General features: G+C 67.1%; 46 protein-coding genes. 29 read left to right on the top strand and 17 right to left on the bottom strand.

Annotated features, from left to right (window positions below; all coding sequences use genetic code 11):
• The first annotated feature begins 242 nt into the window (after positions 1–242).
• Positions 243–1,022, top strand: coding sequence for a hypothetical protein (locus B0E52_RS15925; RefSeq protein ID WP_077485423.1), 780 nt, complete (start codon positions 243–245; stop codon positions 1,020–1,022).
• Between the two features lie 63 nt (positions 1,023–1,085).
• On the opposite strand, the gene dapB is transcribed toward B0E52_RS15925, so the two are convergent.
• The 6 genes from dapB to hrcA form a co-directional block, all read right to left on the bottom strand.
• Positions 1,086–1,877, bottom strand: a complete 792-nt coding sequence (gene dapB / locus B0E52_RS15920; RefSeq protein ID WP_077485421.1) for a 4-hydroxy-tetrahydrodipicolinate reductase — start codon at positions 1,875–1,877, stop codon at positions 1,086–1,088.
• 59 nt (positions 1,878–1,936) lie between these two features.
• On the bottom strand, positions 1,937–3,058 hold the full coding sequence (gene dnaJ, locus B0E52_RS15915) for a molecular chaperone DnaJ (protein WP_077485420.1): 1,122 nt from the start codon (positions 3,056–3,058) through the stop codon (positions 1,937–1,939).
• Entirely contained in the window at positions 3,055–3,633 is a 579-nt protein-coding gene (locus tag B0E52_RS15910; protein WP_077485418.1) for a TMEM175 family protein, read from the bottom strand. The genes dnaJ and B0E52_RS15910 overlap by 4 nt, the downstream gene beginning before the upstream one ends.
• A 125-nt stretch (positions 3,634–3,758) precedes the next feature.
• Positions 3,759–5,678, bottom strand: coding sequence for a molecular chaperone DnaK (dnaK, locus tag B0E52_RS15905; RefSeq protein WP_077485417.1), 1,920 nt, complete (start codon positions 5,676–5,678; stop codon positions 3,759–3,761).
• Positions 5,679–5,792: 114 nt separating this feature from the next.
• Positions 5,793–6,326, bottom strand: coding sequence for a nucleotide exchange factor GrpE (gene grpE, locus B0E52_RS15900; protein ID WP_077485415.1), 534 nt, complete (start codon positions 6,324–6,326; stop codon positions 5,793–5,795).
• An 80-nt stretch (positions 6,327–6,406) separates the two neighbouring features.
• Complete coding sequence (gene hrcA, locus B0E52_RS15895; protein WP_077485414.1) at positions 6,407–7,468, bottom strand: heat-inducible transcriptional repressor HrcA; 1,062 nt, start codon at positions 7,466–7,468, stop codon at positions 6,407–6,409.
• Positions 7,469–7,597: 129 nt separating this feature from the next.
• Between hrcA and recN the strand changes: the two genes are divergently transcribed.
• The gene (gene recN / locus B0E52_RS15890; protein WP_077485412.1) at positions 7,598–9,268 is read left to right on the top strand and encodes a DNA repair protein RecN; all 1,671 of its coding nucleotides are present in this window, start codon (positions 7,598–7,600) and stop codon (positions 9,266–9,268) included.
• On the opposite strand, the gene B0E52_RS15885 is transcribed toward recN, so the two are convergent.
• Positions 9,265–9,900 carry a response regulator transcription factor gene (locus tag B0E52_RS15885; protein WP_077485410.1) on the bottom strand — a complete coding sequence of 212 codons (636 nt, stop codon included), beginning with the start codon at positions 9,898–9,900 and terminating at the stop codon, positions 9,265–9,267. The genes recN and B0E52_RS15885 overlap by 4 nt on opposite strands.
• Before the next feature lie 67 nt (positions 9,901–9,967).
• Between B0E52_RS15885 and B0E52_RS15880 the strand changes: the two genes are divergently transcribed.
• Positions 9,968–11,569, top strand: coding sequence for an MASE1 domain-containing protein (locus B0E52_RS15880; RefSeq protein ID WP_077485431.1), 1,602 nt, complete (start codon positions 9,968–9,970; stop codon positions 11,567–11,569).
• 358 nt (positions 11,570–11,927) lie between these two features.
• Here the strand turns inward: B0E52_RS15880 and fur are convergent, their stop codons facing one another.
• Complete coding sequence (fur, locus tag B0E52_RS15875; RefSeq protein WP_077485409.1) at positions 11,928–12,350, bottom strand: ferric iron uptake transcriptional regulator; 423 nt, start codon at positions 12,348–12,350, stop codon at positions 11,928–11,930.
• Between the two features lie 80 nt (positions 12,351–12,430).
• Here fur and bamE point away from each other — a divergent pair, with 80 nt between their 5' ends.
• Positions 12,431–12,898, top strand: a complete 468-nt coding sequence (bamE, locus tag B0E52_RS15870) for an outer membrane protein assembly factor BamE (protein WP_077485407.1) — start codon at positions 12,431–12,433, stop codon at positions 12,896–12,898.
• A gap of 19 nt (positions 12,899–12,917) precedes the next feature.
• Here bamE and B0E52_RS15865 read toward each other — a convergent pair whose 3' ends face one another.
• Together B0E52_RS15865 and B0E52_RS15860 are read right to left on the bottom strand one after the other, a co-directional pair.
• The gene (locus B0E52_RS15865) at positions 12,918–13,202 is read right to left on the bottom strand and encodes an RnfH family protein (protein WP_077485405.1); all 285 of its coding nucleotides are present in this window, start codon (positions 13,200–13,202) and stop codon (positions 12,918–12,920) included.
• The gene (locus tag B0E52_RS15860) at positions 13,195–13,623 is read right to left on the bottom strand and encodes a type II toxin-antitoxin system RatA family toxin (RefSeq protein WP_077485429.1); all 429 of its coding nucleotides are present in this window, start codon (positions 13,621–13,623) and stop codon (positions 13,195–13,197) included. Before B0E52_RS15860 ends, B0E52_RS15865 begins: the two co-directional genes overlap by 8 nt.
• Positions 13,624–13,889: 266 nt before the next feature.
• Here B0E52_RS15860 and smpB point away from each other — a divergent pair, with 266 nt between their 5' ends.
• Positions 13,890–14,384, top strand: coding sequence for an SsrA-binding protein SmpB (smpB, locus tag B0E52_RS15855; RefSeq protein ID WP_077485404.1), 495 nt, complete (start codon positions 13,890–13,892; stop codon positions 14,382–14,384).
• Between the two features lie 96 nt (positions 14,385–14,480).
• On the opposite strand, the gene B0E52_RS15850 is transcribed toward smpB, so the two are convergent.
• From B0E52_RS15850 to B0E52_RS15840, 3 genes are all read right to left on the bottom strand, one after another.
• Positions 14,481–17,606, bottom strand: a complete 3,126-nt coding sequence (locus tag B0E52_RS15850; RefSeq protein ID WP_077485402.1) for a hypothetical protein — start codon at positions 17,604–17,606, stop codon at positions 14,481–14,483.
• Between the two features lie 72 nt (positions 17,607–17,678).
• A complete protein-coding gene (locus tag B0E52_RS15845) occupies positions 17,679–19,049 on the bottom strand; it encodes a PQQ-binding-like beta-propeller repeat protein (protein WP_168174208.1) in 1,371 nt (456 codons plus the stop codon).
• A 53-nt stretch (positions 19,050–19,102) separates the two neighbouring features.
• Positions 19,103–19,909, bottom strand: coding sequence for a class I SAM-dependent methyltransferase (locus B0E52_RS15840; protein WP_077485399.1), 807 nt, complete (start codon positions 19,907–19,909; stop codon positions 19,103–19,105).
• A gap of 148 nt (positions 19,910–20,057) precedes the next feature.
• On the opposite strand from B0E52_RS15840, the gene B0E52_RS15835 reads away from it, so the two are divergent.
• The 7 genes from B0E52_RS15835 (at position 20,058) to B0E52_RS15805 (ending at position 28,814) form a co-directional block, all read left to right on the top strand.
• Positions 20,058–22,244 carry a TonB-dependent receptor gene (locus tag B0E52_RS15835; RefSeq protein WP_168174207.1) on the top strand — a complete coding sequence of 729 codons (2,187 nt, stop codon included), beginning with the start codon at positions 20,058–20,060 and terminating at the stop codon, positions 22,242–22,244.
• A 102-nt stretch (positions 22,245–22,346) separates the two neighbouring features.
• Positions 22,347–22,766, top strand: coding sequence for a YciI family protein (locus B0E52_RS15830; protein ID WP_077485395.1), 420 nt, complete (start codon positions 22,347–22,349; stop codon positions 22,764–22,766).
• A gap of 29 nt (positions 22,767–22,795) precedes the next feature.
• Positions 22,796–23,212 carry a VOC family protein gene (locus tag B0E52_RS15825; RefSeq protein ID WP_077485394.1) on the top strand — a complete coding sequence of 139 codons (417 nt, stop codon included), beginning with the start codon at positions 22,796–22,798 and terminating at the stop codon, positions 23,210–23,212.
• Between the two features lie 18 nt (positions 23,213–23,230).
• Complete coding sequence (locus tag B0E52_RS15820; protein ID WP_254426835.1) at positions 23,231–23,824, top strand: dihydrofolate reductase family protein; 594 nt, start codon at positions 23,231–23,233, stop codon at positions 23,822–23,824.
• 36 nt (positions 23,825–23,860) lie between these two features.
• The gene (locus B0E52_RS15815) at positions 23,861–24,076 is read left to right on the top strand and encodes a DUF4287 domain-containing protein (RefSeq protein ID WP_077485392.1); all 216 of its coding nucleotides are present in this window, start codon (positions 23,861–23,863) and stop codon (positions 24,074–24,076) included.
• 130 nt (positions 24,077–24,206) lie between these two features.
• Positions 24,207–25,484: an RNA polymerase sigma factor gene (locus B0E52_RS15810; protein ID WP_077485391.1), complete on the top strand. Its 1,278-nt coding sequence runs from the start codon at positions 24,207–24,209 to the stop codon at positions 25,482–25,484.
• 114 nt (positions 25,485–25,598) lie between these two features.
• Complete coding sequence (locus B0E52_RS15805; RefSeq protein WP_077485389.1) at positions 25,599–28,814, top strand: exo-alpha-sialidase; 3,216 nt, start codon at positions 25,599–25,601, stop codon at positions 28,812–28,814.
• A 75-nt stretch (positions 28,815–28,889) separates the two neighbouring features.
• On the opposite strand, the gene B0E52_RS15800 is transcribed toward B0E52_RS15805, so the two are convergent.
• Positions 28,890–29,111, bottom strand: coding sequence for a hypothetical protein (locus B0E52_RS15800; RefSeq protein ID WP_077485388.1), 222 nt, complete (start codon positions 29,109–29,111; stop codon positions 28,890–28,892).
• Between the two features lie 443 nt (positions 29,112–29,554).
• Here B0E52_RS15800 and B0E52_RS15795 point away from each other — a divergent pair, with 443 nt between their 5' ends.
• Complete coding sequence (locus B0E52_RS15795) at positions 29,555–31,288, top strand: alkaline phosphatase family protein (RefSeq protein ID WP_077485386.1); 1,734 nt, start codon at positions 29,555–29,557, stop codon at positions 31,286–31,288.
• Between the two features lie 353 nt (positions 31,289–31,641).
• On the opposite strand, the gene B0E52_RS18460 is transcribed toward B0E52_RS15795, so the two are convergent.
• Entirely contained in the window at positions 31,642–31,857 is a 216-nt protein-coding gene (locus B0E52_RS18460; protein ID WP_139351722.1) for a hypothetical protein, read from the bottom strand.
• A gap of 154 nt (positions 31,858–32,011) precedes the next feature.
• On the opposite strand from B0E52_RS18460, the gene B0E52_RS15790 reads away from it, so the two are divergent.
• The 15 genes from B0E52_RS15790 (at position 32,012) to B0E52_RS15720 (ending at position 50,505) form a co-directional block, all read left to right on the top strand.
• Positions 32,012–32,446, top strand: a complete 435-nt coding sequence (locus B0E52_RS15790; protein ID WP_077485385.1) for a low molecular weight protein-tyrosine-phosphatase — start codon at positions 32,012–32,014, stop codon at positions 32,444–32,446.
• A gap of 33 nt (positions 32,447–32,479) precedes the next feature.
• Positions 32,480–34,678 (top strand): polysaccharide biosynthesis tyrosine autokinase, encoded by a 2,199-nt coding sequence (locus B0E52_RS15785; protein ID WP_077485383.1) that lies wholly within the window; start codon positions 32,480–32,482, stop codon positions 34,676–34,678.
• A 172-nt stretch (positions 34,679–34,850) separates the two neighbouring features.
• A complete protein-coding gene (locus B0E52_RS15780; RefSeq protein WP_077485381.1) occupies positions 34,851–35,813 on the top strand; it encodes a Gfo/Idh/MocA family oxidoreductase in 963 nt (320 codons plus the stop codon).
• Between the two features lie 12 nt (positions 35,814–35,825).
• Positions 35,826–36,419, top strand: coding sequence for an acyltransferase (locus B0E52_RS15775; RefSeq protein WP_077485379.1), 594 nt, complete (start codon positions 35,826–35,828; stop codon positions 36,417–36,419).
• Positions 36,420–36,430: 11 nt separating this feature from the next.
• Complete coding sequence (locus B0E52_RS15770; protein ID WP_077485377.1) at positions 36,431–37,558, top strand: DegT/DnrJ/EryC1/StrS family aminotransferase; 1,128 nt, start codon at positions 36,431–36,433, stop codon at positions 37,556–37,558.
• A gap of 47 nt (positions 37,559–37,605) precedes the next feature.
• A complete protein-coding gene (locus tag B0E52_RS15765; protein ID WP_254426834.1) occupies positions 37,606–38,025 on the top strand; it encodes an acyltransferase in 420 nt (139 codons plus the stop codon).
• Positions 38,026–38,112: 87 nt separating this feature from the next.
• Entirely contained in the window at positions 38,113–39,216 is a 1,104-nt protein-coding gene (locus B0E52_RS15760; RefSeq protein ID WP_077485373.1) for a hypothetical protein, read from the top strand.
• Entirely contained in the window at positions 39,213–40,517 is a 1,305-nt protein-coding gene (locus B0E52_RS15755) for a glycosyltransferase (protein ID WP_077485371.1), read from the top strand. Before B0E52_RS15760 ends, B0E52_RS15755 begins: the two co-directional genes overlap by 4 nt.
• A 33-nt stretch (positions 40,518–40,550) precedes the next feature.
• The gene (locus tag B0E52_RS15750) at positions 40,551–42,008 is read left to right on the top strand and encodes a lipopolysaccharide biosynthesis protein (RefSeq protein ID WP_254426833.1); all 1,458 of its coding nucleotides are present in this window, start codon (positions 40,551–40,553) and stop codon (positions 42,006–42,008) included.
• 46 nt (positions 42,009–42,054) lie between these two features.
• Entirely contained in the window at positions 42,055–43,332 is a 1,278-nt protein-coding gene (locus tag B0E52_RS15745; RefSeq protein WP_077485367.1) for a glycosyl transferase, read from the top strand.
• Positions 43,329–44,648 (top strand): hypothetical protein, encoded by a 1,320-nt coding sequence (locus tag B0E52_RS15740; RefSeq protein WP_077485366.1) that lies wholly within the window; start codon positions 43,329–43,331, stop codon positions 44,646–44,648. Before B0E52_RS15745 ends, B0E52_RS15740 begins: the two co-directional genes overlap by 4 nt.
• On the top strand, positions 44,645–45,730 hold the full coding sequence (locus B0E52_RS15735) for a glycosyltransferase family 4 protein (RefSeq protein WP_077485364.1): 1,086 nt from the start codon (positions 44,645–44,647) through the stop codon (positions 45,728–45,730). The genes B0E52_RS15740 and B0E52_RS15735 overlap by 4 nt, the downstream gene beginning before the upstream one ends.
• Positions 45,730–47,697 (top strand): asparagine synthase (glutamine-hydrolyzing), encoded by a 1,968-nt coding sequence (gene asnB, locus B0E52_RS15730; protein ID WP_077485362.1) that lies wholly within the window; start codon positions 45,730–45,732, stop codon positions 47,695–47,697. The genes B0E52_RS15735 and asnB overlap by 1 nt, the downstream gene beginning before the upstream one ends.
• 58 nt (positions 47,698–47,755) lie before the next feature.
• The gene (locus B0E52_RS15725; protein ID WP_077485361.1) at positions 47,756–48,916 is read left to right on the top strand and encodes a glycosyltransferase family 4 protein; all 1,161 of its coding nucleotides are present in this window, start codon (positions 47,756–47,758) and stop codon (positions 48,914–48,916) included.
• 149 nt (positions 48,917–49,065) lie between these two features.
• Positions 49,066–50,505, top strand: a complete 1,440-nt coding sequence (locus tag B0E52_RS15720; RefSeq protein ID WP_077485359.1) for a glycosyl hydrolase family 28-related protein — start codon at positions 49,066–49,068, stop codon at positions 50,503–50,505.
• A gap of 84 nt (positions 50,506–50,589) precedes the next feature.
• Here B0E52_RS15720 and B0E52_RS15715 read toward each other — a convergent pair whose 3' ends face one another.
• Positions 50,590–51,795 (bottom strand): undecaprenyl/decaprenyl-phosphate alpha-N-acetylglucosaminyl 1-phosphate transferase, encoded by a 1,206-nt coding sequence (locus B0E52_RS15715; protein WP_254426832.1) that lies wholly within the window; start codon positions 51,793–51,795, stop codon positions 50,590–50,592.
• Between the two features lie 663 nt (positions 51,796–52,458).
• Positions 52,459–53,487: a polysaccharide biosynthesis/export family protein gene (locus B0E52_RS15710; protein WP_077485424.1), complete on the bottom strand. Its 1,029-nt coding sequence runs from the start codon at positions 53,485–53,487 to the stop codon at positions 52,459–52,461.
• Positions 53,488–54,323: 836 nt separating this feature from the next.
• On the opposite strand from B0E52_RS15710, the gene B0E52_RS18785 reads away from it, so the two are divergent.
• Positions 54,324–54,446, top strand: a complete 123-nt coding sequence (locus B0E52_RS18785; RefSeq protein WP_256363991.1) for a hypothetical protein — start codon at positions 54,324–54,326, stop codon at positions 54,444–54,446.
• Positions 54,447–54,943: the final 497 nt, after the last annotated feature.

The raw sequence follows: 54,943 nt of genomic DNA, 5'->3' as shown, positions 1-54,943 counted from the left end.
ACATGAGCAACGGTGGGAGACGTGCGTCCGCAGGGCGGGAAAACGCGCCATGCGCCCACCATCACGACCGTCATGCATAGATCGCGGCTATCGAGAGTGGCGCGAGACGGTGCTTCTCAACAGCCTGTTAGGGCAGCACTTGCCCGCCTGGAGCGGCAGCGTAAAGTGTGATGTTCGTCACACTTTCAGGGGAGTGCGTACGAGGTCCGTGGCAAATCCAATCGCAGGTTCCCGGAGGACTTATGAAGATGCCGATTGCGTACGTAGTTGCGACGCTCGCGCTTGCCGCTGCCACCAGCGGCCATGCGGCAAGTCCGGACAAGGCGCTCGTGTGGCGGGACTATACCGATACCGTGGCCCCCGCCGATCAGCAAGCCTACGAGGCGGGGGTCAAGGCCTTCAACCAGTGCCTGGGCGAGCACCACGTCAAGTTCAGCATGCCCACCGTGGTGCATGAAACCGGCAACGACTACCAGTATTCCTCCGTCGTGGGGCCCGTCACCTGGGCCGACATGGACACCCTCTCGGCGGAAATCAAACCGTGCGACGCGACGTGGCGCGCACAGGGCAACCCCCACCTCAAGGGCGAGACCAGCGCATTCATGGTGCTGCAACCGGAGTTGAGCCACCTGCCCGCCGACTGGCAGAGCCGGCCCAACCCGCCGATGCTGTTCATCACGTACTTCACGCTGAAACCGGGACATGAGCACAACATGGCCTTCAGCGATACCTTCAAGAAAGTGGCCGCGGCCGCCAGCAAGTCCAAGTGGCCGTATTACTGGAGCATCATGCAGATCTGGGGTGGCGGCGACGGCGCGCCCGATTACATCCTGGTGATCCAGAAGAAGAATTGGGCCGACGTCGGCACCGAACCCAACCCGGCCCCGTGGAAGATGATGGCGAACACGTACGGTCAGTCCGACGCGGACGCGATACGCAAATCCCTCGGCGACGCCATCGAGAAGTCTTCCGATCACTACGACCGCTACGATGCCAGCCTTAGCTACACCGCTGGCAAATAGGGAACATGCGGGACGGTCCGGGCGGCTCGACGCAGGCCGCCCGGATCCGCGATGCGCGCGGCACTACACCGAAAGCACGTCGTCCATCGCGTAAATGCCCGACGGCCTGCCCGTGATCCAGACCGCCGCCGCCAACGCGCCGCGCGCGAAAATCGTGCGGTCGGTGGCGCGATGACCTAGTTCCAACCGTTCGCCCGACCCGATCAAGAGCGCCTGATGCTCGCCCACGATGTCGCCGCCGCGCACCACCGCGAAGCCGATGCCGCCTGGAGCGCGCTCGCCGGTGTGCCCTTCGCGGCCGTACACCGCGGCATCGCGGAGCGTGGTGCCGCGCGCGCTGGCGGCGGCCTGCCCCAGCGCCAGTGCAGTACCCGAGGGCGCGTCCTGCTTGCGGCCGTGATGGGCCTCGACGATCTCCAGGTCCCAGTCCGGCAGCGCGGTGGCGGCCTCGCGCAGCAGCCGCGTCAGCAACGCCACGCCCAGGCTGAAGTTCGCCGCGCGCAGCAACGCGATGCGGGTGCCGGCCGCTTCCAGCCGCGCCTGCAAGGCCGCATCAAGGCCGGTGGTGCCGGTCACCAGCGGGAGACCGTGTGCGAGGCAATGGTCCAGCGCCGCCGCCAAGCCGGTCGGGCCGCTGAAGTCGATCGCCACGTCGAGCGCGGGCGCCTTGGACCAATCGTTCGCGCAGCGCAGGGCCTGCCCCGGCCAGACCGGCTCGCCGTCGTGTGCCGAACCAGGCGATACCACCGCATGCGCCAGCTCGAAACGGGCATCCGTGCGCAGCAGCGCCAGCAGGGCTTGCCCCATGCGGCCGGAGGCGCCATTGATGGCGAGGCGTAGCGGTGCGGAGGTCATGGCAGGCATCCAGGCTTCGGCGGCAAACAGACGTCCAAACTAGCAGAGGCAGGCGCGGCTTACGACGTCACTCGCGACCAGAACTGCTTCACGCCATCGACCCAGTGCTTCGCGCGCGGCGTGTGCTCGTCGCCCTTGCCATCACCGAAGCTGGCCTCGAGCTGCTCCAGCAATTCGCGCTGCTGCTTGGTGAGTCGCACCGGGGTTTCCACCACCACGTGGCAGATCAGGTCGCCGGCGCGACCGCTGCGCACCGACTTCACGCCGCGCCCGCGCAGGCGGAAGCTCTGCCCGGTCTGCGTCTCCGGCGGAATCGTGATCGGCACCTCGCCCTCCAGCGTGGGCACCGGCAGCTCGGCGCCCAGTGCCGCCTGCGAGAAACGGATCGGCACCTCGCAATGCAGGTCGTTGCCTTCGCGCTGGAAGATGCGGTGCTCGCGCACGTGCACTTCCACGTAGAGGTCGCCTGCAGGTGCGCCTGCAGGGCCGGCCTCGCCCTGACCGGTGAGGCGGATGCGGTCGCCGTTGTCCACGCCGGCGGGGATCTTCACCGACAGCATGCGGGTTTCCTCCAGCCGCCCCTCGCCGTGGCATGGCTTGCAGGGCTTCTCGATCGTCTGGCCGCTGCCGCCGCAATGCGGGCAGGCCTGCTGGATCGAGAAGATGCCGTTCTGCATGCGCACGCGACCGTGGCCGTGGCAGGTCTTGCACTGCACGGTCCTGCCGTCGGCCGAGCCGCTGCCGTTGCAGTGGTGGCAGTTGACCTGGGTGGGGATCTCGATCTTCTTCTCGATGCCGAACACGGCTTCCTCGAGGTCGAGTTCCATGAGATAGCGCAGGTCGGCGCCGCGGCGCGGCTGGCGGCCACGGCCGCCGCCGAAGATGTCGCCGAAGATGTCGCCGAAGATGTCCCCCATGTCGCCGAAGCCGCCACCACCGCGGCCACCCATGCCGCCCTCGAAGGCCGCGTGGCCGTACTGGTCGTACATGCCGCGCTTCTGCGCGTCGGCGAGCACCTCGTAGGCCTCCTTGGCCTCCTTGAACTTCTCCTGCGCGTGGGGATCGTCCGGACAACGGTCCGGGTGGTACTTCATCGCCAGGCGGCGGAAGGACTTCTTGAGTTCGACCTCGGTGACCGTGCGTTCGACACCCAGGACTTCGTAGTAATCACGCTTGCTCATTGCTTGATCCGCGATTCGATGCGCCGATCAGGAACGAACCAGATCGCTGCCACCGTGGCGTAGAAAAGACAGGACACCCACGGCGCCACGAACGCCAGCAGAATGCCACCCAGATACATGGCGACGGCCACCTTGCCTTTCCAGTCGCCGCCGACCGCCTGCGCGAGCAGCGAGGTCTTGCCGCCGTTCGCGCAGATCAGGCTGTATTGCAGCGGCAGCCAGGCGACGGCGCACATCAGCAACACGAAGCCATAGACAGCCACCGGCAAGGCGGCGAACTGGTTCTCGCCCATCCATCCCGTGGCCACCGGCATCAGCGACAACCAGAACAGCAGATGCAGGTTGGCCCACAGCACGCTGCCGTCCACTTTCTCGGCCGCATGCAGGAAGTGATGGTGGTTGTTCCAGTAGATGCCCACGTAGGCGAAGCTCAGGACATAGCTGAGGAACACCGGCCATTGCGCAGCCAGCACGTCCCAGCCTGCTCCGTGCGGCACCTTCAGCTCCAGCACCATGATGGTGATGATGATGGCCAGCACGCCATCGCTGAAGGCTTCCAACCGCCCCTTGTCCATCGCTTCCCCTAGAAAAGCTTGTGCGCTCGTCCATGAGCGCGAAAGTCAAACGGGCGGCCATCCTTGGCCGCACTTTTCAATAACGAGCGTTGCTTTCGCGGCACTCGTTTTGAGCCAGGGCGCGATTACTTCTTGTCGTCCTTGACCTCGGTGAACTCGGCATCCACCACGTCGTCCGGCTGTGCGGAGCCGTGCGGGCCGGCCTGCGCGCCGGCATCGGCCGGACCGCCCTGGCCCTGGGCCGCGGCGTACAGCGCCTGGGCCACCTGCTCGAGCTTGGTGATCTTCGCCTCGATGGCGCCCTTGTCGTCGCCGTCCTTGACCTTCTCCAGATCCGACAGCGCTTCCTCGATGCCGCCGATCTGCGCACCTACCTTGTCGCCGTGTTCCTTCAGCGCGCTACGGGTGGCGTGTACCAGTTGGTCGGCCTTGTTGCGGGTGGCGACCAGCTCGTGGAACTTCTTGTCTTCTTCCTTGTTCGCCTCGGCGTCGGCGACCATCCGGTTGATCTCTTCCTCGGACAGGCCCGAGCCGGCCTTGATCTCGATCTTCTGCTCCTTGCCGGTCTTCTTGTCCTTGGCCGACACGTGCAGGATGCCGTTCGCATCGATGTCGAAGGTGACCTCGATCTGCGGCATGCCGCGCGGCGCGGCATCGATGCCGCTGAGGTCGAACTTGCCCAGCGACTTGTTCGCGCTGGCGCGCTCGCGCTCGCCCTGCAGCACGTGCACGGTCACCGCGGTCTGGTTGTCGTCGGCGGTGGAGAAGGTCTGCGCGGCCTTGGTCGGCACCGTGGTGTTCTTCTCGATCAGCTTGGTCATCACGCCGCCCATGGTCTCGATGCCCAGCGACAGCGGGGTGACGTCGAGCAGCAGCACGTCCTTGACCGAACCGCCCAGCACGCCGCCCTGGATCGCCGCGCCCACGGCCACGGCCTCGTCCGGGTTGACGTCCTTGCGCGGCTCCTTGCCGAAGAAGTCCTTCACCGACTCCTGCACCTTGGGCATGCGGGTCTGGCCGCCCACGAGGATCACCTCGTCGATGTCGGACACGCGCAGGCCGGCGTCGTTGAGCGCGGTGCGGCAAGGCTCGATGGTGCGCTTGACCAGGTCTTCCACCAGCGCCTCAAGTTTTGCGCGGGTGAGCTTGATGTTGAGGTGCTTCGGACCGCTGGCGTCGGCCGTGACGTACGGCAGGTTCACCTCGGTCTGGTGCGCGGACGACAGCTCGATCTTGGCGCGCTCGGCGGCGTCCTTCAGGCGCTGCAGGGCGAGCGGATCCTTGCGCAGATCGATGCCCTGGTCCTTCTGGAACTCATCGACCAGGTAGTCGATGACACGCATGTCGAAGTCTTCGCCGCCGAGGAAAGTGTCGCCGTTGGTGGCCAGCACCTCGAACTGCTTCTCGCCGTCGACCTCGGCGATCTCGATGATCGACACGTCGAACGTGCCGCCGCCCAGGTCGTACACCGCGATCTTGCGGTCGCCGCCCTTCTTGTCCATGCCGTAGGCCAGCGCGGCCGCGGTCGGCTCGTTGATGATGCGCTTGACGTCGAGGCCGGCAATCTTGCCCGCGTCCTTGGTCGCCTGGCGCTGGCTGTCGTTGAAGTACGCGGGCACCGTGATCACGGCTTCGGTGACCGGCTCGCCGAGATAGTCTTCGGCGGTCTTCTTCATCTTCATCAGCACCTTCGCCGAGATCTCCGGCGGCGCCATCTTCTTGCCGTCGGCGGTCGCCACCCAGGCGTCGCCATTGTCGTTCGCGACGATGCCGTAGGGCACGATGTGGAGGTCCTTCTGCACCTCGGCATCGGTGAACTTGCGGCCGATCAGGCGCTTCACCGCATAGAAGGTGTTCTTGGGGTTGGTCACGCCCTGGCGCTTGGCGGGCGCACCGACCAGCACCTCGCCATCCTTGCTGAAGGCCACGATGGAAGGCGTGGTGCGGTCGCCTTCCGAGTTTTCGATGACCTTGGCGGTGCTGCCGTCCATCACGGACACGCAGGAGTTGGTGGTACCCAGGTCGATGCCGATGATCTTGCCCATGTCTCTAGCTCCCGAATCTTCAAGCGGCGCCACGGCCGCACAATGACTTGTCAGATGGGGCTCGCACCCGGCGTATCAATGCCGGTGGCGCGCCGAATTCCCGAACGACGCGGTTCAGTCGCGCGCCACCGCGACCAGCGCGGGGCGCAAGAGGCGGCCATTCAGCACATAGCCCTTCTGCAACACGCTGACCACCGTGCCGGCCGCCGCACCGGGCGCGTCCACCATGCTCACCGCATGATGCCGCTCCGGGTCCAGCGGCTGGCCCACCGGATCGACCTGCGCCAGGCCGTGGTTTTCGCCCACCTTGAGCAGCGACTTCAGCGTGAGGCCCAGGCCTTCGCGCATCGCCGCCACGTCGGCGGTTTCCACCGCCAGGCCGCTTTCCAGACCGTCGAACACCGGCAGCAACTCGTTCAGCAGCTTCTCGTTGGCGAAGCGGCGGGCCTGCTCCAGGTCGCGGTGCAGGCGGCGGCGCTGGTTCTCGATCTCGGCTTTCTCGCGCAGCACGGTCTCGCGCAGTTCGGTGTTGCTGGCCTCCAGCTCGACCATGCGGGCCTTGAGCGCCTCCAGATCGGCGTTGGCCGCCGCATCGGCGGCGTCGACGTCAGGTGCCTGCGGTGGCGCGTGCGGATCGTTGTTCTGCATGAATGACTCCAAGCCTCGTCCATGGCCGGCGCCATGGCCGACCGATTCAATATTGCGGGCCTCCCCGCCCCCCGCGGCGGTTATGAGGCCGTCGCGGCGCGATTCAAGGCATCACTGAGCAGACCGGCGGTGGCCTGCACCACCGGGATCACCCGTTCGTAGGCCATGCGCGTGGGACCGATCACACCCACTGCGCCCAGCACGCGCCCCTGCACGCCGTAGCTGGCAGTGACCACGCTGCAGCCGTCCAGCGCCGCGAAGCCCGATTCCTCGCCGATGAACAGCCGTACGCCGGGGGCGCGTGCGCACACTTCCATCAGCTGCAGCAGTTCGTTCTTCTGCTGGAACGCCTCGAACAGCTCGCGCAGGCGCTGCAAGTCGGCCAGCTCGGCATAACCCATCAGGTTGGTCTGGCCGCTGACCAGCACATCCTCGCCGCCGGCCTGCGGCGCGAACGAGGCGGTGGCCAGTTCGGTGGCGCTGGCCACCAGCCGGTTCAGCTCGCTGCCCGCCGCGCGCAGCTCGGCGAGCAGGTGCGCACGGATGTCGTCCACGCGCAGCCCCACGAAATGCGTGTTGATGTAATTCGCCGCCTGCTCCAGCTCGCGGCCGTCCAGCGGCTTGGCCAGCTGCACCACGCGGTTCTGCACCTGGTTGTCGGAGAACACCAGGATCACCAGCACCTGCGCATTGGGCAGCGGCACGAAGTCGATGTGGCGCAAAGGGAAGTCCGCCTGCCGCGGCACCGTCACCACGCCCGCGAAGTGCGTCATCGCCGACAGCAGGGTCGAGGCATTGCCCAAGAGATCGCGCGTGCTGGCCTGTCCCGGCGGCAGCTCGCGCTGCAGGCGAGCCAGCTCCTCGTGCGGCAGCGGCTGCAGTTCGATCAGGCTGTCCACGAACAGGCGCAGGCCGCGCGGCGTGGGGATGCGTCCCGCCGAGGTATGCGGCGAGGCGACGAGCCCGGCCTCTTCCAGGTCGGCCATGATGTTGCGGATCGTGGCCGGGCTCACGTCCAACCCCGAGGAGCGTGACAGCGTGCGCGAACCCACCGGTTCGCCATCGACCAGATACTGCGCGATCAGGCTGCGCAGCAGGCGCCGCGTGCGTGCATCGAGTTCATGGTCATGGCGAAGGGACATGGCTGTAGCAGTGGATGAGACGCTTGAGAGATAAGGTCGATCGGCCCTCGATGCAAGCCGACGCCTCATTGTAGCGGCAGGCCTGCCGCTACAATCACCCGCCTATCCACGGACTGCCGCCAGCCCGCCATGCTCACTTCGCTCCACGTCCGCCAATTCGCCGTCGTCGAACAAGCCGAAGTCGAGCTTGGCGCCGGCCTCACCGTGGTCAGCGGCGAGACCGGCGCCGGCAAGTCGCTGCTGGTGGACGCCCTGCTGCTGCTCGCCGGCGAGCGTGCCGACAGCGGCATGGTGCGCGCGGGCAGCGACCGCGCCGAGCTGTCTGCCGAGTTCGACCTCACCGCCCTGCCCGAGGCCCGCGCGTGGCTGGCGCAGGAGGAACTGGACGATGGCGAAGCCTGCCAGTTGCGCCGGGTGATCCGCGCCGAGGGCAGCTCGCGCGCCTGGATCAACGGCCGCCCTGCCAGCGCCGGCCAGCTCGCCGAACTGGCCACCCTGCTGGTGGAAATCCACGGCCAGCACGAGCACCAGGCCCTGCTCTCCCGCGCCCACCAGCTCGCCCTGCTCGACGCCTACGCCGGCCACGAGGCACTGGCGGCACAAGTCCGCGAACTGGCCGTGCAATGGCGCGAACTTGGTGCACGCATCCGTCGCCTCAGCGGCGGCGAGGATCGCGAACAGCGGCTGGAACTGTTGCGCCACGAACTGGAAGAACTCGAACAATGGGCGCTGCCGCCGGCCGAACTGGCCGAACTGGAGGCCAGCCACAAGCGACTCGCCAACGCCGGCCGGCTCGCCGAAGGCGCGGCCGGCGTGGTCGAATTGCTCGATGGCGACAGCGAATTCGCGCTGCGCCGGGCACTGGGTCGCGCCCATGCCGAACTGGGCAAGCTGGCCGCGCTGGACGACGCGCTGAATCCCGCGCTGGAACTGCTGGACAACGCCGCGATCCAGCTCGGCGAGGCGGCCGACACGCTGGGCCGCTACGCGCAGGATGTCGACCTCGACCCCGAGCGTTTCGCCGAAGTCGACACCCATCTGGCCCGCCTGCATGAACTCGGTCGCCGCCACCGCCTGCCGGTCGCCGAGCTGCACGGCAAGGCTGCCGCGCTGCGCGAGGAACTGACGGAACTGGAAGGCGCCGGTGAAGCGCTGGAGAGACTCGCCGCCCAGCGCGAGCACGCACGGGCCGATTACGACAAGGCCGCCACCACGCTGGGCAAGTCGCGCCGCAAGGCCGCGGACAAGCTGGGCAAGGAAGTCAGCGCACTGATGGCCGAGCTGGGCATGGCCGGTGGCGTGCTGCAGGTGGAACTGGAGCCGACCGGTGGTGACGAACCCGATCCGCAAGGCCGCGAACGCTGCGAACTGCTGGTCAGCGCCAACCCCGGCCAGCCGCCGCGCGCACTGCGCAAGGTGGCCTCCGGCGGCGAACTGGCGCGCATCAGCCTCGCCATCGAGGTCGCCACCCTGGGCAAGGACAGCGTGGGCACCATGGTGTTCGACGAAGTGGACAGCGGCATCGGCGGCGCGGTGGCCGAGGTGGTGGGCCAGAAGCTGCGCGCGCTGGGCGGCCTGCGCCAGGTGCTGTGCGTCACCCACCTGCCCCAGGTGGCGGCGCAGGGTCACGCGCATCTTCATGTGAGCAAGCACAGCGACGACGGCCATACCCGCACGCAGATCCAGGCATTGAATGCCGAGGGCCGCCGCGACGAGTTGGCGCGCATGCTGGGCGGCGTGGAGATCACCCGCGAGACCCGCGCCCACGCGAAACAGATGCTGGAACGGGCGCAGGCCTAGCTGCTGGCGGGCAACAATCCCCGCTCGCTGGCCATGCGGTACAGCTCCAGTTCCGAGCCGGCGTTGAGCTTGCCCATCACGCTGGCACGGTGGATGTAGACGGTCTTCTGGCCGATGCCGAGTTCGGCCGCCACCTGCTTCGGCGTGCGGCCGCAGGCCAGCAGCAGGAACACCTCGTGCTCGCGCGCGGTCAGCCGGTGCAGCGGATCGAGCGCGGACTCCGGCTGCTCGGCGCGGCGCTGGCGCAGGTCGGAACTCAGGAACTGCTCGCCCTGCATCACCGCGCGCAGGCCTGCCACCAGTTCCTCCGGCGCCACGCCCTTGGTTACGTAGCCGCTGGCGCCGCGGCGCAGCGCCTCGGACACGTACGGTTCGCCGTCGTGCATGCTCAGCACCACGATGTGCGTGTCCGGCGCCACGCTGCGCAGGTGCTCGATCAGCGGCAGGCCGCTGCCGTCGGGCAGGGACAGGTCCAGCGCCACCAGGTCGGGCCGCTGCTGGGCCACCGCCTCCACCGCATCGTCGGCGCTGCGGCACTCGGCCACCACCCTGAAATCGGGTTCCAGCCCGATCAGCCGCTTGAAGCCTTCGCGCACGATGGCGTGGTCGTCGACCAGGACAATGCTGTACATGGGTCTACTTATACGGACCGGAAGCCGTCTGCGCCAGCGCTGCCGGATGCCCATGTACCATCCGCGGATGCGCCCGAAACCGTTCCGTCCGCTGCACTCCGGCCCGTTGCTGGGCGTGCTCTACCTGTTGCTGTGGCTGCTGCTGTGGCCCACCGCGCAGCCGTACTGGATGTTGCCCTACGGCTTGCGTTTCGGCGCGCTGCTGCTGCTTCCCATGCGCAGTTGGGGCTGGCTGATCGGAGCGGAATTGGTCGCCTCCGCCGGCATGAGCTTCCATGAAGGCCTGCCGATGGGCTGGGGCGGCTACTTTCTCGGCGAACTGCCCGAGCCGCTGGTGACCGCCGCAGGCCTGTGGCTGCTGCGCCGGCTCAACCCCCATGCGGGCGCGAACCTGCACAACCCCCAGGAGACGGCCCGCCTTCTGCTGGCCGCGATCCTGGTGGTGCTCTCCACCACCGCCGTGGACGTGGGTCTGCTCACCGTGATCCACACCGCCGCGGCCGAGGATGCATTGATCCACATGCTCGGCAACGAGCTGCTGGGCGGCTACCTGGGCGTGCTGCTGGTGGTGCCGGTGATGGTCCTGCTGCTGCGCACCCCGCCCGACCGCCGCGCAACGGCCGGCCTGTTGCTGGATGGCCTGCAGGTGATGCTGCCGGCGATGGCCATCTTGCTGCTGCTGTCCGAGCAGGCCACCTCCGAACCGCAATTCGCCCGCGCACTGTCGCTGGCACCGGTGCTGTTCTTCGCCTTCCGCCACGGCTGGCGCGGTGCGAGCCTGGCGATGATCGTCTCCAGTCTCGGCATGACGGTGCTGGACCATCGGCTCGGCCACGTGCCTTCGGCGGCCGGCTACCTGTTCCTGGCCGTGGCCGGCACCGGCACGCTCATGCTGGGCTCGGCCACCGACGCCCTGCGCCGCAGCAAGCTGCGGGTGGCCGAGCAGAACACCCACCTGGCCGCGGTCAACCGCCGGCTGGACCAGTTGGCGCGGCAGTTGCGCGCCGCCGCCCGCGGCAACCTGCAGGCCGACGAGAACCAGCGCCGGCATCTCGCCGCCGAGCTGCACGACGAGCTGGGCCAGAACATCACCGCGATCCAGACCCATGTGAAGCTGGCGCAGGCGCGCCTGCAGCAGGCCGGGCTGGAGGACATCGGCACTTCGATCAACGGCATCCTCGCCCACATGCGCCGTGCCCTGCATCGCCTGCTGGACGACCTGCGCCCCGCCGTGCTGGACGAGTTCGGCCTGCTGCGCGCACTGGACGAGGGCCCGATCCGCGACCTGCTGAACGCCGCAGGCATCAGCTACCACACCGAACTGCGCGGCGACCCGCGCCTGCTCGACGACGACACCCGTACCACGATCTACCGGCTGGCGCAGGAAAGCGCCACCAATGCCGTCAAGCATGCCCGGGCCAGCGAATTCCGCGTGCGCCTGCGCATCGGCGAGCGCCACGGCACGGCACTGGCCCTGCTCGACCTGCGCGACAACGGCATCGGCCTGCCCGAGCGCCTGCCCCGCGGCGGGCGCGGCCTGCAAGGCATGCGCGACCGGGTCACCTCGCTGGGTGGGCTGTTCCGGCTGCGCCCGGTGCTGCGCGGCGTGCACCTGCGCGTATTGCTGCGCAGCAACATCGAATCACCGGTCACAAATCGGGGCATCTAGGAAATTTTCCGATACACAGACCGTAAAGGCTTCGTTACGATCAGTTCATCGATGTGGGGGAGCCGCCATCGTGAGATGGCGTACCGGAGTCCTCGTGGGGACGGTGGCTCCGGAGAGATGGCAGGACGCCATCTGGTCGTTACCTTGGACACGCACGGCCCGAGCGAGCAACTCGCCCCCGCCGGATGTCCAGTCAGGTACCGAGGCAATCGCGAGGTGGACAGGAGTCCTTCCTCGCGATTTTTTTGTGCCCGGCATTCCCGATGCCGCCCTTCCAGCCAGCGCTGACGCGATGTCAAAATCGCTCCAGGCGATTTTTTGTGCCCGCAACCCGGCCTATGAGAGCCGGCCTCCGGATTCAGCTCTTGCGTGAGCGATGCTTGGGACGCACGTACAGCACCAGGCTGTGGTCCTCGATCACGTAGCCGTGGCGCGCCGCGATCTCGTGCTGCAGGCGCTCGATTTCCTCGCTGACGAACTCGATCACCTTTCCGCTGTCCACATCGATCATGTGGTCGTGGTGGCGGCCACGGTCGAGTTCGTAGACGGCCTGACCACCCTCGAAGTTGTGCTTGATGATGATGCCTGCGGCTTCGAACTGGGTCAGCACGCGGTACACCGTCGCCAAGCCGATGTCTTCCTGGTGGGCGAGCAGCTTCTTGTAGACGTCCTCGGCGGTGAGGTGGTTGCCCTCCTCCTCGTCGAAGATCTGCAGGATGCGCATGCGCGGATGGGTCACCTTGAGGCCGACCCGGCGCAGTTCCTGGGTTTCCTGTTCCATCGCAGCTACCTCACACCGGCGCGGTGATGCCGAACCGGTAGTGTATCATCCGACACCTTCACGATCTGGACGCAACACGCATGCAAAAGCTGATCACCCTGCCGGTTGTCGCCCTGCTGGCGCTTGCCGTTTCCGGCTGCCATCTGGTCTACACGCCGGACGTGCGCCAAGGCAACCTGCTCGACAAGACCATCGACCAGAAAGCGGTGGATCAGCTCAAGCCCGGCTTGACCAAGCGCCAGGTACTGCTGCTGGTGGGCACGCCGTCGGTGGCCACGCCGTTCGACCAGAGCCGCTGGGACTACGTCTCCACTTATTCGCACCGTGGCGGCCCGATGCAGGTCGGCACGATGAGCCTGTATTTCGACAACGATACACTGGCGCGCGTCGACGGCAGCCCGTTCCTCGAGAACAACAAGAACCTGCTCAAGGAGAGCAAGAAGTACCACGTCGACTATCCGGTCAATGAATCCGGAGGCGACAAGGACATCAAGGGCAAGGACGACAAGGATTCAGGCGGCGATTCCGGCAGCAGCGACAGCCACTGATCTCCTGTCGCCACGTGACTCAGCCCCGGCCGGCCCGGCGCCGGCGCGCGGCCATCGGGTCCAGCGTGAGCGGCCGGTAGATTTCCACCCGGTCGCCCTCACGGAGCACGTGGTCCGCCTCGACCCGGCGCGAATGGATGCCCAGCCGTAGCGGTTCCGACACCTCCTCCGGCAGTCCCGCCAGCCACCCGGTGGCTTCGACCGCCTGCATCGCCGTACTGCCTGCCGGCAGCGAGACGCGACGGCGCCACAGGCGATGCGTGCCGGCATGCACCACATCCACCGCGATCGCCGGTTCAGCCATACACTTGGTCCGCGGCGCGGCAGAAATCGTCCACCATGCGGTTGGCCAAGCTCTGGAAGCCCAGCTTGAGCACGCTGCCGCCGATGCCGGCGTAATCGAAATCCAGCGCCAGCGCCACCTTGCAGCCGTCCTCACCCAGCGCGGTGAAGCTCCACAGGCCGTCCAGCGAACGGAACGGGCCATCGACCAGGCGGATGTCGATGCGTTGCGGCCGCTCGGCGGTGTTGCGCGTGGTGAAGCTGTGCCGCAACCCGGCGAAATGCAGATCGAGCCGTGCCACCAGCACGTTGTCCGCGCGCTCGATCACGGTGGCCGACGAGCACCAGGGAAAGCGCTTTGGGTATGCTTCCACTCCGTCGACCAGATCGAACATCTGCTCCGGCGAATGGCGCACCAGCGCGCTGCGGCGTATTTCGATCACGGCAGTCCCTTTACTAGTGCATTCGTCCATGAATGCGAAGATCAAACGGGCATCCATCCGTGGGCGCACAAAGTAATTTTTGCATTCGTCCTTGAATGCGAAGGTCAAACGGGCATCCATCCGTGGATGCACTCATTGGTTACTGCATTCCTCCCTGAATGCGAAGATCAAACGGGCATCCATCCATGGATGCACTCTAAAATGAAGCGCGTCGCTCCGATGGAGCGATGGGCAACGCGGCCGCCCAGTGCCGAAGTTTAGCGGACATGGCCAAGAGCAAGGACAAGGACACCACCAAGGGCACCGGCACGATCGCGCTGAACAAGCGCGCGCGCTTCGAGTACCACATCGACCAGCGCTACGAGGCCGGCGTGGCGCTGCAGGGCTGGGAGCTGAAGGCGCTGCGCGCGGGGCGGATCAACTTCGGCGACGGCTACGCGATCGTGATCAAGGGCGAGATCTTCCTGGTCGGTGCCTCGATCCCGCCGCTGATCAGCGCCTCCACCCACGTGATCGCCGAGGATCGACGCACGCGCAAGCTGCTGCTGCACCGCAAGGAGATCGACACGCTGATCGGCGCGGTGGAGCGCAAGGGCTACACCCTGGTGCCCACCGCGATGTACTGGAAGAACGGCAAGGTCAAGGTGGAAATCGGCCTGGCGCGCGGCAAGCAGGAGCACGACAAGCGCGATACCGAAAAGCAGCGCGACTGGCAGATCGAGAAGCAGCGCACCATGCGTTCACACAACCGCCAGGCTTGAGCTGTGCCTGAAAGCGGTCCCGCACTTCGGGCCACGGCATCCCGGCTTCGCCCCCTGCCCGTGCCGGCAACGCGCAAGGCCCACCGGCAGGATTCGTCAATGCGCTTCGCCGGACTTCTGCCCGGTCTTCGGCAGACTGGCGTTCAATGCCGCCAGCTCGCCCGTTTGCAAGCTGCGCCACTCAGCCAGCGTGGCGCCCAGCGTCTTCGACAACAGCGCATAAGACGCCCGCGCATCGGCGCTGGGCTCGGCGTCCGCGCCGTCCACCGCCTGCTCCAGCTTCATCAGGTTCATCGACAGCGCGCGCAGGCTGTCGACCCGCTTCGGCGGTGCAAACATCGAATTGCGCGGATCGGGATGGGCGACCACGCCGGAGACGCCGGCAATCTTGCCGGCCAGCGTCTCGATGCGGCCGCGGGTGGCCGCATCGGCATGCGCCTCCCGTGTCTCCAACGACTTCAGCGAGGCCGTGGCGGCCTGGATGGCCTCCATCGCCTGCGTGCCGGCATCCTCGACCTGGCGGGCCAGCGCGAACTGGCGCTGATAGGCGGCCGGCGGCAGATGCACGCGCGGATCAGGCTGCACGCTCAGGGGCTGCCGCAGGCTGTGGCCGTCGACATCGAGCTCCACGCTGTACTGCCCAGGCGGCGCCCACACGCCCTCTTCTTTCCTCTGCTGGTCTGCCTTGCGGGTACCGGGCCGCGGATAGCGCAGGTTCCACACGAAGCGGTGCATGCCGGGTGCGGTGGACAGCTGCATCGGCACCGGCACCCATTCCGGCGCAATGGGCAGCTTGGCCGGATCGGGCTTGGTGGCCTTTTCCGCACTGCTGAAGCTGCGCACCACCTGACCTTGCGCATCACGCACGGTCAGCGTAACCGGGCCGCGCACGCCGGCAGGCAGCAGGTAATCGAGGATCGCGCCGTCGGGCGGGTTCGCCGCCATCGGCTCGTCCTTGGGGAACGGCGTGCCGGTGAAGCCGGCCGGGCGCACGCGGATCGCCACCGCCGGCTTGAACAGAGTGGCGATATTCGCTCGCACGTCGGCCAGCTGCCGCAGCGCGGTGACGTCGTCCATGATCCAGAAGCCGCGGCCATGGGTGGCGATCACCACGTCGTCGCCGTGCACGTCGATGTCGCGCACCGAGGTCATCGGCAGGTTCTGTTGCAACGACTGCCACTGCGCGCCGTCATCGAAGGAGACGAACAAGCCGCGCTCGGTGCCTGCATAGAGCAGGCCGCGATGCTGCGGATCCTCGCGCACCACGTTGACGAAGCTGTCGCGCGGGATGCCCGCGTCGATCCGCGTCCAGCTCTTGCCGCCGTCGACGGTGCGATAGATGTACGGCGTGTCGTCGTCGAGGCGATGGCGGTCGATCGCCAGGTAGGCCACGTTCGCGTCGAAATGCGATGGCTCGATGCCGGCCACCTTCGACCATGACGTGAGCGCCTTCGGCGTGATGCCCTGCCAGTGCGCGCCGTCGTCCGTGCTGCGCCAGACCAGGCCGTCGTCGGTGCCCACCCAAAGCGTCTTCGCGTCCAGCGGCGACGGCGCGATGCTGTAGATCACGCCGCGGCGCTTGCTCACGTGGTCGTCGTCGGCCGCGGTGGGCGCGTCGAGGTTGGGCGGAATGCCCGCATCTTCGCGGGTCAGGTCGGGGCCGATCGGTGCCCAATGGTCGCCGCCGTCGGTGGTGCGGAACAGGCGCTGGTTCGCGAAGTACAGCGTCTTGGTGCCGCGCCTGGAGAAGGTCAGCGGCAGCGTCCACGCACCACGGTAATGCGCCAGCGGATAGGCCAGCGTGGGATCGACGTCGCGTACCTGCTCGGTGCGCGTGTCGAGCTTGTCCACGGTGCCGCCATAGACGATGTCCGGATCGTCCGGGTCGGGCGCGATCATGCCGCTCTCGCCGCCGGGGGTGATCTCGTGGAACTGCTCCATGGTGATGCCGTCGCCGCCCCCGCGGCTGGGCAGCGCCACCGCACCGGAATCCTGCTGCGCGCCGTACACCCAGTACGGGAAGCGGTTGTCGGTGCTGACGTGGTAGATCTGCGCGGTGGGCTGGTTGTACCAGCTGCTCCAGGTCTTGCCGCCGTTCTGCGTGACCAGGGTGCCCTGGTCCACGCCGAGGATCTGCCGGTCGGAGTCGGTCGGGTCGATCCACAGACTGTGGAAATCGTCGCCGGTGGGGTCGCCCTTCAGCGCGATGAATTGCTTGCCGCCGTCGTCCGAGCGCAGCACGATGGTGTTCATCACGTAGACGCGGTCGGCATCCTTCGGGTCCGCCGTGATGCCGCCGAAGTACCAGCCGCGCTGCCACAGCCGCTGGTCGCCGGTGACGTGGTTCCAGTGCGCGTCGCCATCGTCGGAGCGGTAGAGGCCGCCCTCGCCCCCCGCGGCATCGACCAGCGCGTAGACGCGATCCGGCTTGGCCGGCGAGGTCGCCAGGCCGATGCGGCCGGGATGCGCGGGAAAGCCGTTGCCCTGCACCTGGCTCCAGTGCGTGCCGCCGTCGTGCGACACGTACAGGCCGCTGCCCGGCCCGTTCGAAGGCGGGTACACACTCCACGGCGGCCGGCGGGTCTGCCATAGCGCCGCATAGATCGTGGCCGGATCGCCGGGCTTGAACGCGAGGTCGATCGCGCCCGTGTCGTCGTTCCTGGACAGCACCTTGGCCCAGGTCTTGCCGCCATCGCGGCTGCGGAACACGCCACGCTCGGCATTCGGTCCGTAGGCATGGCCGAGCGCGGCCACGTAGACCACGTCCGGGTTGCGCGGATCGACCAGGATCTTGCCGATCTGGTAGCTGTCCACGAGCCCGATATGCGCCCAGTGCTGGCCGCCGTCCGTGCTCTTGTACATGCCGTTGCCGTGGGCGATGTCCGAGCGCATGTCGGCCTCGCCGCTGCCCACGTAGATCACCTTGGGGTTCGACGGCGCCAGCGCCAGCGCGCCGATCGAACCCACCGGCTCGCTGTCGAAGATCGGTTGCCAGGTGCGCCCGGCATCCTGGGTGGCCCACACGCCGCCGTCCACCGCGCCGAAATAGAAATGCCGCGCGTCGCCCGGGATGCCGGCCACTGCCAGCACGCGGCCGCCGCGGAACGGTCCGATCATCCGCCAGCGCAGCGCCTGGTAGGACGAAGGTGCCACCGTGGCCTGCGCGGCCCAAGTGACCACGGCTCCAAGGACAAGCACGGCAACACGATGCGACAGACGCATGATCGGTTTCCCCTGGGGATCGGCAAGGCGGGACTGTGGGCGTGGCGTCGCACGAGACTCAAGGGCCGGAAGTCATGGAGCCCGAGTGGGCAGGCTCCAGATGTCCAGCACGCCGCGGGTGGCATGCTCGTTGGCGTTGCCCTCGGGGAGGATGATCTCGCCCTGCAGCACGATGGGGCTGTTCCAATGCCCCGGGCCGCACGGCAGAGTGGCGACCCGCTTGCCCGAAACCGCGTCGTACACGTTCAGCCCGCCCTCGCGGGCGTAGACGAACAGCAAGCCGTCCGCCTCGAACGGACTGGTGCCGCTGCTGCGGTTCTTCCATTCTTCCCGTAGCTGGCCGTTATCCAGCTTCCAGGCCGCCGTGCCGCCGTTGTCGGCGGCGAACATCCAGGTCTGGCCGTCGTGCTGCCACACCACCGGTTGCGTGAACAGGTCGGTGCCGCTGGGCGTGGCAACGATCTGCAACTCGTGGCCCTTGTGGGGCACGCTGCCGGCGATGGCCTTGCGGCTGAGCAGGCGGATCTTGCCATCCTTGCCGCCCTGGGCGAGCAAGTCGCCGCCCAGCAGCACGGGCGAAGTCGAGCCCAGGTCGAGATCCTTGTCGTTCAATTCGTCCGTGTTGGTCGGCGCGTAGTTGCCCAGTATGTGCGTGGCGCCGGCATCGAGCTCGATCAGCGCATCGCCCCAGTCGGTCTTGCCGTTCCAGTCGGCGTTGCCGGTGGCGACGAAGATGTCGCCGCTGGCGGGATCGATCACCGCGCCCGCGCGTCCCCATATAGCGGAATCGCTTTGCGGGCACGAACTCGGTTCCAGCAATCCGCTGCGATCGCTGCACAGCGAGTTCCACACGTCGAGCAGCTTGCCGGAATGGCCGTCCAGAACGGCGACATGGCCCTGGTAGGGCGGCCGGTCGCCGATATAGCCCGCCGTCACGGCGACCACGCGACCACGGAAGAACTTCAGCGGCGAATCCATCTTCTCGCGCAGCGGCAGCCGGGTGATGGCGGTGCGCCAGACGACGTGGCCATCGTCGACGGCCAGCTTCTGGATGTAACCGTCGGGCGAGGCGGCATAGATGAATTGCCGATCGGGATCAGCCACCGGCGTGACATTGGTGATCTGCCGCGTGCCCGCCCATTGCGGGTAACCGGCCGGTGTGTACTCCCATAGCAATGTGCCGCCGTGCGCGTCGAGCGCCAGCGTCTTGCCATAAGTGGTGGTGACGAAGATCGCATCGTGGCGAGCGCCGTGGATGGCGACGCCATACAGGTAGATCGGGCTGGCGTCCACGGTGCCGTCCAGCTCGACCTGCGTGCGCACCAGCGTGGCGACGTTGGCGGCCGTGATGCCGGTGGGCTGGTCATTGGCGCTGGTGCTTTGCACGTTGCCGCCGAACATCGGCCAGTCCTGCGCCGGCACGCTCTGGGCAACCGCTGCCATGCTCGCGCCCAAGCCAAGCAGCAGGGAGACCACGATTATGGGTGTGATCCTCTTCATGGCTTCACGAACCGCAGCGTCATCCGGTCCGACTCGCCGATCGCCTGCATCGCCGCGTGTTCGCTGGCTGGGCCGGCGAGATCGGGTGGCAGGCGATGCACGTTGACGTCCTCGGGGTCCTTCGGGTTCGCGTTGACCTCCGACACGCCGCCGAGGCGGAAGCCGGTCTTGAGGCCCAGCGCGATCAGGTAGTCCTCGGGCAGGCGATGCAAGGCCTTGCTGCTTTCCTGCGCATCGGCGAACGGCTTGGCGCGGTGCTCGGTGATGCCGAACACGCCGCCGGGTTTCAGCACGTCATAGGCGGCCTTGAACACTGCGGCCAAGGCCTCGGGGCTGCGGTTGAGCCAGTCGTGGGTGTTGCGGAAGCTCACCACCATGTCGGCCGAGCCCGGTGCACCGAGCGCAACCGGCGCCGGAGGCTTGAATGGCAGCACCTTGGCGAAATGGCCGAACACCGCCGGATCGGCCTGCATCCGTTTCATGAAGGCGGGCGACGGCGACGGTGCCTCGACCAGATGGCCATGCTCACGCAGGAACGGCGCGAGGATCTCGGTGTACCAGCCACCGGCCGGCGCCAGCTCGACCACGGTCATGTCCGGCCGGATGCCGAAGAACTGCAGCGTCTCGACCGGATGGCGGTAGCGGTCGCGTGCCTTGTTCGCGGCGGAACGCCAACTGCCGTCCACTACCTTCTGCAAGGCCGCCGTGTCGCCCGATGACGCAGGGGCGGGCGATGCCTGGACCAGGCCGGGCAGCAGCGCTGCGACCAGCACGATCAGCAATCTGCGGATTCGAGGCGACATGACGCGGCCCTCCGGATGCGGAACGCCCAGCCTACTCCCGCCAGCGCGCCGCCGTGTCGAGATCGCGTCACGGCCAAGCGTCTGGCCTATGGCGGTGCGGCCGGGAATGCGCGATAAGCACGCACTCCCCTTCCGCGCCCCACTCACGATGCCACGTCACGCCGCCCTGCCCCTCGCCCTTGCCGTCGCCCTCGCGCTGGCCGCCTTCACGGCAGCCGCCCAGCAAACCGACACGTCATCGAGCAACCGCACGCTCTCGCCGCAGTCGATCACCAACCTGCCGCGCATCGACGTGCACGCCTACGACTGGCGCCGGTACGTGGCGGCCAAGCTCAAGCACCAGATGGCGGAAGTGGCCGGCACGAAGATCACCGTGACCAAGAAGACCACGGTCATCCACCTCGACCTGCAGCCCACGGTGATCGACAACAACCTGCAGCAATTGCTGGCGCGCGCGCCGGGCGTGCTGGTCTCGCAGCAACCCACGCCCACCCAGTTCAACCTCAGCTATCGCGGCCTCGGCAATCCGCAGGAATCGGAATACGTGCTGGTGATGCAGGACGGCATTCCGCTGGAGAGCGACTGGATCGGTTTCCCCACCCTGTATGCGATGCCGTTGGCGCAAAGCCTGTCCGAAGTGCAGCTGATCCGCGGCGGTTCCAGCCTGCTGTACGGGCCGGAACCGGCGCCGGTCATCAACCTGGTCACGCAGCGGCCGCAACCCGGCACGCCATTCTCCGCCAGCACCGAGCAGGTGGTGGGCAATCACGGTCTGTATTCCACCTACAACGTGGTCGAAGGCAGCCACGGCGCGTGGACGTTCCGTGCCGACGCCGCCTATGTGCGCAGTGACGGCACCCGACCGAACGCGCAATCGCAGATGCGTCAGGGCGACTTCTACCTGGAATATCGCCCCAGCGCGAAAAACGTCTGGTGGCTGGACCTGCATGCGATTGCCGCCGATTCCGGCGACGCCGGCCGGCTCAGCTATCCGCAATGGCAGGCCGATCCGCGCGCCACGCCGACGCCGTGGAACCGCGACTGGGTGGATCGCGACCAGCTCGTGCTGGGCCACTCTCGCGAGTTCGGCGACGGTTGGCGACTCACCGGCAAACTGTGGTTCGCGTACCAGGACCTCGCCAGCCGCGCAGCGAACGGCGCGCTCGGGCCGCAGCCGCCGCCAGCCAGCACCACGCTGCAGGACGAGCAGTTCCGCACCCAGGGGCTGGACTTGCGCGTGCGCAAGGCCTGGGGCCACGGCAACGCGTTCACCGCGGGCACGGTGCTGTTCCATGGCAACGATCCGTTCCGCCAGTGGAGCAGCCCCGACCTCTACGTCGATCGCTTCGACCGCAGCGGCACGCCGCGCCTGCGCCAGGCGCGCAGCTCGGACTACGCCGCGGTGTTCGCCGAGAACGTGTTCCGCCTGCCGCACGAGATCCACATCGTGCCCTCGGTGCGGCTGGAGCGCGAACGCGTGGCGGTGGACGAGACGGTGCGCCCGCCCTTCCTCAGCCGCCCGCTGATCCACGAGGCCGACGCGCGCACCGTGCCGCTGTTCGGGCTGGGCATCGGCAACGACTTCGGCCACGGCAACGAGACCTATCTCAACGTGTCGCAGGGCTGGCGGCCGCTGCGCTACTTCGACATGGCCTCGCCGTTCGCGAACATCGTGCCCGGCCACGCGCCCGACCCGTCGAAATCGCTGTCGTGGGAAGCCGGCGTGCACGGCGTGCCCGTCACCGGCCTGTACTACGACGCCAGTGTGTTCTGGATCGACTTCCGCAATCGCATCGAGGCGCAGCACATCAACGCCACCGACGTGATCGAGGTGAACACCGGCGACACCCGCAGCCGCGGCTTCGAGGGCGAGCTCGACTACGACTTTCTTGCGCCCACCGCGCGGGCCGCGCATGGCGAGCACCTGGAGGCGTTCGCCAGCGTGAGCCTGCTAGCCGCGAAGTTCACCGCCAGCACGATTCCCGGCCAAGTCGGCAAGGTGCCCGCCTACGCGCCGCGCTACCTCGCCAAGGCCGGCCTCACCTGGCGCGTGGAGCAGCGCGTGAAGCTCAGCCTCACCGCGGTCTCCGCGGCAGCGCAGTACTGGCAGGATTCCGACCAGCCGCTGGGCAGCGGCGCCAGCTACCTGCCCGCGCGCATTCCGGCCTACACCGTGATCGACGTGGCCGGCGACTGGCAGCTCAACCCTCGCGTGAAACTGCTGGCCGGCATCAGCAACCTCGCCGACCGTCGCTACTACGACCGCGTGTGGCAGACCGGGCTGGAACCCGCCTACGGGCGCTCCTGGTACACCGGTGTGCAACTGAAACTCTGAGGACATGAAAACCCGCACGGGCCGTGTCGATTCCACGGTCCGCCGTTCGTCGTACCTGTGAGAGCGCCAACGGGGCAAGCTCGACCCACCGGAGAAACGACGATGCGCTGCATGGTGATCGTGAAAGCGGACAAGGACAGCGAAGCCGGCGTGCTGCCGGACACTGGGCTGTTCGAGGCGATGGGCAAGTACAACGAGGAGCTGGTGAAGGCCGGCGTGATGCTGGCCGGCGACGGGCTGAAGCCCAGCGCCAGCGGCGCGCGCGTGCGCTTCGACGGCAGGCAGCGCACGGTGATCGACGGCCCGTTCGCCGAGAGCAAGGAGCTGGTCGCCGGTTTCTGGCTGTGGCAGGTGAAGTCGCTGGCCGAGGCGGTCGAGTGGCTCAAGCGCGCCCCGTTCGATGGCGGCACCGAGGTGGAGATCCGCCCGCTGTACGAGGCCGAGGACTTCGCCGACACGCTCACCCCCGAACTGCGCGAGCGAGGGGAACGACTGCGCGCGCAGCTCGGCAACAACCACTGATACCTTCCACCATCCAGCGGAGAACCGCCATGCAGCTCGTCGCCTACCTCCTCTTCGACGGCAATGCCGAAGAAGCCTTCGATTTCTACGCCCGCTGCCTCGGCGGCAAGGTCACCCGGCTCTCGCGCTTCGGCGAGGCACCGCCGGAGATGCCGATGCCGCCCGAGATGCGCGACAAGGTCATGCATATCCGGCTGGAGGTCGGCGACGCGGTGTTGATGGCCTCGGACGCGATGTCGTCGATGGGCCCCTACGAGCCGATCAAGAGCTGCTCGGTCGCGATCCAGCTCGACGCACCGGCGGAAGCGGAGCGCATCTTCCACGCGCTGGCGGAGGGCGGCACGGTGCAGATGCCGATCGGCGAGACCTTCTGGTCCGCGCGCTTCGGCATGCTGGTGGATCGCTACGGGGTGCCGTGGATGGTCAACTGCCCGCCCGCGCAATGACGCCGCCCATCCCGAAGCATGGAGACCGAAATGCGAAAACTCAGGATCATGGAACACATCTCGCTGGACGGCGTGATCCAGCACTCCGACGACGACGACGGCTTCCCCTACGCCGACTGGACCGCGCCTTATCGCACACCGGCGGGCCGGGATGAACTCTTCGCCGCACACGGCGGACGCTTCGACCTGCTGCTCGGCCGTCGCACCTACGACATGTGGTCGGGCTTCTGGCCCAAGGCGCCGAGCAGTCCGATGGCGGATGCCCTCAATGCGGCGACCAAACATGTCGCCACCCACCGACCGGAAAGCCTGGCATGGGGGCCGTTCGTCGGCCTTGGGCCGGACCTTGTCGCGGACGTGCGCCGCATCAAGTCGCAGGACGGCCCGGACCTGATCCTCTGGGGCAGTTCCACGCTGACCTCGGCGCTGCTCGAACACGGGCTGGCGGACGAAGTCCTGCTGGTCGTCTATCCGGTCCTGCTGGGCACCGGCAAGCGCTTCTTTGCCGAGGGCACCCCGCCACGCTCGTTCGATCTCGTCGGCTCGAAAGCCCTGCCGTCCGGCATCATCCTCACGACCTACAAGGCCACCGGGTCCTTGAAGACCGGCTAGCCGCGCCTTTTCCAGACATGTCGACCGGAGACGAACATGGCAAACGAACCCGAAGTCAAAGGACCCGCCTCGTACTTTCCTTCCATCGAGAAGACCTACGGCAAGCCCGTGGCGCACTGGTTCAAGATTCTCGACTCGGTAAAAGACAAGAAACACATGGAGCAAGTCGCTTTTCTCAAGACCGGGCACAAGCTCGGCCATGGTCATGCCAACGCGCTTGTCGGCCACTACCGAACCAGACAGCAGGCCTGACATCAAACCGGCGGACGCCGAATCGGCACCGCCGATTCCTTGCCCTCCGACGACGCGGCTTCGCCCGTGAATACCCGACCTTGGCTGCTCCCCTTGCCGCCACGGAACGATGATGGTCTGATCGGTCGCCATGACGGCGACCGACACCCATCGCAGCATCGATGCCATCTGGCGGATCGAATCGGCACGGATCATCGCCGGGCTCGCGCGCATGCTGCGCGACGTGGGCCTGGCCGAGGAACTGGCGCAGGACGCGCTGGTGACCGCACTGGAGCAGTGGCCGCAGACCGGCGTGCCGGACAACCCCGGTGCCTGGCTGATGACCACGGCGAAACACCGCGCGATCGACCGCCTGCGCCGCCACCAGCTGATGGAGCGCAAGCACGAGGAGATCGCCCGCGAGCTGGAGGCCGAACAAGCCGATGCCATGCCCCGTTTCGACGCCATGCTTGACGACGACATCGGCGACGATCTGCTGCGGCTGATCTTCACCGCCTGCCATCCCGCGCTGCCCGCCGAATCGCGGGTGGCGCTCACCCTGCGCCTGCTGGGCGGCCTCAGCACCGTCGAGATCGCCCGCGCCTTCCTGCAGCCGGAGCCGACCATCGCGCAGCGCATCGTGCGCGCCAAGCGCACGCTGGCCGACAAGCAGGTGCCGTTCGAGGTGCCGCGCGGCGAGGAACTGGCCGAACGGCTGGATGCCGTGCTCGGCGTGATCTACCTGGTCTTCAACGAGGGCTACACCGCCACCGCCGGCGACGACTGGATGCGCCCCGCGTTGTGCGAGGAAGCGCTGCGGCTGGGCCGCATCCTCGCCGGGCTGATGCCGCGACAGGCGCCGGTGTTCGGTCTGCTCGCGCTGATGGAACTGCAGGCCTCGCGCACGCATGCGCGCAGCGGCCCGGGCGGCGAACCGATCCGGCTGCTGGAACAGAACCGTGCGCGCTGGGATCGGCTGCTGATCCAACGCGGCCTCGCGGCACTGGAGCGCGCGCAGCAGCTGGGCGGCGGGACGGAACCCTATACCTTGCAGGCCGCGATCGCCGCCTGCCACGCCCGCGCAGCCGTCGCGGAACAGACCGACTGGAACCGCATCGCCGCGCTGTACGCCGCGCTCGCCGCCGTCGCACCTTCGCCGGTGGTGGAACTCAACCGCGCGGTGGCGGTGGCGATGGCCAGCGGCCCGGCCGCGGGCCTCGCCCTGGTCGACGCGCTGCGCGACGAACCCCTGCTCGCGAACTACCACCTGCTGCCCGCCGTACGTGGCGATCTGCTGGAAAAGCTCGATCGCCACGACGAAGCCCGCGCCGAATTCGAGCGCGCCGTCGCGCTCACCCGCAACGCACGCGAGCGCGAGCTGCTTCGTACGCGAGCCGCGACTTGCGCACAGCACACGACGACCGGCTGAGCGAGTCGCATCGCGCAACGCAAGATTTCACGCGCGCAGCGCATGCCTCCCGGCACCTGCAATCGCGTGGCGCCGGCAGTATCTTCGGCGCCTGTCCCGCTTCGAGGTCTTGCCATGTCGCTGCGTCGTGCCGTGGGTCCGCTGCTCGTCTTCGCCTGCCTGCTGTCGCCTGCAGTTCCCTCGTTCGCGGCGGCCGACACGCCGCCGCCGGCACCTGCCGCCGGCGCGCTGGAATGGCGGCTGGTCGGCCCGTTCCGCGGCGGCTGGGCCACGATGGCCGAAGGCGTGCCTGCGCAGCCCGACACCTTCTACATCGGCACCGCGGGCGGTGGCGTGTGGAAGACCACCGACGCCGGTCGCACCTGGCATCCACTGATGGATCAGGTGCCGACTGCCGCGATCGGTGCGCTCGCCGTGGCGCCGTCGAACCCCAACGTGATCTACGCCGGCAGCGGCCAGGTCGCCGCGCGCTACGACGTTGCCGCAGGCAACGGCGTGTACCGCTCCGACGACGGCGGCAAGAGCTGGCGGCACCTGGGGCTGGACGACAGCAAGCACATCGGCAAGATCCTGGTCGACCCGCAGCATCCGGACACCGTGCTGGTCGGCGCGCTCGGCCACTACTTCGGGCCGAACCACGAGCGCGGCGTGTTCCGTTCCACCGACGGCGGCAAGACCTGGAAGCAGACGCTGTTCGTGGACGAGAACACCGGCATCGTGGACATGGCCGCCGATCCGGCGCACCCGAACGTGGTCTACGCGGCGGCATGGCAAGTGCGCAACTGGCCGTGGCTGTCGTACTACCAGCCCAATGCGGGGCCGGGCAGCGGCTTGTACAAATCCACCGACGGTGGCGTCACCTGGCAGCGCCTGGCCGGCCAGGGTTGGCCCAGCGGCGAGCTCGCCCGCATCGGCCTCACCACCGCGCGCGGCAACCGCGTCTATGCGGTGGTGAACGACGCCGCGCATCCGGAGCAGAGCGGCCTCTACCGCTCCGACGACGGCGGCGCCACGTGGCAGGCGCAGAGTCACGCCGACTGGCTGCCGAACGATTACTTCAGCCGCATCACCGTCGATCCCAGCGATCCCGATCGCGTGTACTCGGCCGGCCAGTCGATCCGCCGCTCCGACGATGGCGGCAAGACCTGGCACGTCATCAAGGGCGCACCCGGCGGCGACGACTACCACTACCTGTGGATCGACCCGCGCGACACCCAGCGCATGATCACCGCCAGCGACCAGGGCGCGGTGGTCACCGTCAACGGCGGCAAGAGCTGGAGCAGCTGGTACAACCAGCCCACCGCCCAGCTCTACCACCTGGGCGCCGACAACCAGTTCCCGTACTGGATCTACGCCGGCCAGCAGGATTCCGGCACCGTGGGCATCGCCAGCCGCAGCGATTACGGCGCGATCTCCTTCCGCGACTGGAACCCGGTGGGCGGCGACGAGCGCGACTACGACCTGCCCTACCCGGGCGACCCCGGCATCGTGTTCGGCTCCGGCCTCGGCGGCCGCGTCTCGCGCTGGAACCGCAGCACCGGCGTGGTGCAGAACGTCACGCCGTGGCCGGTGAACAGCTACGGCCAGCGCGCCACCGACTTCAAGTACCATTACACCTGGATCACCCCGATCGCGTTCTCGGCGAAGCCGCCGTATGCGTTGTACATGGGCGCGCAAGTGCTGTTCCGCAGCACCGACCAGGGCCAGCACTGGAGCGTGATCAGCCCCGAGTTGAACGGCAAGCAGGCCGGCGCGCAGAACTGCAAGGGCAAGCCCACGCCGCAGGAGGCGCGCGACTGCGGCTACGGCGTGATCTTCACCATCGCGCCCTCGCCGCGCGGCAACGACGAGATCTGGATCGGCACCGACGACGGCCTGGTGCAGCTCACCCGCGACGGCGGCAAGCGCTGGCAGAACGTCACGCCCAAGGGCTTGCCGATGTGGGGCAAGGTCAGCTCGATCGATGTCTCGGCGCTGCAGCCCGGCACCGCCTACGTCACGGTGGACAACCATCGCCAGGCCGACTTCACCCCACATGCGTGGCGTACCCGCGACTACGGCGTGCACTGGACCGACATCGCCGCCGGCTTGCCCAGCCAGGATTTCGTCAGCGTGGTGCGCGCCGATCCGCGTAAGGCGGGGTTGCTCTACGCCGGCACCGATCGTGGCGTGTACGTCTCCACCGATGACGGCGCGCACTGGGCCTCGCTGCAGCGCAACCTGCCCACTGCCTGGGTGCGCGACCTGCTGGTGCACGGCGACGACCTCGTCGCCGCCACCCAGGGCCGCGCGATCTGGATCCTCGACGACGTGAGCCCGTTGCGCCAGGCCGGCACCGCGGCCGCCGCGCAGCTGTACGCGCCGGCGCCGGCGATCCGCGTGCGCGCGAACGAGAACAAGGACACCCCGCTGCCGCCCGGCACGCCGCTGGGCACCAATCCGCCCACCGGCGCGATCATCGACTATCGCCTCGCGCACGCGGCGCACGGCCCGGTCACGCTCAGCATCTACGACGACAAGGGCCAGCTGGTGCGTCGCTATGCCAGCGACGATCGCCCCGCGCCGCTTGACGCCGAGCGCTACTTCGAGAAAGGCTGGCTGGGCTCGCCGCAACAGATCTCCACTGATGCCGGCATGCACCGCTTCGTTTGGAACCTGCGCTACCCGCGCCCGCATGCGATCGAATACGGCTACAGCATCGCCGCCACCTGGGACAGCGATACTCCGCTCACGCCGGAAGGCCCGCTGGTGCTGCCCGGCAACTACCAGGTGGTGCTGCACGCGGACGGCAAGGACTACCGCGCCCCGCTCAGCGTGACGATGGACCCGCGCGAACACGTGGCCACCGCCGACCTCGCCGCCGGCCTCGCGTTCTCGCGCCGCATCGGCGACACGCTGGAAAAGGTCTGGAGCAACTACGGCGAGGTGCAGTCGCTGCGCAAGCAGTTGGACGCATTGCACGCGAAGCTGGCGGGCGACGCCGCCCGCAAGCCCTTGCTGGCCGCGGTCGACGCACTGGATGCGAAGACCAAACCGCTGGTCAGCGGCAGCGGCGAGTACGCCTCGAATCTGCACGCGATGAGCGACGCGCTCACCGCCATCGCCACCGATGTCGAGGGCGCCGACCGTGCACCCACGGACGGCCAGCAACAGGCCTTGGCCGAATACGACGCCAACCTCGGCAAGGCGCTGGCGCAGTGGCAATCGATCCGTGACAGCGACCTGCCACAGCTCGACCGCCAGCTTCAAGCAGCGCACGTGCCCGCGGTGACGCTGGCGGCGGCCAAGCCTACGCAACCCGACGGCGACGATGACGCCGACATGCCGTAGCGCGTCCGCGCCGCGACACGCCACAAGCAAAAGAGCCGCCCGATGGGCGGCCCTTTTGCTTGGCGGCGGCGAAACTCAGAACTGGCTGTCGTCGGCAGGCGCGGCATCCGCTTCGTTCGATTCGGCCTCGCCTTCCTTCTTCTTGCCCAGCGCCGATTCCAGCGCACCCGCGCCCTTGAAGCCGGCGACGGCCGCGATGCCCTTCGTCAGCAGCCCTGCATTCGGATCGAGCTTCTCGGCGCCTTCGACAGCAGCCACGGCACCGGCGACTTCACCCAGGGTATCGAGAATTCCCATGACGACCTCCCTCGTTGGTTGGAGTGCCGAGCATGTGATCGGGCGCGTTACGGGCGAATGAATCCGGACGCAAGTTCAATCGCCGAAAACTTGCGGAAACATGGCGAGCCGTGCCGGAGCGCGACACAACCCTGGTGCATCATCGAGGCTGCCGCGCACCGCAATCCGCCGCGAAGGACATGAGCCGACCTTCATCGTTCCTTCCGGTTTGCATCACAGTTTGATGCATCCGATCCATGTACGGCGCTCGACGGCACCATACTGAAACAGGACGATGATCCGATTCGGACATCGTTCCAGGATGCGCTCGGCGCATGCATGCCAGCCCGGTTCCCGATGCGCCATGAGCCGCGATTTCTGGCCTGGTCGCACGACATGGCAGTTCTCGAATTGACGGACAAGCTGGCGCTCCGAATCCGCCCAGTCACGAGAAGGCCATAGCCATGAAAGCATGCCGCCCGACAAGGTTCCTGTTCAGCGCGTTGTTTGCGCTCGTCGCCTCCAGCGTCATCAGCAATGTCCGCGCATCCACGGCAAGTCCGATCGGGCAGCAGGATGCGGCAGCGGTGCACAGGGAGGCCGGCACATTCCGACAAGCCTCGGCCACGACGCCGAGCGACACAGGGAAGTTTCGTTCGCTGTCCGCTGCGGCCGCAAGCAGCGGCGTGATCCCCCGCTACGACCACGTGCTGATCGTCGTCATGGAGAACGCCAGCATCGACAGCATCGTGGGCAATACCAAGGACGCGCCCTACATCAACTCGCTGCTTGCCGACAGCGCGTACTTCACGCAATCCCATGCGGTGACGCACCCGAGCCAGCCGAACTACCTGGCCCTGTTTTCCGGCTCCACCCAGGGCATCACCGACGACAGCTGTCCGCACACGTTCGACACGGACAACCTCGGCCGTCAGCTGATGGCCGCCGGCTACAGCTTCGCCAGCTACTCGGAGACGATGCCGTCGACCGGATACACCGGCTGCGCGTACGGGGCTTCCGGCTACGCGAGGCGACACGACCCGTGGGTGAACTTCAGCAACATTCCGCCGTCGACGAACCTGCCCTACACCGCGTTCCCGAGCGACCTGGCCCAGTTGCCGACCGTGTCGTTCGTGATCCCCAACCTGTGCGACGACATGCACGACTGCCCCGTCGCGGTCGGCGACAGCTGGCTGAGTTCGCACATCGGCAGCTACATCGCCTGGGCAAAGACCCACAACAGCCTGCTGATCCTGACCTGGGATGAAGACGACGACCCAAGCCTGGGCAACCGCATCATCACGCTGTTTGCCGGCGCGAACATCAAGCCGGGGACCTATGCGGAGCCGATCGATCACTACAGCGTGCTGCGGACGCTGGAAGACATGTACGGCCTCGCCGCACTCGGCAATGCCTCGGCCGCCACGCCGATCACCGACGTCTGGAGCCCGGCCGCGCTCGACTTCGGCATCAGCACGTCGCCGGCATCGCTCGGCATGAGCCAGGGCTCGCAAGCCGGCGTCGCGGTCACCGCCACCGGCTTCAACGGCTTCGACGCGACGGTCGATCTCTCCATCAGCGGGCTCCCCAGCGGCGTGACAGCGACGTTCTCCCCCGCATCGCTGGTGCCCGCGAACGACGGCAGCGCCAGCTCCGCGCTCACGCTGTCGGCAACGCCGACGGCCGCCATCGGCAGCGCGACAGTCACCGTGACCGGCGTCGCCGGCGCGCTCAGCCACAACAGCTCCATCCATCTCACCGTCAATCCGCCCGCCGGCGTGACGTACTGGGCCCGCAGCGTCAATTCCGGCCTGGTCGTGGACGATCCCGAAAGCTCCACCACCAGCGACACGCAGCTGATCCAGTATCCGAGGACCGGTCACGACAACCAGAAATGGCGGCTTACGCCGAATGCCGACGGCTCGTGGACGATGACGAACGTGGTGAGCGGACTATGCATGGCCGCCGTGAACGCCTCGACCTCCGCTCGCGCGGCCGTGGTCCAGGCAAGCTGCACGGGCGGCGCCGAACAGCAATGGCAGCCGCAGCCCGCGGGCAGTGGCAGCGAGCTGGTCAACCGGAACAGCGGCCTGTGCCTCGATGTCGCCAATGGGTCGACCGCGCGGCGCGCTCCGCTCATCCAGTACCCGTGCCACGGGGGCGCCAACCAGCAGTGGACCTTGTTGCAGGCGAACTGACGACGCTCCGTCGAAAGCGGCGCAGGCAGGCGGGCCGCAGGTGCAATCGAGGTTCGCCGCACGATCTGCAGCGAGCGCCGGCGCCTGTTCATCCAACCGGCATCAGCGATGCGCGCATGAGCGCCACCGACGCCTCGCGACCGGCTTCAACAGGCACGTGGGCGGAAGCAGGCGATGCGACCGAGCGGCGTTGTCGGGCCTTGCCATGCTTCGACGAGACACATCCGGTGCGGGCACCGGGCACGCATTGATCGCACAAGCGATCACGTGCACGCGCAACCGACGGCTCGCACCATCCGCGCAAACGGGAGCCACACAAGATCCCTCCGATCGAGACAAGACGCCGTGAAATTTCACGTTGCGTCCACTACCCATGAGCGACTCGCGGCAATCGGGGGAGCATTTGGCTGTTGTTCACTGACAGGCAATCCGGACGTGCAATCATCGGGGCTCATTTCGATCACTTGATCGACAAACCATCCACGGCTTGCATTCGAAACATCGGCATCTTCGTGCAATGCCGGAAATGAAATAATCGGCAGGTATAACGCCTGCTGGCCGATCACCATTGAGCCTCTTTGCGAGGCACGCGTTTCATATCTCAAAACAGGGCCACGAAACTCGCCGACCGCGGGTTTTCCTGATCGTGACAGGAGGCCATGACCGCCATTTCTAGCATCCCGGGATCGACGCCGATTCGGGATTCGGGAGTATGACGTCGCTGTGTTCGAGCGGATACTGATCGTCTGCATGGGCAATGTCTGCCGCAGTCCCACGGCCGAGTACCTGTTTCGACGGCACTCGAAATCGCGTCGCGTTTCATTCAGCAGTGCAGGATTGTGCGCGCCGGCTGGAAGGCCCATGGATTCGACCGCCCTTCAGCTGCTTGCTGAAAGCGGCATTGACGGAGCGATGCACCGCGCCCGTCAACTGACGCCCTTGATGCTGCGCGAAGCCGACCTGGTGCTCGGCATGGAGAAGAGCCAGGTCGAAGCGATGATGCAGCTTGCACCCGAAACCCGCGGCAAGGTCTATCTGCTCGACAAATGGCTGAATGGAGATGACATTCCCGACCCTTATCGCCAACAACGCACCGCCTTCGAATATGTACACGAGATGATCGCGAAAGGGGTCGACAGTTGGCAACTTTATCTGTGATTCATGTTTTCACGTCATGAGACGGTAATCCATATGACCGGTACCCTGGCCCCATTGCAACGCGACAACGAGATAGACCTCGGCGAACTGCTGGGCACGCTTCGCGATCACAAATGGTTTATCGTCCGCATTACCGCGCTTTTTGTCGTGCTTGGCATCATCTATGCCATAACGGCCACGCCCGTCTATCAGGCCACTTCGACGGCACAGGTGGAACAGAAAGTCCCGGATCTGCCCGGCTTGAGCGCGCTCAGCCAGACCCTGGGGGCGTCGGACCCCGAGGCATCCACCCAGTCCGCGTTGATCACCTCGCGCATGGTGGTTGGCGCGGTGGTCGACAAGCTCAAGCTCACGATCGAAAGCAGCCCGGAACGCTTTCCGGTGTTCGGCAACGTCATTGCCCACCTGTACGCCTCGCACAATCGCGGCCAGTTGGCCGCCCCCTGGTTCGGGATGATCGGCTACGACTGGGGCGGCGCGAAGCTGGACGTCTTCCAGCTGGACGTGCCCGACGGCCTGCTGGACAAGCCGCTCACCCTGATCGCGGGCGAGCACGGCGGCTATGTGCTGGTGGACGACGACGACAACATCCTGGTCACCGGCAAGGCCGGGGAGTCGGCCAGCGGCCATGGCGTGACCATGCAGGTCCAGACGCTGACGGCCAATCCGGGTACCCGCTTCCGCGTCGTCCGTCACCGCCGACTGACCGTGACCAACCAGTTGCGCAAGGCGATCAAGGTCAACGAGCAGGCCAAGGATTCCGGCATCCTCGACATGACTTATGACAACACTAATCCGGTGCTGGCGGCAGCGGTGCTGGGAGATGTCGGCGAGCTCTACGTGCGCCAGGACGTGGAGCGCAATTCCGCGGAAGCGGCGAACAGCCTGCAGTTCGTCCGCGAGCAGCTGCCCAAGGTGCGCAGCCAGCTGGAACAGGCCACGGCGGCGCTCAACGCCTATCAGCTCAAGGCGCATTCGGTCGACATCAGCATGCAGACCCAGGCCTTGCTGAACCAGGAAGTCGCCATCCAGACCAACATCCAGCAGTTGCGCCTGCAACAGGCCGACATGCAGCGCCAATACACGCCCGCGCACCCGGCCTACAAGGCCTTGATGCAGCAGATCGGCCAGCTGGAGGCGAAGAAGGGCGCGATCGACAAGCAGGTCGGCAACCTGCCGAACACCCAGCAGGAACTGCTGAAGCTGACCCGCGACGTGCAGGTGAGCAACGACACCTACACCGGCCTGCTCAACCAGGCCCAGCAACTGGATATCGCCCGCGCGGGTACGGTGGGCAACGTGCGGATCATCGACAAGGCGGCGGTGGACATCACGCAGCCGATCTGGCCGAAGAAGACCATCGTGGTGCTCGGCAGCGCCTTCCTCGGCGGCTTCGTGGCCCTGCTCTGCGTCTTCATCCGCCAGGCGCTCAACCGCGGCATCGAGGACCCTGCCGTCATCGAGAACCTCGGGCTGCCCGTGTACGCCTCCATCCCGGTCAGCCTGCGCGAGCAGGCCTTGCATGACAAGCACGTGCGCGGCTACGGCAAGCAGCGCCTGCTGGTCATGGATGCACCGGCGGACATGGCCACCGAGGCCTTGCGGAGCCTGCGCACCAGCCTGCACTTCGCCCGCCTGGAGGCGAAGAACAACGTGCTGATGATCACCGGCTCCAGTCCGGATGTCGGCAAGACGTTTGTCTCCGCCAACCTCGCCACGCTGGTCGCGCAGGGCAGCCAGCGCGTGCTGCTGATCGACGGCGACATGCGCATGGGCACGCTGCACAAGATCATGGGTTGCCCGGCCGAGACCGGCCTTTCCGAGCTGATCGCGGGCCAGGCCGACCTGGATGCGGTGGTGCGCCCGATCGCCTCGTCCGGGAACCTGCACTTCATCAGCCGCGGCAAGATCCCGCCGAATCCCTCCGAGCTGCTGATGAATTCGCGCTTCTCCACGCTGATCGATCACGTGCGGAAGGCGTTCGACCTGGTGATCATCGACACTCCGCCCATCCTGGCGGTGACCGATGCCGCCATCATCGGCCACCACGTCGGCACCGCCTTGATGGTGGTGCGCTTCGGACTCAACCAGGCACGCGAGATCGCGCTGGCCAGGCAACGCTTCGAGCAGAACAACATCCCGCTCAGGGGAGCGATCTTCAACGCCGTGGAGAAACGCAGCAGCGGCTACTACTCCTACGCCTACTACGGCGTCGGCAACGCCGCCGGGTGAGCGAACGACCCGGGGCAGCGGCAGGAAGGCCACGGCCACGGCTTGCCGCACGCACCACGGAACCCGACCGGACGCCATCGCACGAACGGGGCCGGCCGCCAAGCGGCACACAGATGGGACCCGCAACCACACGACAACCGGCAAAGGCCGCACAGGAGCAGGACCCGTTTCCATGACCATCTTGCCGAAGAACTTCGCCCTCATCGGCGCCGCCGGCTACATCGCGCCCCGCCACATGCAGGCCATCAAGGCCGGGGGCAACCGGCTGCTGGCCGCCTTCGATCCGAACGATTCGGTCGGCGTCATCGACAGCCACTTCCCCGACGCCGACTTCTTCACCGAGTTCGAGCGCTTCGACCGGCATGTCGACCTGCGCCGGCGCGCCGGCCATGGCGGCCAGATCGACTACGTCTCCATCTGCTCGCCGAACTACCTGCACGACTCGCACATGCGCTTCGCCCTGCGCTCCGGCGCACACGCGATCTGCGAGAAGCCGCTGGTGCTCAACCCCTGGAACATCGACGGCCTGCGGGAAATCGAGCGCGAGACCGGCAAGCGCGTGAACACCATCCTGCAACTGCGCCTGCATCCGGCGATCGTCGCGCTGCGCGAACGGGTCCGGCGCGGGCAGCATCGCACCAAGCACGAAGTGGACCTGGCCTACGTCACCTCGCGCGGCCACTGGTACCTGCAGAGCTGGAAGGGCGACCCGAAGAAGTCCGGCGGCATCGCCACCAACATCGGCGTGCACTTCTTCGACATGCTGCATTACATCTTCGGCGCGCTGCAGACCAACCAGGTGCACCTGCACAGCGAGACCAAGGCGGCGGGCTACCTGGAGTACGAGAACGCCCGCGTGCGCTGGTTCCTGTCGGTGGACATTGAGGACGTGCCCATCCCGCTGCGCGAAAGCGGGCAGCGCACCTACCGCTCGATCACCGTGGACGGCGAGGAGATCGAGTTCTCCGGCGGCTTCGCCGACCTGCACAACCGCAGCTACGAGGAAATCCTCGCGGGCCGGGGTTTCGGCCTGGAGGAAAACCGCATCGCGATCGAGACCGTGGCCGCGATCCGCACCGGCAGCGTCGCGCCCCTTGCAAGCGACAGCCACCCTTTCCTGCAACGACAGGCCTGACGAGCGAACAGCATGGACACGGACCACTACCAGCACCCTTCCGCCATCGTCGACGAGGGCGCCCGCATCGGCGCCGGCTCCCGCATCTGGCATTTCGTGCACGTCTGCGGCGGCGCCCGCATCGGCAAGGAAGTCTCGCTCGGCCAGAACGTGTACGTCGGCAACCGGGTCGTCATCGGGGACCGCTGCAAGATCCAGAACAGCGTGTCGGTGTACGACAACGTGACGCTGGAGGAAGGCGTCTTCTGCGGCCCCAGCATGGTGTTCACCAACGTCTACAACCCGCGTTCGCTGATCGAGCGCAAGGACGAATACCGCGACACCGTGGTCAGGCGGGGCGCCACGCTGGGCGCGAACTGCACCATCGTCTGCGGCGTCACCATCGGCGAGTTCGCCTTCGTCGGCGCCGGCGCCGTGGTGAACCGCGACGTGCCGGCCCATGCCCTGGTGGTGGGCGTGCCGGCGCGGCAGATCGGCTGGATGAGCGAATTCGGCGAACGGCTGAACCTGCCTCCGGAGGGCCACGGCGAGGCCGTCTGCGCGCACACCGGCACCCGTTACGTGCTGGATGGCCGCGTGCTGTGCCGGCAGGAGGCCAAGGGATGACAGGCCAAGGGATGATAGCTTTCGTCGATCTCAAGGCGCAGCAGGCGCGCATCAGGGATCGCCTCGACGCGGGGATCGCGCGCGTGCTGGCGCACGGCCAGTACATCCTCGGGCCGGAAGTGGCCGAACTGGAAGCGAAGCTCGCCGCCTTCGTCGGCGCCAGGCATTGCATCGGCTGCGCGAACGGCACGGACGCGCTGCAGATCGCGCAGATGGCGCTGGGCATCGGCGCCGGCGATGAAGTCATCATGCCCGGCTTCACCTACATCGCCACCGCGGAGACGGTGGCGCTGCTGGGCGCCAGGCCGGTGTACGTGGACATCGATCCGCGCACCTACAACCTCGACCCGGCCGGACTCGAAGCGGCGATCACCCCGCGGACGCGCGCGATCATTCCGGTTTCGCTGTACGGGCAGTGCGCGGATTTCGACGCCATCAACGCGATCGCCGACCGGCACGGCATCCCGGTGATCGAGGATGCCGCGCAGAGTTTCGGCGCGCGCTACAAGGGGCGGCGTTCATGCAGCCTGAGCACGGTCGCCTGCACCAGTTTCTTCCCCAGCAAGCCGCTGGGCTGCTACGGCGATGGCGGCGCGATCTTCACCGACGACGACCGGCTTGCCGTGGTGATGCGGCAGATCGCGCGCCACGGCCAGGATCGCCGCTACCACCACGTCCGCGTCGGCGTGAACAGCCGGCTGGACACGCTGCAGGCGGCGATCCTGCTGGCCAAGCTGGAGATATTCGAGGACGAGATCGAACTGCGGCAGCGGGTCGCAACCCGCTACGCCACGCTGCTCGCGCAGGCCGGCATTGCCGACCCGCCCCACGTCGAGCCGCACAACACCAGCGTCTATGCCCAGTACACCATCCGCGTCGACGGGCGCGAAGCGCTGCAGGCGCGACTGAAGGAAGCGGGCATCCCCACCGTGGTGCACTACCCGATCCCGATCAACCGGCAACCGGCGGTGGCGGATGCGGGAGCACGCCTGCCGGTGGGCGACGAGGCGGCCACGCAGGTGCTCAGCCTGCCCATGCACCCGTATCTGACGGAGTCGCAGACCCGCCTGATCGTGGAAGAACTCGTCGCGGCATCCATGCAACAGGTCCAGACATGCTCGATCTCCTTGCCAGGCTGATAAGCGGTTCCGTCAACTGGGCGCAGCGCAGAAGCCACGCCCGTCGCATGCGGGAATACAGCGGCATCTCGCCGCGCGCCACGGTCGGCCTGGAGTCGAAGCTGATCGGCCCCAGGCAGCACTTCCTGATCGGCGAGCAGAGCTATCTCAATCGGGCGCATCTGTCCTGCGGCCCGCATTCCAGAGTCGTCATCGGCCGCAGCTGCGCCATCGGCTACAACGTGTCGATCAAGGCGATCACGCACTCGCTGGCCAAGCCGACCAACAACGAGGCCGGCCCGATCATCCATCTGGAGCGCGACATCGTCATTGGCGACGACTGCTGGATCGGCGACAACGTCTACATCCGGGAAGGCGTCACGCTGGGCAACAACGTGATCGTCGGCGCGAATTCCGTGGTCACGCGGTCGGTACCGGACAACCGGGTGGTCGCCGGCACGCCGGCAAGAGTCATCAAGGAGTTGTGACATGCACGCATCGCTCGCTCCATCCCGGCAGGCACGCAAGGCCGGCGCGATCCATCCGCGGTCGCGGCCGATGCGGGATCGGTGCGCATGAAGAAGATCATCTTCGGCAAGTGCTACGCGTTTTCCGGCGACGAGAGCCTGGAGCCGATGCTCGCGGAAAGCCTGGAACTGTACGCGGATGCCGGCGACCGCGAGCCCGAGGTGAACATCCGCATAGGCCACGCCGCCAGCACGCACACGCCGTCCTCGATCAACCCCAAGGTGCACAAGACCTTCGCGCACGGCATGCTGACCTCGTTCCCGCGGGTCGACGTCTACTGGGAGCGCACCGGCGACGGCCGCCTGGAAGTGGAGGCCGTCATCAAGCCGCGACGCGGCATCCGGCGCACCGTGCACAAGCTGATGTCGATGGAATACCCGCGCGGGGCCGAGACGTTCGAGCAGATCCTGCACGAGTTCGTGCTGGTGCCCTCGGTTTACTTCTTCAAGGACGTGGTGCCGATCCATGCCGCGTCCGTGACGATAGCCGGCGGCGCCTGCCTGCTCGCCGGCACCGGCGGCGCCGGCAAGTCGTCGGCCATGCTCGCGCTGCGGCGCAACGAGGACGTCGGCTTCGTCAGCGACGACATCGTCATCATGTCCGACACCGCGCGCGTCAACGGCAACATGGCGTGGCCGAAGATCTACGGCTACAACTGCATCGGCAACGCGATGAAAAGCGAGATCCTCGCCGGGCGCGGATGGATCGACCGCGCCCATTTCAACATCAAGAACCACCTGAATTCCGCCAGCGTGCGGCGCAAGATGTCGCCCGACCGGCTGTACCGCCGCGTGGAGCCGGCATCGGCGCCGCTGACCCGCGTGTACTACGTGGTGCGCGAGGACGTGCCCGAGATCCGCGTGTCCGCGCTGGGGCTCACCGACGCCGTCGACATGACGATCGCCGTCATCAGCGCCGAATACAGCGTTTTCCACGACCACCTCTACTGGGAGGAGTACAACGCGCTGGCCACCGCGCGCCCCGCGATGCTGACCATGGCGGAGGTGACCGCGAACTGGCGACGGGTGCTCACGGCGAGCTTCGCCACGGTGGGCTGCTTCAAGATCAGCGTGCCGTTCGAGGTGGAGCATGCGGTCTACCAGGACCGCGTGAGCGACCTCGTCGTCGCGGACATGACGGCGCAGCCATGAAGATCGCCATCCTGACCAACGCCTATCCCTACCTCCCCGGCGAGCAGTTCATCGAGGACGAGATCGGCTACTGGGCCGCGCACGACGGCGTCGAGGCGACCCTGCTGCCGGCGCTGGCCGCGGGCACGCCGCGCCCGGTGCCCGCGGGCATCGCGGTCGACCTCGGCATGGCGCGCTCCGGCAAATTCGCGCGGCTGTGGTGCGTGCTGCGGGCGCTGGGTTCCGCGATCTTCCGGTGCGAGCTGGGTTATCTGCGGCGCGTGCGGAAACTGAAACCGCGCACCGTCGTGCGCGCCCTGCTGCACGTGTCCAAGGTGCTCGAACAGGCCGCGCAACTGCAGCGATACGCCGACATCCATGGCCGGATCGACGTGGCCTATTGCTACTGGAACGAGACCCAGGCCTGCGCCGCCCTGCTCGCCCGGAAGGCCGGCGCGGTGCGCAGGGTTGTCTCGCGCGTGCATGGCTACGACCTGTACGAGGCGCGCCGCAAGCATGCCTACATGCCGATCAAGCGGCAGTTCGTCGCCGACTACGACGCGATCTTCGCGCTCTCGCGCGAGGCGCGGGACTATCTGCGGCAGACCTACGGCGCGCCGCCGGAAAACATCCGCATCTGTCCGCTGGGCGTGCCGCTGGCCGCCACGCTCTCGCGCCCGAGCCCGGCCGGATGCCTGCACGTGGTGTCGGTTTCCTCCTGCGTGCAGGTGAAGCGGCTGGACCGGATCGTCGACGCCCTGGAACTGCTGGCCCGCCGCCATCCGGACGTCTGCGTGGGCTGGACGCACATCGGCGCCGGCCCGTTGCTGGAGGAGATCCGGGCGCTGGCGCGGCTGCGGCTGTCGGGATTGGCGAACGTCGCGTGCACCTTCGCTGGCGAGTTGCCCAACCATGCCGTCAAGGCGTACTACCGCAGCGTGCCGGTGGACGTGCTGGTCAATGCCAGCGAATCCGAAGGCGTGCCGGTGTCCATCATGGAAGCCATGAGCGCGGGCGTGCCGGCCGTCGCTCCCGACGTGGGCGGCATCGCCAGCCTGGTGTCCGACCGCTGCGGTGCCCTGCTGGGCGCGCACCCCGATGCCCGGGAAATCGCCGACGCGATGGAGCGGGTCGCCTTCGCGGACGGACGGGACAGCCTGCGCGTGCAGGCACGGCAGGCGATCGAGTCCGGCTTCGACGCCGCCCGGAATTACCGCGACTTCGTCGCCAGCGTCGTCGCCATCGGCGCAGCCGGCGACCGGGAGCCGGCGCGACCTCCATCCCGGGCGGCCTACCCGCTCCGGCAGGCAACACGACGGTGAGCATGGCAAGAATCCAACCAGACAGGTCGACGGGTGAACATACGAACCGTGCTCGCATTTGCCCTTGGCCCCGTCGTCACCGCCGGGCTCGGCCTGGTGACGGTGCCGGTGATCGCCTGGGTCTTCACGCCTGCCGACGTGGGCCGCTTGAACATCGTGCAGATCGCGGTGTCGTTCGGCGTGCTGCTGTTCAACCTGGGACTCGACCGCGCCTACGTGCGGGAGTACCACGAGTGGAGCGATCGCGGCGCGCTGCTGAAAGCCTGCTTCACGCCGGGATTCGCGCTGCTGCTGCTGGCGATGCTGGTCACGCTGCCGATCGACCGGCGCGTTGCCGGCTGGCTGTTCGGCCTCGGACACGTCGCGTACTACTGGATGCTGGTGGCCTGCGTGGTCGCGAGTTTCATCTCCCGCTTCCTTTCGCTCATCCTGCGCATGCAGGACCGCGGCCTGGCGTTCTCCGCCAGCCAGATCCTGCCCAAGGTGATCCTGCTGCTCGCCGTCGCGGCGCTGGCGCTGCCGGCCTTCTCGCGGACGTTCGGGGAACTGGAGGTGGCCTACCTGGCTTCCTTGCTGTCCGTGCTGCTCATCTACAGCTGGAACACCTGGCGCGAATGGGTCCCGGCCCTGCGCGCCCCGGTTTCCCGCCCGCAGATCCGCGGCCTGCTCGACTACGGCGTGCCGCTGATCTTCGCCGGCGTGGCCTACTGGGGGCTGGATGCCACCAGCACGCTGACCCTGCGTTCGCTGTCGACCCTGCCGGAGCTGGCGATCTACTCGGTCTCCATGAGCTTCGCCGGCGTGGGCGTGGTGTTCCAGACGATCTTCTCCGTGCTGTGGGCGCCGATGGTCTACAAGTGGGTGGCCCACGGCGCGGACATGCGGCGGGTCGACCACGTCGCCCAGCAGGCGCTGGCCGTGGTCTGCGCGATCTGGGTCGTGAGCGGCGCCCTGTCGTGGCTGATCGACTTCGTGCTGCCCGCGCACTACGTCCAGGTGAAGTACCTGATGCTGTGCTGCATCGGCGAGCCGCTGCTGTACACGCTTTCCGAAGTGACCTGCGTGGGCATCGGGATCACGCGCCGGTCGATGCTGTCGCTGTGGTCGACCATCGCGGGGCTGGTCGTCAATGTCGCCCTCAGCGTGTGGCTGGTGCCCGGCCACGGCGCCGCCGGGGCCGTGGTGGCCAACGCGATCGCGTTCCTGGTGTTCTTCGTGGCGCGCACCGAGGCCTCGGCCCACGTCTGGCGGCCGTTCCCGCGTGCCCGGTTGTATGCGTTCGTCACGGCCGGCGTGGGCCTTTCCATCGCCACGCTGGTGTACGGCCCGCATGCCCCCGTCCATTTCAGCGTGGTCTGGCTGGCGCTGTTGCCGGTCGTCGCCTGGTGCTTCCGTCACGAATGGAGCGGCATGCACCGCGCACTGCTCGGGGCATTGAAATCCCGGCGCAGCTACCCGGAACCCGACGAGGAGCCCGGTGCCCTGCCATGAGCAAGACCATGCAACGCGCCACCGCGCACCACCCGAGGCTGCGGCGATGACGAAGATCAACCTGTTCGTCTTCGCCGCACACCATCTGTCCGGCAACATCGCCGCGCAGCGCTTCAAGGGCCTGCTGAAGTACCTGGACCCGGCGAAATACCGGATCTATGTGTTCGCCCGCGAGCCGGCCGCTGGAGCACCCGTGGCCACGCCGCCGTCGGCGCCGGGGATCACCGTCCTGCCGCTGCCCGGCCACTGCGTGGGCAGCGAGTCTTCCGCCGCCGCTTCGCTGCTGACCATGGCCGCGGCATTCCTGCGTCCGCTGCCGTTCCTGTTCGCCGGGGGCGCGGGACGCGAGCAACCGTGGTTGGTCCGGGCGCTGGCCGCGGCCGACCGGCTGTGCGTCGAGAAACTGGCCGCGGGCGAACGCTGCGTGGCGATCGGCACGTATTCGCCGATCGACTCCCTGGTCGCCGCCGCGAGCCTGGCCAGCCGGCGCCGCATCGGCTGCCTGCAGGACTTCCGCGACGGGCTGGTGTTCGAGCCGCTGGGCCAGCCCGGCCGGCTGCGGACCTGGATGCGCCAGCTGATCGAGCGGCGCGTGGTGGCCGCCGCCGGCCTGGTCACCTCGGTGAGCCCGCCGCTCGTCGCCGATTTCCAGCGACGCTATCCGCGCACTGCGGCGGCGACGCTGCCCAACGGCTACGATCCGGCCGACTTCGCCGCCCCCGACCAGGCCGCGGCTGACGATCCGCGTGTCGCCGCCATCCTCGCCCGCTGGGTTCCGGCCGGCGCGCTGCTGATCGGCCATTTCGGGCGCATCGGCGCCAGCGACGGCTCGGCGTCGCGCAGCCTCGATTTCCTCGTCGATGCGTTGAACGCATCCCCCGCGACGATGGCGAACAAGCACGTGATGTTCGTCGGCGAGCTGACGCAACAGGAACGGGCCACGCTCGAACGCGCCCGGTTTTCCGTCAGCGTGCTCGGCCCGGTCGAACGCACGCTGGCGTTGCAGCTGATGCAGCGCTGCGACAAGCTGCTGTTGCTGACCGGTTCGCGCGCCAGCTGTGCCACCGGCAAGTTGTTCGAATACCTGGCCGCGGGGGCGGACATCGTCTGCGTTTCCGGCGTGCGCAACGCGGCCACCGCGATCCTCGCCGAGACCGGCGCGGGACGCAGCCTGCTGACCAGCGATGGCGCGGCGGCCGGCGACGCCCTGCGGGCCGCGCTGGCGCCCGACGCTGCCGACGCGCAGCGCGACATCGGCCCCTACAGCAAGCTGGCACAGGCCGGCATGCTCGACCGCTGGATCACCGACATGGTGCAGCCATGACGCACGGCCACGATCCGTCGTCGACCGCACCGGCGGACCTGCTGCTGCCGTCGCCGGCACTGCTGGGCGCGGGCAAGTACCGCATCACCGTGGGCCACATGTTCCTCGGCACGGCCTTCCTGCTGCTGTTCCTGTCCGTGGTGATACCGAACTCCCTGCAGGTCCCCACCGCGGCGGTGATGGGCCTGGCCTTCCTGCTGGCGCTGCCCGGACTGCGCATCGGCGCGGGCTTCAGGAACCTGCTGGGCATGTACGTCTGCACGGTGATCGTGACGACCACCTACATGATCGTGGGCGGCATGCACGACGCGTCGCTGGTCGCCCTCGCCCAGGTGCTGGCGATCTACATCGTGTCACCCCTGCTGTGGACGATCATCGCCGAGGCCTTGCTGCGATGGCTGGGAACCGAGCGGCTGATCGGCTGGTTCGTCCTGCTCAGCCTGCTGTGCGCCGTCAGCGTCGCGCTGTTCTTCTACCTGTACTTCAGGCATGGCGCGGCGGCCGTGGCCTTCTTCTTCCAGGGCGCCAACATCAACCAGAACCAGGGATTTTCCGGCGCCACGATGCACGTGTACGGTTCGCTGATTTTCCTGTGCGGCGGCTTTTTCAGTTCGCCCGAGCTGATCCGCAGCCGGCTGCTGCGACTGGTCCTGCTGGCAGCGCTGCTGGTCTGCGCGCTCACCTCCGGCCGTTCCGCGCTGATCCTCGCGGTGCCGATGGGCTGGATGCTGGGCCTGATGCTGACCTCGCGCACGACCGAGCACCCGCACGGCTCGATGTTCACCGGCGTCATCCGCTACGGTTTGCCGGTGCTGGTCGCGACGGCGGCGGCACTGTTCCTGCTGCAGGCCTACACGCAGATCAGCCTGGGCGCGGTGCTGGACGTCGTCACGAACAAGCTCGCCTCGGGCGGCGGCGAGGCGCGTGTGCAGATGGGCCATTCGTTGCTCGCCGGCATACTCGACAACGGCGGCCTGGGCTCGGGCCACGGCGTCGGCGTCAAGTACGTCAGCGACCCCATCCATCCCTGGCGCTACGAGCTGGTGTGGCTGGCCACGCTCTACCGGGTGGGGATACTCGGCACGCTGATCTACGCGCTGCCGTTCCTGCTCTACATCTTCGCGGTGCTCCGGCTGGCGTACCGGCGCCGCCTGCCGTCGCGGCACAAGTTCCTGTTCAGCGGCCTGGTCTGCGCTCTGCTCGCGACCAACACGAACCCCTACATCGAGGCGTTCGCCTTCCAGTGGATGTACGTCATCCCGCTGGTGGCGATGTTCATCGAGTATCCGGACTGCCTCAGGAAAGCACCAGGATGAAGCGACTCAGCGTGCTGCTGTTTTCCAGGTATTCCAGGCTGGGGCCGAGCACCCGGCTGCGCAGCCTGCAGTACCTGCCCCTGTTGCGGGAGCGCGGGATCGATGTCGAGGTGCATGCGCTGTTCCCGGATGCCTATCTCGAGAACCTGTACGGCAATCACACCGCGGCCGCCCGCTGCATCGCGTGGCAATCCTGCGCCCGGCGCGTTGTGCAGACCCTGCGCCGCGGCACGCACGATCTCGCCTGGATCGAGGGCGAACTGTTCCCCTACCTGCCGTACTGGATGGAGTCGCTGCTCGCGCGCTCCGCCAGGCCTTACGTCGTGGACTACGACGATGCGCTGTTCCACAAGTACGACCTGTCGTCCAGGCCGCTGGTGCGGCGCCTGCTGGGCCGCAAGATCGACCGCGTGATGCGCGGGGCCGCCTGCGTGATCGCCGGCAACCGCTACCTCGCCGCGCGCGCCGAACGGGCCGGCGCGGCACGAATCGAGATCATCCCGACCGTGGTGGACGAGCGGCGCTACGCGGTGGTGGACCACGCGGACACCGAAGCGCCGGTGATCGGCTGGATCGGATCGCCGGCCACCGAGGAGTACCTGCTCGACAACCGCGAGGTGCTGGAACAGGTCTGCGCCCGGCACGACGCGCGCCTGCTGCTGGTCGGGCCGCGCACCGAGGTCGCCGGCGAGTTCGGCAGCGTGGTGCCGGAAGTGGCGAGATGGTCCGAGGACAGCGAGGCCGCCACGATCGCCCGCATGGACATCGGCATCATGCCCTTGCGCGACGGCCCGTGGGAACGCGGCAAGTGCGGCTACAAGATCATCCAGTACATGGCCTGCGGCCTGCCGGTGGTCGCCTCGACGGTGGGCGCGAATCTCGACATCGTGCGGCACGGCGAGAACGGATTCCTGGCCGACGGGACGGCCGCGTGGCGGGACGACCTCGAACAGCTGATCCGGAACCGCGCGCTGCGCACGCGCATGGGCCTGGCGGGCCGCGCGCGCGTCATGCACGAATACAACGTGGGCGTGCAGGCCTCGCGGCTCGCGGACGTGCTGCACGGCGCGGGGCGGCACTGATGTGCGGCGTGGCCGGATTCTGGCAGCGGCGCGGCGGCGCGCGCGACGCGCTGTTGGGACAGGTGCGGGCCATGTCGGCCCGGCTGATCCATCGCGGCCCCGACGACGACGGCGCGTGGTGCGACGAATCGGCCGGCATCGCGCTGGCGCAGCGGCGCCTGTCCATCCTCGACCTCTCGCCGGCCGGCCACCAGCCGATGCCCTCGGCCTGCGGACGCTACGTCCTGGTGTTCAACGGCGAGATCTACAACCACCTCGACCTGCGCCAGCAGCTCCTCGCGGCAGGAGAAGCTCCGGCGTGGCGTGGGCATTCGGACACCGAGACCCTGCTCGCGTGCTTCGTCGCCTGGGGCGTCGAGCGGACCCTGCGCGCCTGCGTGGGCATGTTCGCGTTCGCACTGTGGGACCGCCGGCAGCGCGCGCTCACGCTGGCGCGCGACCGCATGGGCGAGAAGCCGCTTTACTACGCCTGGCAGGACGACACCTTGCTGTTCGGCTCGGAGCTCAAGGCCTTGCAGGCGCATGCGGCCTTCCGTGCGGAAGTCGATCGCGACGCGCTGGCGCTGCTGCTGCGCCACGATTGCATTCCCGCGCCGTACTCCATCTATCGCGACGTGCTCAAGCTGCGCCCTGGGCACCTGCTGCGCATCGGCGCCGATGCGCCGCGCAGCGCGCAAGCCGTGGCGTACTGGCGCTACAACGACGCGGTCAGCGCCGGCCTCGGCAACCCGCTAGCCGGTTCGGACACCGAGGCGGTCGATGCGCTGGAGGAGCAGCTGGGCGCCAGCGTCGGTGCGCAGATGCTGGCCGACGTGCCGCTGGGCGCGTTCCTCAGCGGCGGCATCGACAGCAGCACGATCGTGGCTTTGATGCAGGCGCGCAGCCGCCGCCCGGTCAAGACCTTCACCATGGGCTTCGGCGAGACCGGCTACGACGAGGCCGCGCACGCCAAGGCCGTGGCCAGGCATCTCGGCACCGAGCACACCGAACTCTACGTACGCCCCGAGGATGCCCTCGCCGTCATCCCGAAGCTGCCGTCGATCTTCTGCGAACCCTTCAGCGACAGCTCGCAGATTCCCACCTTCCTGGTCAGCCAGCTGACCCGCCGCGAAGTGACGGTGGCGCTGAGCGGCGACGGCGGCGACGAACTGTTCGGCGGCTACAACCGCTATCTCGGGGCCCGCACGACCTGGGAGCGGATGCATCGCCTGCCGCAGTTCGCGCGGCTTGCCGGCGCCGGCGTCCTGCGCTCCTTGTCGCCGGACACGTGGAACCGATGGTTCGAACGCGCCAAGCCGCTGCTGCCGAAGCGCTGGCACCTGGCCACGCCCGGCGACAAGGCGCAGAAGCTGGCCGAAGTGCTGCCGCTGGCCAGCGGCCACGCCTTCTTCCTCCACCTCGCCAGCCAGTGGAAGCACCCGGACAGCATCGTGATCGGCGCCCGCGAGCCCGCGACCTTGTTGACCGACTCCGATGCCTGGCCGGACACCGGGAACCTGGCGCAATGGATGATGGCGATGGATGCGCAGAGCTACCTGCCCGACGACATCCTGGTGAAGGTCGACCGGGCCGCCATGGCCAACAGCCTGGAGACCCGCGTGCCGATGCTCGACCACCGCGTGGTCGAACTGGCGTGGCGCGTGCCGCTGCACCAGAAGATCCGCGACGGCGAAGGCAAGTGGCTGCTGCGCCAAGTGCTGTACCGGCACGTGCCCCGGGAATTGATCGAGCGCCCCAAGATGGGCTTCGGCATCCCGCTGGACAGCTGGCTGCGCGGCCCGCTGCGCGATTGGGCGGAAACCCTGCTCGATGAGCGCCGCCTGCTCCAGGAAGGTTATTTCCACCCGGCGCCGATCCGGCGGAAGTGGCAGGAACACCTGGACGGCCGACGCAACTGGCAGCACCCCTTGTGGAGCGTGCTGATGTTCCAGGCCTGGCTGGACGAGAACCGGAGGGCATCCGCATGACGCTGCCGCACGCATGTCGTACCGGCGGCCCGCTCGCCGTTTTGCAGGAGACCGCCGCATGAAAGCCGTGCTGTTCGCCAACACGGATTGGTACCTATACAACTTCCGCCGCGCGCTGGCGCTGGCCTTGCAACGGCAAGGCTACGAGGTCCTGCTGATCTCCCCGCCGGGGCCTTATGGCGACAAGCTGCGCGCCCTCGGCCTGCGCTGGGAATCCGTGCCGATGGCGCGACGCAGCCTGAATCCGTTGCGGGAAACGGCGCTGCTGTGGCATCTCGTCCGCCTGCTGCGGCGCGAGCAGCCGGTGCTGATGCACGGCTTCACCATCAAGTGCGCCGTGTACGGTTCGCTGGCGGCGCGGCTGGCCGGCGTGCCGGCCCGGGTGAATGCCGTGGCCGGCATGGGTTACGTGTTCACCAGCCCGCAGCTGAAGGCGCGGCTGCTGCGGCCGGTGGTGCGCAGCCTGCTGCGCCTCGCGCTCGGCGGCAGCGGCGCGCGGTTGATCCTGCAGAACGCGGACGACGTGGCGCTGTTCCGGCGGGCCGGACTCGTCGACCCCGAGCATATCCGCCTGATCCGCGGTTCCGGGGTGAACTGCGCGCAGTTCGCCGCGGGGATGCGCGCACGACCTCCCGGTGATGGCCGCATGCGCGTGCTGCTGGCCAGCCGGCTGCTCTGGGACAAGGGCCTGGCCGAGTTCGTCGCCGCGCTGCGCCAGCTTCGCCTTCAGGGTCGCACCGTCCACGCCCTGCTCGCCGGCATGCCGGATCCCGGCAATCCCGCCACCGTGCCGGAAGCGACGATACGGGAATGGGTCGCGGAAGGACTGGTCAGCTGGCTCGGCCACGTCGACGACATGGCCGGCCTGCTCGGTTCGGTCGACGTGGTGGTGCTGCCGAGTCACCGGGAAGGCTTGCCGCGGACGCTGGTCGAAGCGGCGGCCTGCGGCCTGCCGCTGATCACCACCGACGTCCCCGGCTGCCGCGAGGTGGTGTCCGATGGCGTCGACGGCCTGCTGGTTCCCAAGGGCGACAGCAAGGCGCTGGCGCAGGCCATCCGGCGACTGCAGGAAAACCCGGAGCTTGCGCGCCGGATGGGTGCAGCGGCTCGCCTCAAGGCGCGATCCCAATTCGACGAGCACATCGTCATCCAGCGCACCCTGGAGGTCTACGCGGAACTGTGCGAATCGCCGGCGGTGTCCACCGAGCCGCTCCTGTAGACGTCCATTTCCCGCGTCATGCGTATCCTGCCATGACACGACCCATGCGCCGTTCGGAGAACCGCATCCGCCCGCGAGGGAATCGCTGACGGGCTTCGCCGGAACCGCCACAGCCCTTCCCGGAGCCATGCACGATTGGAGACCTTGCCATGCGATCCTCACCGCAACTGACGAACGTCCTGGATTTCCTGCCCGCGGCGGAACACGCCGCCATCCGCGCCGGCAACAGCTCGCACGATTGCACCGGCGGCATCCAGGCGGCGATCGACCAGGCCGGGAGCAAGGTCTACGTGCCCGCCGGGACCTATCCCGTGAAGCAACTCAACCTCAGGTCGGACATCGAGCTGTACGGCGACGGGCAGGCCAGCGAGCTGAAGGCGCACGACGACACGCTGGCCTGCGAGTTCATGCTCGTCACCCACGTGCGCGACGGCGGTACGCCCGATGTCGCGGACAACATGCGGAACATCCATCTGCACGACCTCAAGCTCAACGGGCGCGTGGCCGAGTTCGGCTACCAGCAGTTCTGGTATCTGCTGGCCGTCAACGCCACTTCGGACCTGACGGTCGAGCGGGTGATGTTCCACGGCTTCCGGGGCGACGGCATGTATGTCGGATCGGGGACGCTCCGCGGCACCGAGCGCCACAACCAGCGCATCGTCGTGCGCGACTGCGTGTTCGACGGCGCGGTCAAGGACAACCGCAACGGCCTGTCCGTCATCGACTGCGACCATCTGACGGTCGCGAACTGCATCTTCCGGAACATCGGCAACGCGAAACTCTCCCACTCGGTGGGCGGCATCGATTTCGAGCCCGACCACAACTGGAGCGTGTATCGCAACGTGACCATCAGCCACTGCAAGTTCATCGACATCGATACCGTGAACACGGCCGGCATCACGTTCTTCAACGGTCACCAGACGGGAAGCAACATCCACGACTGGGTCGTGTCGGGCTGCCAGTTCACGAACTGCTACTGGGGCATCGATTCTGCAACACGGCCCAAGACCGCCACGGACGTCGCCGACAACCTCTCCGTGCTCAACTGCCACTTCCTCAATTCGATCCGCGTCGACATCGCGGTCAACGGGTTGAGCGGCACGCAGATCAGCGGCTGCACGTTCCAGCGCTCGCCGCCGGGCTCCGGCCCGGGCGGCGACGCGATCAGGCTGGGATCCTTCGCCTACGGGACCAGCGAGAACGCCATCGACACGGTGATCACGGGCAACACCTTCATCGGCATACGCCCGCAGATGGGGGCGATCGGCGTGCTGGGCGCCGACCGGGTGGTATGCGCGGGCAACGTGTTTGTCGACATCCACGGTTCCTGCATCAACTTCGCCGACGGCAACACCCGCGACCACACCCGGCGCACGGATGCGGTGATCATCTCCGGCAACAGGATCAGCCGCAGTGCGCACGCGGCACCGGGCGCCGCTGCCATGTCCTTCCTCAGCACCAGCGAGCAGATGCGCATCACCAAGGGCCATCTCGTGGTGAACCGTTCGATCGAATACGCCAACGACATCGATGACGGCATCAAGCGCGTTGCGGCTGGTGCGACGATCCAGCTCGTGGGACTGAAGTGACCGGCATCGCGGCAACCGCATGGCGCCGCGCAAGCGACCCCTGAATCCACGCGGGTTCGCGACGGCGGCTGGCGGCGCGCGCGGTCAACGATGGTCAGGCTGTTCCGCCGCGCGGTATGCCCCGGTCTTGTGACCGGCCGCCCTGCCTCTGCCCTCCCCTCCCTGGGCCACAAGATCGGCCGGCACGGCTGATCGGCCCGCACCCGTTGAAATGGCCTTCGCACCGATGCCGCGCTGCGGGTCGAGTCCGCTCTGCCGGTGCGCTTCCTGTCGCAGCCACAGGCGCATGACCGTCGTCATGTACACGCCGAGGATCAGGCAAAACACGGCGAGGTTCACCCCCGCCGAATGAGCCACGCCGCTGACGATCGCGCCGATGGACGCGAGGCCCACGGCAAGCACCACCAGCGCGGCCAAGGTGGCCCGAGGTCCCAGGCCGGCCCCCTGCAGGATGTGGTGGATATGCCCGCGGTCCGGCTTGAACGGCGACTGGCCCGCGCGCATGCGTCGATACATCACCGCGAGCGTGTCGAGCACCGGCAGCGCCACGCACCACAGCACGTCGACGGGCGACAAGTGCGTCTCGGGCATCTGGCTCAGGCGGATGAGTACCCAGGCCAGCAGGTAGCCGATCAGCGTGCTTCCCGCATCACCCAGGAAAACCTTGCCGCCCACGAAGCCGAGGTTGACGACCAAATAGGGCAACGTGGCCGCGGCCAGCAGGGCCAGCAGCATGATGACCCCGCGCAAGGGCGTGGGCGACGCGAACAGGATGACGGCGGCGATGCTGACCAGGGTCAGGCTGCCGGCCAGGCCATCGATGCCGTCCATCATGTTGAACGCATTCACCAGGCCGATGACCGCAAGCACCGTCATGGGCACGCCAAGCCAGCCAAGCACCACGTCATGGCCGAAGATGTGTCCAAGCGTGTGGATGTAGACGCCGGTACTCGCGATCACGGTCAGTATCGCGATGGTCTGGATCAGCAGGCGGTCGCGCACGCTGAGGCCGAAGCGATCGTCCAGCGCGCCGAGCAGGGCAAGCACGGCGGCGGTTCCGAGCAGGCTGCGCTCGAATCCGTCGAAAACGCCGTAGCAGACCGCTCCCGCGAGCATCCCCGTGAAGATCGCCAGGCCGCCAACCAGTGGCACTTCGCCCAGATGCTGTTTGCGTTGATCGGGACGATCAACGAGACCCAGCGCCAGAGCGAACCGGCGCATGGCGACGATGCCCGCAGCCGACGTGCATGCGGCAACCATGACACCGAGGAGCAACCGCAGTTCCTGCATGGGACCTTCGCCTCCTAGCTTGCTCGAGCGGGTCCCCCAAGGTCCGAACGAGTTCAATTGTGGGGGTTCAGCCGACGGGCGGCGAAAACCTTGCTGACCTGTGCCCACGAACCGTGGATCCACCAGACCGATACTTCCTCCTGCCTGGATCAGCCTTGATCCAATCAATGACGCAACGGTGATTGCCCGACCAGAGCACATGGAGCTAACGCCGGGTTTTTGAACCTATCACTTTTGGATGTCGATTCCGGTACAACGCCAATGCCTTATTCAGCCACTGCGCATTTATATGAGCGCTACATGAATCGAATGTTTGGATAATGTTTCATTAATTCCACGCATGCATGAGCCATGCAGCACGAATGCAAAAGTCCATCATGCCGACAAGACAGCCTCAGGGATATCGAGAAACCTGATTAGCGACAAAGCTCAGCACGCGCCACTACCGTTCGCCCTGAGCGTAGGCCCAAAGGGCCCGAGTCGAAGGGTGATCACCGACGAGCGTTTCGACCCATCGCCACCGCGGATTCCGGCAATCGCCGCGGCGTCCTGCACCAGCTCGAACCCACGCCATCAATACGGGCATCGCGTTGATGGCGTGGGTTCGGGCATGGTCCATGCCGATCGCGAATCGGAATTCAGGATCGCGAGTTCAGGACCACATCAGTGGTTCGCGCTGTAATTCGCGGCGGCGGCACTGCTGACCAGGGTAGCCGAAGGCAGCAACTGGCTCAGGAAACGGTTCCAACGGGTGATGCCGGCTGCCCCGACGAACACCACGTCACCCGGCTTCAACCTGAAATCGTCTCCCAGCGCAAATGCGGCCGGCGAACGCGCATCCAGCTGGAAGACCTTGGCCGGGGTATTTTTCAGATTGTTCGCGCCACGTATCACGTAGACGGCCCTGCCGTTGGAAGTGACCGGATTCAGGCCGCCGACGCGGCCCAGTGCCTGGGTCAGCGAGATCGAGGAAAGCGTCCTGAAGGTGACCGCTTGGGGACGCATCACCTCGCCCATCACGTACACCTCCTCGGAGTCGTTGTAGGGAAGCATCAGGCGATCGCCCGGCTTCAGATAGATGTCCTTCGCCAGTCCCCGGCTGTCGTACAACGCAGCAAGATCCAGGTGATAGTTCTGTCCGTCGCGACTAAGCACCAGGTCGGACATGTTGGCTTGGTCGGCATTGATGGTCGCCGTGCCCAACGCTTGCGCCAGAGTCAGCGGAACCGAGGTGATCGACAGCGGGTCGGTCTTCATGAAGGCACCCTGGAGCAGCACATGCTGGCTGTTGTAGCCGACGATGCTGACGTCCACCTGCGGCCGCTCGACGAATTTCGCGAGCTTCTCCGCAATGGTCTGACGCACCTGCTCGATCGTCATTCCCGCAACCTTGATGCCACCCACATAGGGATAGAACAAGGTGCCGTCCGACCGCACCAGGCGCCCGTTGGCCGCCGTCTGCTGTTGCGTGCCGGCCGGCGACGTCAACTCCGGGTGGTCCCATACCGTGATGTAAAGCGAATCCCCCGGACCGATGCGGTAAGGGGTCGGCTGATAGGACAGCAGTTCCTGCGGCACCGTTGCGGTCAGCACCGGCGTAGGATTCTCCGCCAGCAGCTGCGGGGTAATCGTCACCAGCTGGACTTGGCTGCTGTCGCTTGGCGTACCGCGAACCAGGCCCTTCCCGGACATTTCCTGGCCCGGCGACCACACGCAGCCGCTGGCAAGCAGCGCGAACCCAAGAATGGCAAAGGCACAAGTCTTTTTCATGATCCAAAGGTCCTCGTAGGATTCGTACTGCAATGTTCGAAACCGCTGGCTGGCGGCATGCCTGACCCCTGAATTCGTGCTTTTCCGGCCGCACGAAACCGTCCCGCAAAGCGAAAGATTCGCCTTTCGATCAATGACCAACTGAACCAGACAGTTTGATAATCGCGGACAAAATCAACCGCGAGACAAAGTGGATTGAATGTCATGCCACAGGTAGCGTGAAATAATCATCACAATCCATAACCACATTTATAAACCGTACACGTGACCGCTTCATTGATCTCCAATCCAAAGCTTCAAATCCAATGTGTCCGCGGCAAAATCCATGCAGCCGGCTCCGCCATCGTGCTTGTCCTTGGATCCGCCGGCATTCAAGTTTGCGGACGGATTCTCCACACGCCTGCCTTCGAGCGCCGCGCCACAAGCGGCGCTGGACGATGCTTCCGTGACTCGGTGCCATGGCGTATTGCTGACAATTTTTGTCCTTGGCTGACTCGCTGCGCCGCCACATGCCCGGCACCTGCGATGTACGGCGGGTACCCGCGGTGTCCCTGGCGTCAGGCATGCCGCGACATGCGCGGAATGACGCTCGCACCAGGCGGCCACCCAAGCCCGGACTTGCGGCACCCATCCCAGATTCGCGCCTTGAACCGCAGCATGTCGCCTTCGATCATGCGGCCGCTCTCGTTTGGCATGATACTGGCTTGGGTAAAGGATCCTGATCGCCGCCCAGCTGACCGCTACGGATGCAAACAAGCATGGAAAACAACGAGAAAAAGCCATTCTGGGAGAAGAACTCCCGGGGATTCTGGCTCATTGTTTGCCTGACGATCAGCGCGTTGGCTGGCTGGGTGATGTTTCACATGGATATCCTCCATTGATCCCAGAACTCCGGCCGGAAAATGACTGCCGGTCGGATTTTGTCTCGACGCCAGGCGCCGACGCCGTGGCTTGAATCGTCGAAGCGCGCAACCGCTACCGCAAGCATGCGGAATGAGTGTCTGCCGTGGCGCGCACTGCAGCGTCAAGACTGCAGGTTCGAACAAGTGGAGTGTCATACAACGACACTGCACATTAACTCGAGATGACTCTGCCTCGCCGCGCGAGAACATGCGCGACCCATGCTCGATATACCTTTGCAGGGTCGGCGCTGCATCCACGCAAGCGCAAGCGCATGCATGACGTTCCGTCGAAACACCGACACACGCAGCGTGCCCTGCAAGACGCCCGTCCAGAACATCTCGGGATGACCGCATGCGGAATCCGCAAGACAGCAAGATCGCCATCATCGGCCTGGGCTACGTCGGCCTGCCGCTCGCGGTGGAATTCGGCAAGCACTACGCCACGCTCGGCTTCGACATCAACCAGACGCGCATCG

Origin of the sequence: Rhodanobacter sp. C06 (assembly GCF_002001105.1) — a bacterium.
Lineage (GTDB): Bacteria > Pseudomonadota > Gammaproteobacteria > Xanthomonadales > Rhodanobacteraceae > Rhodanobacter_A.
The sequence above is the reverse complement of the archived record's forward strand: the minus strand, read 5'-3'. Positions and strand labels throughout refer to the sequence as shown.

Coding starts and splice junctions, on each gene's coding strand:
- B0E52_RS15925 (WP_077485423.1), top strand. CDS start 243: ATGAAGATGCCGATTGCGTACGTAGTTGCGACGCTCGCGCTTGCCGCT.
- dapB (WP_077485421.1), bottom strand. CDS start 1,877: ATGACCTCCGCACCGCTACGCCTCGCCATCAATGGCGCCTCCGGCCGC.
- dnaJ (WP_077485420.1), bottom strand. CDS start 3,058: ATGAGCAAGCGTGATTACTACGAAGTCCTGGGTGTCGAACGCACGGTC.
- B0E52_RS15910 (WP_077485418.1), bottom strand. CDS start 3,633: ATGGACAAGGGGCGGTTGGAAGCCTTCAGCGATGGCGTGCTGGCCATC.
- dnaK (WP_077485417.1), bottom strand. CDS start 5,678: ATGGGCAAGATCATCGGCATCGACCTGGGTACCACCAACTCCTGCGTG.
- grpE (WP_077485415.1), bottom strand. CDS start 6,326: ATGCAGAACAACGATCCGCACGCGCCACCGCAGGCACCTGACGTCGAC.
- hrcA (WP_077485414.1), bottom strand. CDS start 7,468: ATGTCCCTTCGCCATGACCATGAACTCGATGCACGCACGCGGCGCCTG.
- recN (WP_077485412.1), top strand. CDS start 7,598: ATGCTCACTTCGCTCCACGTCCGCCAATTCGCCGTCGTCGAACAAGCC.
- B0E52_RS15885 (WP_077485410.1), bottom strand. CDS start 9,900: ATGTACAGCATTGTCCTGGTCGACGACCACGCCATCGTGCGCGAAGGC.
- B0E52_RS15880 (WP_077485431.1), top strand. CDS start 9,968: ATGCGCCCGAAACCGTTCCGTCCGCTGCACTCCGGCCCGTTGCTGGGC.
- fur (WP_077485409.1), bottom strand. CDS start 12,350: ATGGAACAGGAAACCCAGGAACTGCGCCGGGTCGGCCTCAAGGTGACC.
- bamE (WP_077485407.1), top strand. CDS start 12,431: ATGCAAAAGCTGATCACCCTGCCGGTTGTCGCCCTGCTGGCGCTTGCC.
- B0E52_RS15865 (WP_077485405.1), bottom strand. CDS start 13,202: ATGGCTGAACCGGCGATCGCGGTGGATGTGGTGCATGCCGGCACGCAT.
- smpB (WP_077485404.1), top strand. CDS start 13,890: ATGGCCAAGAGCAAGGACAAGGACACCACCAAGGGCACCGGCACGATC.
- B0E52_RS15850 (WP_077485402.1), bottom strand. CDS start 17,606: ATGCGTCTGTCGCATCGTGTTGCCGTGCTTGTCCTTGGAGCCGTGGTC.
- B0E52_RS15845 (WP_168174208.1), bottom strand. CDS start 19,049: ATGGCAGCGGTTGCCCAGAGCGTGCCGGCGCAGGACTGGCCGATGTTC.
- B0E52_RS15840 (WP_077485399.1), bottom strand. CDS start 19,909: ATGTCGCCTCGAATCCGCAGATTGCTGATCGTGCTGGTCGCAGCGCTG.
- B0E52_RS15835 (WP_168174207.1), top strand. CDS start 20,058: ATGCCACGTCACGCCGCCCTGCCCCTCGCCCTTGCCGTCGCCCTCGCG.
- B0E52_RS15830 (WP_077485395.1), top strand. CDS start 22,347: ATGCGCTGCATGGTGATCGTGAAAGCGGACAAGGACAGCGAAGCCGGC.
- B0E52_RS15825 (WP_077485394.1), top strand. CDS start 22,796: ATGCAGCTCGTCGCCTACCTCCTCTTCGACGGCAATGCCGAAGAAGCC.
- B0E52_RS15820 (WP_254426835.1), top strand. CDS start 23,231: ATGGAGACCGAAATGCGAAAACTCAGGATCATGGAACACATCTCGCTG.
- B0E52_RS15815 (WP_077485392.1), top strand. CDS start 23,861: ATGGCAAACGAACCCGAAGTCAAAGGACCCGCCTCGTACTTTCCTTCC.
- B0E52_RS15810 (WP_077485391.1), top strand. CDS start 24,207: ATGACGGCGACCGACACCCATCGCAGCATCGATGCCATCTGGCGGATC.
- B0E52_RS15805 (WP_077485389.1), top strand. CDS start 25,599: ATGTCGCTGCGTCGTGCCGTGGGTCCGCTGCTCGTCTTCGCCTGCCTG.
- B0E52_RS15800 (WP_077485388.1), bottom strand. CDS start 29,111: ATGGGAATTCTCGATACCCTGGGTGAAGTCGCCGGTGCCGTGGCTGCT.
- B0E52_RS15795 (WP_077485386.1), top strand. CDS start 29,555: ATGAAAGCATGCCGCCCGACAAGGTTCCTGTTCAGCGCGTTGTTTGCG.
- B0E52_RS18460 (WP_139351722.1), bottom strand. CDS start 31,857: ATGGTGATCGGCCAGCAGGCGTTATACCTGCCGATTATTTCATTTCCG.
- B0E52_RS15785 (WP_077485383.1), top strand. CDS start 32,480: ATGACCGGTACCCTGGCCCCATTGCAACGCGACAACGAGATAGACCTC.
- B0E52_RS15780 (WP_077485381.1), top strand. CDS start 34,851: ATGACCATCTTGCCGAAGAACTTCGCCCTCATCGGCGCCGCCGGCTAC.
- B0E52_RS15775 (WP_077485379.1), top strand. CDS start 35,826: ATGGACACGGACCACTACCAGCACCCTTCCGCCATCGTCGACGAGGGC.
- B0E52_RS15770 (WP_077485377.1), top strand. CDS start 36,431: ATGATAGCTTTCGTCGATCTCAAGGCGCAGCAGGCGCGCATCAGGGAT.
- B0E52_RS15765 (WP_254426834.1), top strand. CDS start 37,606: ATGCGGGAATACAGCGGCATCTCGCCGCGCGCCACGGTCGGCCTGGAG.
- B0E52_RS15760 (WP_077485373.1), top strand. CDS start 38,113: ATGAAGAAGATCATCTTCGGCAAGTGCTACGCGTTTTCCGGCGACGAG.
- B0E52_RS15755 (WP_077485371.1), top strand. CDS start 39,213: ATGAAGATCGCCATCCTGACCAACGCCTATCCCTACCTCCCCGGCGAG.
- B0E52_RS15745 (WP_077485367.1), top strand. CDS start 42,055: ATGACGAAGATCAACCTGTTCGTCTTCGCCGCACACCATCTGTCCGGC.
- B0E52_RS15740 (WP_077485366.1), top strand. CDS start 43,329: ATGACGCACGGCCACGATCCGTCGTCGACCGCACCGGCGGACCTGCTG.
- B0E52_RS15735 (WP_077485364.1), top strand. CDS start 44,645: ATGAAGCGACTCAGCGTGCTGCTGTTTTCCAGGTATTCCAGGCTGGGG.
- asnB (WP_077485362.1), top strand. CDS start 45,730: ATGTGCGGCGTGGCCGGATTCTGGCAGCGGCGCGGCGGCGCGCGCGAC.
- B0E52_RS15725 (WP_077485361.1), top strand. CDS start 47,756: ATGAAAGCCGTGCTGTTCGCCAACACGGATTGGTACCTATACAACTTC.
- B0E52_RS15720 (WP_077485359.1), top strand. CDS start 49,066: ATGCGATCCTCACCGCAACTGACGAACGTCCTGGATTTCCTGCCCGCG.
- B0E52_RS15715 (WP_254426832.1), bottom strand. CDS start 51,795: ATGCAGGAACTGCGGTTGCTCCTCGGTGTCATGGTTGCCGCATGCACG.
- B0E52_RS15710 (WP_077485424.1), bottom strand. CDS start 53,487: ATGTCCGGGAAGGGCCTGGTTCGCGGTACGCCAAGCGACAGCAGCCAA.
- B0E52_RS18785 (WP_256363991.1), top strand. CDS start 54,324: ATGGAAAACAACGAGAAAAAGCCATTCTGGGAGAAGAACTCCCGGGGA.